General features: G+C 66.2%; 59 protein-coding genes and 1 other RNA gene (1 of these 60 only partly in view). 36 read left to right on the top strand and 24 right to left on the bottom strand.

All coding sequences use genetic code 11. The features are described from left to right. A protein-coding gene (locus DY468_RS08465; RefSeq protein WP_164604209.1) for an SLC13 family permease crosses the window boundary here: on the bottom strand, positions 1–1,133 show its 5' portion. It extends 691 nt beyond the left edge of the window; 1,133 of the gene's 1,824 nt are visible here — the first part of the coding sequence; the start codon lies at positions 1,131–1,133; the stop codon falls past the left edge of the window. Between the two features lie 282 nt (positions 1,134–1,415). Here DY468_RS08465 and DY468_RS08460 point away from each other — a divergent pair, with 282 nt between their 5' ends. Continuing rightward, positions 1,416–2,471, top strand: a complete 1,056-nt coding sequence (locus tag DY468_RS08460) for a YeeE/YedE family protein (RefSeq protein WP_502706216.1) — start codon at positions 1,416–1,418, stop codon at positions 2,469–2,471. Between the two features lie 235 nt (positions 2,472–2,706). Beyond that, positions 2,707–3,159 (top strand): DsrE family protein, encoded by a 453-nt coding sequence (locus DY468_RS08455; protein ID WP_164604207.1) that lies wholly within the window; start codon positions 2,707–2,709, stop codon positions 3,157–3,159. On the opposite strand, the gene DY468_RS08450 is transcribed toward DY468_RS08455, so the two are convergent. The 3 genes from DY468_RS08450 to DY468_RS08440 form a co-directional block, all read right to left on the bottom strand. Beyond that, the gene (locus DY468_RS08450; protein ID WP_164604206.1) at positions 3,074–4,279 is read right to left on the bottom strand and encodes a YeeE/YedE family protein; all 1,206 of its coding nucleotides are present in this window, start codon (positions 4,277–4,279) and stop codon (positions 3,074–3,076) included. The genes DY468_RS08455 and DY468_RS08450 overlap by 86 nt on opposite strands. A 75-nt stretch (positions 4,280–4,354) precedes the next feature. Then, positions 4,355–4,729, bottom strand: coding sequence for an ArsR/SmtB family transcription factor (locus DY468_RS08445; protein WP_164604204.1), 375 nt, complete (start codon positions 4,727–4,729; stop codon positions 4,355–4,357). 60 nt (positions 4,730–4,789) lie between these two features. Continuing rightward, positions 4,790–5,194 carry a thioredoxin family protein gene (locus DY468_RS08440; protein WP_205512132.1) on the bottom strand — a complete coding sequence of 135 codons (405 nt, stop codon included), beginning with the start codon at positions 5,192–5,194 and terminating at the stop codon, positions 4,790–4,792. Positions 5,195–5,234: 40 nt separating this feature from the next. Here DY468_RS08440 and DY468_RS08435 point away from each other — a divergent pair, with 40 nt between their 5' ends. After that, positions 5,235–5,978 carry a cytochrome c biogenesis CcdA family protein gene (locus tag DY468_RS08435; protein WP_164604202.1) on the top strand — a complete coding sequence of 248 codons (744 nt, stop codon included), beginning with the start codon at positions 5,235–5,237 and terminating at the stop codon, positions 5,976–5,978. Positions 5,979–6,006: 28 nt separating this feature from the next. Then, the gene (locus DY468_RS08430) at positions 6,007–6,591 is read left to right on the top strand and encodes a SoxW family protein (RefSeq protein ID WP_164604200.1); all 585 of its coding nucleotides are present in this window, start codon (positions 6,007–6,009) and stop codon (positions 6,589–6,591) included. Between the two features lie 237 nt (positions 6,592–6,828). On the opposite strand, the gene DY468_RS08425 is transcribed toward DY468_RS08430, so the two are convergent. From DY468_RS08425 to soxA, 3 genes are all read right to left on the bottom strand, one after another. After that, a complete protein-coding gene (locus DY468_RS08425) occupies positions 6,829–7,326 on the bottom strand; it encodes a GlcG/HbpS family heme-binding protein (RefSeq protein ID WP_164604198.1) in 498 nt (165 codons plus the stop codon). A gap of 124 nt (positions 7,327–7,450) precedes the next feature. Continuing rightward, positions 7,451–8,176, bottom strand: coding sequence for a sulfur oxidation c-type cytochrome SoxX (gene soxX, locus DY468_RS08420; RefSeq protein WP_164604197.1), 726 nt, complete (start codon positions 8,174–8,176; stop codon positions 7,451–7,453). A 13-nt stretch (positions 8,177–8,189) separates the two neighbouring features. Further along, on the bottom strand, positions 8,190–9,011 hold the full coding sequence (soxA, locus tag DY468_RS08415; RefSeq protein ID WP_164604195.1) for a sulfur oxidation c-type cytochrome SoxA: 822 nt from the start codon (positions 9,009–9,011) through the stop codon (positions 8,190–8,192). 186 nt (positions 9,012–9,197) lie between these two features. On the opposite strand from soxA, the gene soxY reads away from it, so the two are divergent. The 11 genes from soxY (at position 9,198) to DY468_RS08360 (ending at position 19,305) form a co-directional block, all read left to right on the top strand. After that, positions 9,198–9,662 (top strand): thiosulfate oxidation carrier protein SoxY, encoded by a 465-nt coding sequence (soxY, locus tag DY468_RS08410; RefSeq protein ID WP_164604193.1) that lies wholly within the window; start codon positions 9,198–9,200, stop codon positions 9,660–9,662. Between the two features lie 37 nt (positions 9,663–9,699). Further along, positions 9,700–10,029, top strand: a complete 330-nt coding sequence (gene soxZ, locus DY468_RS08405; RefSeq protein WP_164604191.1) for a thiosulfate oxidation carrier complex protein SoxZ — start codon at positions 9,700–9,702, stop codon at positions 10,027–10,029. A gap of 143 nt (positions 10,030–10,172) precedes the next feature. Then, positions 10,173–11,870, top strand: a complete 1,698-nt coding sequence (soxB, locus tag DY468_RS08400; protein WP_164604189.1) for a thiosulfohydrolase SoxB — start codon at positions 10,173–10,175, stop codon at positions 11,868–11,870. Between the two features lie 69 nt (positions 11,871–11,939). After that, positions 11,940–13,235: a sulfite dehydrogenase gene (gene soxC / locus DY468_RS08395; RefSeq protein WP_164604187.1), complete on the top strand. Its 1,296-nt coding sequence runs from the start codon at positions 11,940–11,942 to the stop codon at positions 13,233–13,235. Further along, complete coding sequence (locus DY468_RS08390) at positions 13,219–13,974, top strand: c-type cytochrome (RefSeq protein WP_164604185.1); 756 nt, start codon at positions 13,219–13,221, stop codon at positions 13,972–13,974. Before soxC ends, DY468_RS08390 begins: the two co-directional genes overlap by 17 nt. A 215-nt stretch (positions 13,975–14,189) precedes the next feature. Continuing rightward, positions 14,190–15,302, top strand: coding sequence for a YeeE/YedE family protein (locus tag DY468_RS08385; RefSeq protein ID WP_164604183.1), 1,113 nt, complete (start codon positions 14,190–14,192; stop codon positions 15,300–15,302). A 44-nt stretch (positions 15,303–15,346) separates the two neighbouring features. After that, complete coding sequence (locus tag DY468_RS08380) at positions 15,347–15,766, top strand: c-type cytochrome (RefSeq protein ID WP_164604181.1); 420 nt, start codon at positions 15,347–15,349, stop codon at positions 15,764–15,766. Positions 15,767–15,795: 29 nt separating this feature from the next. After that, positions 15,796–17,061, top strand: a complete 1,266-nt coding sequence (locus DY468_RS08375; protein ID WP_164604179.1) for an NAD(P)/FAD-dependent oxidoreductase — start codon at positions 15,796–15,798, stop codon at positions 17,059–17,061. 61 nt (positions 17,062–17,122) lie between these two features. Next, entirely contained in the window at positions 17,123–18,391 is a 1,269-nt protein-coding gene (locus DY468_RS08370) for an FCSD flavin-binding domain-containing protein (protein ID WP_164604177.1), read from the top strand. 24 nt (positions 18,392–18,415) lie between these two features. Then, positions 18,416–18,892, top strand: a complete 477-nt coding sequence (locus tag DY468_RS08365) for a methyltransferase family protein (RefSeq protein WP_164604175.1) — start codon at positions 18,416–18,418, stop codon at positions 18,890–18,892. Between the two features lie 23 nt (positions 18,893–18,915). Further along, a complete protein-coding gene (locus DY468_RS08360) occupies positions 18,916–19,305 on the top strand; it encodes a rhodanese-like domain-containing protein (protein ID WP_164604173.1) in 390 nt (129 codons plus the stop codon). A gap of 88 nt (positions 19,306–19,393) precedes the next feature. Here the strand turns inward: DY468_RS08360 and DY468_RS24605 are convergent, their stop codons facing one another. Further along, positions 19,394–19,876: a recombinase RecQ gene (locus DY468_RS24605; RefSeq protein ID WP_246700922.1), complete on the bottom strand. Its 483-nt coding sequence runs from the start codon at positions 19,874–19,876 to the stop codon at positions 19,394–19,396. A 174-nt stretch (positions 19,877–20,050) separates the two neighbouring features. Between DY468_RS24605 and DY468_RS08350 the strand changes: the two genes are divergently transcribed. Continuing rightward, positions 20,051–20,224: a cadmium ABC transporter ATPase gene (locus DY468_RS08350; protein WP_164604169.1), complete on the top strand. Its 174-nt coding sequence runs from the start codon at positions 20,051–20,053 to the stop codon at positions 20,222–20,224. A gap of 46 nt (positions 20,225–20,270) precedes the next feature. On the opposite strand, the gene DY468_RS08345 is transcribed toward DY468_RS08350, so the two are convergent. Beyond that, the gene (locus tag DY468_RS08345) at positions 20,271–20,735 is read right to left on the bottom strand and encodes a hypothetical protein (protein ID WP_164604167.1); all 465 of its coding nucleotides are present in this window, start codon (positions 20,733–20,735) and stop codon (positions 20,271–20,273) included. A 163-nt stretch (positions 20,736–20,898) separates the two neighbouring features. Here DY468_RS08345 and ssrS point away from each other — a divergent pair. The 3 genes from ssrS to DY468_RS08330 all read left to right on the top strand — a co-directional run bounded on the left by ssrS (position 20,899) and on the right by DY468_RS08330 (position 22,563). Continuing rightward, positions 20,899–21,059, top strand: a non-coding RNA gene (gene ssrS / locus DY468_RS08340) — 6S RNA. Positions 21,060–21,140: 81 nt separating this feature from the next. After that, a complete protein-coding gene (locus DY468_RS08335; protein ID WP_164604165.1) occupies positions 21,141–21,734 on the top strand; it encodes a 5-formyltetrahydrofolate cyclo-ligase in 594 nt (197 codons plus the stop codon). A 1-nt stretch (position 21,735) separates the two neighbouring features. Next, positions 21,736–22,563 (top strand): TIGR00282 family metallophosphoesterase, encoded by an 828-nt coding sequence (locus DY468_RS08330; protein WP_164604163.1) that lies wholly within the window; start codon positions 21,736–21,738, stop codon positions 22,561–22,563. A gap of 231 nt (positions 22,564–22,794) precedes the next feature. Here DY468_RS08330 and ppk2 read toward each other — a convergent pair whose 3' ends face one another. The 5 genes from ppk2 to DY468_RS08305 form a co-directional block, all read right to left on the bottom strand. Next, positions 22,795–23,688 (bottom strand): polyphosphate kinase 2, encoded by an 894-nt coding sequence (gene ppk2, locus DY468_RS08325; protein ID WP_246700924.1) that lies wholly within the window; start codon positions 23,686–23,688, stop codon positions 22,795–22,797. Between the two features lie 409 nt (positions 23,689–24,097). Then, a complete protein-coding gene (locus DY468_RS08320) occupies positions 24,098–25,558 on the bottom strand; it encodes a pyridoxal phosphate-dependent decarboxylase family protein (RefSeq protein ID WP_164604159.1) in 1,461 nt (486 codons plus the stop codon). Further along, the gene (locus DY468_RS08315; protein ID WP_164604157.1) at positions 25,555–26,790 is read right to left on the bottom strand and encodes an ATP-grasp domain-containing protein; all 1,236 of its coding nucleotides are present in this window, start codon (positions 26,788–26,790) and stop codon (positions 25,555–25,557) included. Before DY468_RS08315 ends, DY468_RS08320 begins: the two co-directional genes overlap by 4 nt. Then, complete coding sequence (locus tag DY468_RS08310) at positions 26,780–28,378, bottom strand: PLP-dependent aminotransferase family protein (RefSeq protein WP_164604155.1); 1,599 nt, start codon at positions 28,376–28,378, stop codon at positions 26,780–26,782. The genes DY468_RS08315 and DY468_RS08310 overlap by 11 nt, the downstream gene beginning before the upstream one ends. Positions 28,379–28,588: 210 nt before the next feature. Beyond that, on the bottom strand, positions 28,589–30,280 hold the full coding sequence (locus DY468_RS08305) for a methyl-accepting chemotaxis protein (protein ID WP_164604153.1): 1,692 nt from the start codon (positions 30,278–30,280) through the stop codon (positions 28,589–28,591). 534 nt (positions 30,281–30,814) lie between these two features. Between DY468_RS08305 and DY468_RS08300 the strand changes: the two genes are divergently transcribed. The 5 genes from DY468_RS08300 to DY468_RS08280 all read left to right on the top strand — a co-directional run bounded on the left by DY468_RS08300 (position 30,815) and on the right by DY468_RS08280 (position 33,042). After that, on the top strand, positions 30,815–31,171 hold the full coding sequence (locus DY468_RS08300; RefSeq protein WP_164604151.1) for a hypothetical protein: 357 nt from the start codon (positions 30,815–30,817) through the stop codon (positions 31,169–31,171). Between the two features lie 4 nt (positions 31,172–31,175). Continuing rightward, positions 31,176–31,802, top strand: a complete 627-nt coding sequence (locus DY468_RS08295) for an RNA polymerase sigma factor (protein WP_349644260.1) — start codon at positions 31,176–31,178, stop codon at positions 31,800–31,802. Beyond that, entirely contained in the window at positions 31,799–32,218 is a 420-nt protein-coding gene (locus DY468_RS08290; protein ID WP_164604149.1) for a hypothetical protein, read from the top strand. Before DY468_RS08295 ends, DY468_RS08290 begins: the two co-directional genes overlap by 4 nt. Further along, positions 32,215–32,658 (top strand): periplasmic heavy metal sensor, encoded by a 444-nt coding sequence (locus DY468_RS08285; RefSeq protein ID WP_164604147.1) that lies wholly within the window; start codon positions 32,215–32,217, stop codon positions 32,656–32,658. The genes DY468_RS08290 and DY468_RS08285 overlap by 4 nt, the downstream gene beginning before the upstream one ends. A gap of 96 nt (positions 32,659–32,754) precedes the next feature. After that, the gene (locus DY468_RS08280; protein WP_246700920.1) at positions 32,755–33,042 is read left to right on the top strand and encodes a cysteine rich repeat-containing protein; all 288 of its coding nucleotides are present in this window, start codon (positions 32,755–32,757) and stop codon (positions 33,040–33,042) included. A gap of 21 nt (positions 33,043–33,063) precedes the next feature. On the opposite strand, the gene DY468_RS08275 is transcribed toward DY468_RS08280, so the two are convergent. Continuing rightward, entirely contained in the window at positions 33,064–33,909 is an 846-nt protein-coding gene (locus DY468_RS08275; RefSeq protein WP_164604241.1) for a DUF1499 domain-containing protein, read from the bottom strand. A 381-nt stretch (positions 33,910–34,290) separates the two neighbouring features. Between DY468_RS08275 and DY468_RS08270 the strand changes: the two genes are divergently transcribed. The 10 genes from DY468_RS08270 (at position 34,291) to DY468_RS08225 (ending at position 42,795) form a co-directional block, all read left to right on the top strand. Further along, positions 34,291–34,851 (top strand): MarR family winged helix-turn-helix transcriptional regulator, encoded by a 561-nt coding sequence (locus DY468_RS08270; protein WP_164604143.1) that lies wholly within the window; start codon positions 34,291–34,293, stop codon positions 34,849–34,851. Positions 34,852–35,045: 194 nt separating this feature from the next. After that, positions 35,046–35,567 (top strand): flavin reductase family protein, encoded by a 522-nt coding sequence (locus DY468_RS08265; RefSeq protein WP_164604141.1) that lies wholly within the window; start codon positions 35,046–35,048, stop codon positions 35,565–35,567. A gap of 35 nt (positions 35,568–35,602) precedes the next feature. Next, positions 35,603–37,075, top strand: coding sequence for a 4-hydroxyphenylacetate 3-hydroxylase family protein (locus DY468_RS08260; RefSeq protein WP_164604139.1), 1,473 nt, complete (start codon positions 35,603–35,605; stop codon positions 37,073–37,075). 13 nt (positions 37,076–37,088) lie between these two features. Then, positions 37,089–37,469 (top strand): cupin domain-containing protein, encoded by a 381-nt coding sequence (locus DY468_RS08255; protein ID WP_164604137.1) that lies wholly within the window; start codon positions 37,089–37,091, stop codon positions 37,467–37,469. Positions 37,470–37,569: 100 nt separating this feature from the next. Further along, on the top strand, positions 37,570–38,442 hold the full coding sequence (locus tag DY468_RS08250) for a branched-chain amino acid ABC transporter permease (protein ID WP_164604135.1): 873 nt from the start codon (positions 37,570–37,572) through the stop codon (positions 38,440–38,442). Continuing rightward, positions 38,442–39,302, top strand: a complete 861-nt coding sequence (locus DY468_RS08245; RefSeq protein ID WP_164604133.1) for a branched-chain amino acid ABC transporter permease — start codon at positions 38,442–38,444, stop codon at positions 39,300–39,302. Before DY468_RS08250 ends, DY468_RS08245 begins: the two co-directional genes overlap by 1 nt. Next, the gene (locus tag DY468_RS08240) at positions 39,299–40,069 is read left to right on the top strand and encodes an ABC transporter ATP-binding protein (protein ID WP_164604131.1); all 771 of its coding nucleotides are present in this window, start codon (positions 39,299–39,301) and stop codon (positions 40,067–40,069) included. The genes DY468_RS08245 and DY468_RS08240 overlap by 4 nt, the downstream gene beginning before the upstream one ends. Further along, on the top strand, positions 40,066–40,827 hold the full coding sequence (locus tag DY468_RS08235) for an ABC transporter ATP-binding protein (protein ID WP_164604129.1): 762 nt from the start codon (positions 40,066–40,068) through the stop codon (positions 40,825–40,827). Before DY468_RS08240 ends, DY468_RS08235 begins: the two co-directional genes overlap by 4 nt. Positions 40,828–40,846: 19 nt before the next feature. After that, positions 40,847–42,022, top strand: a complete 1,176-nt coding sequence (locus DY468_RS08230; RefSeq protein ID WP_164604127.1) for an ABC transporter substrate-binding protein — start codon at positions 40,847–40,849, stop codon at positions 42,020–42,022. An 80-nt stretch (positions 42,023–42,102) separates the two neighbouring features. Then, positions 42,103–42,795: a DUF2848 domain-containing protein gene (locus DY468_RS08225; RefSeq protein WP_164604126.1), complete on the top strand. Its 693-nt coding sequence runs from the start codon at positions 42,103–42,105 to the stop codon at positions 42,793–42,795. Between the two features lie 102 nt (positions 42,796–42,897). On the opposite strand, the gene DY468_RS08220 is transcribed toward DY468_RS08225, so the two are convergent. Beyond that, positions 42,898–44,052, bottom strand: a complete 1,155-nt coding sequence (locus DY468_RS08220; RefSeq protein ID WP_349644259.1) for an acyltransferase family protein — start codon at positions 44,050–44,052, stop codon at positions 42,898–42,900. A gap of 255 nt (positions 44,053–44,307) precedes the next feature. Continuing rightward, entirely contained in the window at positions 44,308–45,936 is a 1,629-nt protein-coding gene (locus DY468_RS08215; protein ID WP_164604121.1) for a fatty-acid--CoA ligase, read from the bottom strand. 120 nt (positions 45,937–46,056) lie between these two features. On the opposite strand from DY468_RS08215, the gene DY468_RS08210 reads away from it, so the two are divergent. Further along, positions 46,057–47,124 (top strand): extensin family protein, encoded by a 1,068-nt coding sequence (locus DY468_RS08210; protein ID WP_164604119.1) that lies wholly within the window; start codon positions 46,057–46,059, stop codon positions 47,122–47,124. 310 nt (positions 47,125–47,434) lie between these two features. Here DY468_RS08210 and DY468_RS08205 read toward each other — a convergent pair whose 3' ends face one another. Then, on the bottom strand, positions 47,435–48,118 hold the full coding sequence (locus DY468_RS08205; protein ID WP_164604117.1) for a L,D-transpeptidase: 684 nt from the start codon (positions 48,116–48,118) through the stop codon (positions 47,435–47,437). A gap of 342 nt (positions 48,119–48,460) precedes the next feature. Here DY468_RS08205 and DY468_RS08200 point away from each other — a divergent pair, with 342 nt between their 5' ends. Next, the gene (locus DY468_RS08200) at positions 48,461–49,441 is read left to right on the top strand and encodes a magnesium transporter CorA family protein (protein WP_164604115.1); all 981 of its coding nucleotides are present in this window, start codon (positions 48,461–48,463) and stop codon (positions 49,439–49,441) included. A gap of 141 nt (positions 49,442–49,582) precedes the next feature. Here DY468_RS08200 and DY468_RS08195 read toward each other — a convergent pair whose 3' ends face one another. The 6 genes from DY468_RS08195 to DY468_RS08165 all read right to left on the bottom strand — a co-directional run bounded on the left by DY468_RS08195 (position 49,583) and on the right by DY468_RS08165 (position 54,616). Beyond that, complete coding sequence (locus DY468_RS08195) at positions 49,583–50,119, bottom strand: REP-associated tyrosine transposase (protein ID WP_164604113.1); 537 nt, start codon at positions 50,117–50,119, stop codon at positions 49,583–49,585. A 193-nt stretch (positions 50,120–50,312) separates the two neighbouring features. Then, positions 50,313–50,495: a hypothetical protein gene (locus DY468_RS08185; protein WP_164604103.1), complete on the bottom strand. Its 183-nt coding sequence runs from the start codon at positions 50,493–50,495 to the stop codon at positions 50,313–50,315. A gap of 387 nt (positions 50,496–50,882) precedes the next feature. Continuing rightward, positions 50,883–51,461, bottom strand: coding sequence for a YdcF family protein (locus tag DY468_RS08180; protein WP_164604111.1), 579 nt, complete (start codon positions 51,459–51,461; stop codon positions 50,883–50,885). Positions 51,462–51,692: 231 nt separating this feature from the next. Then, positions 51,693–52,634, bottom strand: a complete 942-nt coding sequence (locus DY468_RS08175; RefSeq protein ID WP_164604109.1) for a prephenate/arogenate dehydrogenase family protein — start codon at positions 52,632–52,634, stop codon at positions 51,693–51,695. After that, on the bottom strand, positions 52,631–53,728 hold the full coding sequence (gene hisC, locus DY468_RS08170) for a histidinol-phosphate transaminase (RefSeq protein WP_164604107.1): 1,098 nt from the start codon (positions 53,726–53,728) through the stop codon (positions 52,631–52,633). The genes DY468_RS08175 and hisC overlap by 4 nt, the downstream gene beginning before the upstream one ends. Positions 53,729–53,770: 42 nt before the next feature. Beyond that, complete coding sequence (locus tag DY468_RS08165; protein ID WP_164604105.1) at positions 53,771–54,616, bottom strand: chorismate mutase; 846 nt, start codon at positions 54,614–54,616, stop codon at positions 53,771–53,773. Positions 54,617–54,735: the final 119 nt, after the last annotated feature.

The raw sequence follows: 54,735 nt of genomic DNA, 5'->3' as shown, positions 1-54,735 counted from the left end.
CCGGCCTCGATCAGGCGGTCGGCGACCTTCTCCCGCGCCAGCTTGCCGGCGTGGGAAATGCCGAGCAGCGTCAGTCCGAACCGTTTGCGCAGCCGCAGCGACGCGGCGGACTGGCCGACCAGATAGGAATCGGAGCGCACCACCACTTCGACGATGGCCGATCCGCTGCCACGCTCTTTGGTGTCGCCGTCGTCCTTGCCGGCGTCGCTGCGCTTGGGGGCCGCCGCGTCTTGCGCGGCGCCTTCGGCCGACGCAGCTTCCTGCAGATTGGTCGCCTTGATGAAGGCGGCGATAGCGTCGCCCGAGCCTTTCACCACCAACAGGTCGTCCGGCTCGATGGTGTAGAGCCGGGCGCCGCTCCGCCGCAGCGTGCCGTCGCGGATCAGGCCGGTGATCAGCACGTCGGCATTCTCGGCGTCGTCCTCGAACTCGGCGACCAGCTTGCCGACTGCCGGCGACTCCTTGCCGACTTCGAGCTCGGCTTCGAACGAGGATTCCGAGGCGAGTTCGGCGGCGCTGTCGCCGCGGCGCGGCACCAGCCGCCAGCCGATCAGCGCAACGAAGATCACGCCGGCGACCGCCACCGCGACGCCGACCGGCGCGAAGTCGAACATCCGGTACGGTTGGCCGAGCTGCTCGGCGCGGATCGAGGAGGCGATGATGTTCGGCGGCGTGCCGATCAGCGTCGTCATACCGCCGAGGATAGTGGCGAACGACAGCGCCATCAGCGTCATGCCCGGCGGCCGGCCCGCTTTGCGCGCCGCCTGGATGTCCATCGGCATCAACAGCGCCAGCGCCGCGACGTTGTTGATCACCGCCGACAGCGCCGTCGCGATGCCGCCGACCAGCGCGATGTGAATGCCGATCGGTCGCTTGTCGTCGACCGCCCATTGCGCCACCACGCCGAGCACGCCGGAATTTTCGAATGCGCGCGAGGCGATCAGCACCAGCGCGACCACCACCACGGCGGGATTGGAGAAACCGGAGAACGCCGCATCCTGTGGCACCAGCCCGAGTGCGACCGCGATGAACAGTCCGGCCGCGGCCACCAGATCGTAGCGGAACCGGCCCCATACCAGCAGCGCCAGGATGGCGGCGAACAGGGCGAACAGCAGAATCTGGTCGAGCGTCATGGCGCGGATCGCAGTCCCGAAGGGTAAGAGGAAAGGCGGGATGGAACTCGCCGGTGGAACGGAGCGGCGGGCTTCAACGCGCGAGCTGCGGAACCGTGCCCATCGGCCGGGAGAATAATTTCATTCCTCGGATCGCGCCGGAAGGAGAAAACTCTGCTCCATCCCCAGCTGCTGCAACTTCCTGCTTAATTTTCCTCACGTATTTACCGCTTCTGCTGCGATGCGTACATCCAGCCGCGGAACAGGCGCGACCTCATGGCGCGCCGGCTGGAGGATCGGGCGATGCAGATGCCGGAACTGGTGATCATCCTGGGCTTTGCGATCGGCGCTGCGTTCGGCGTCGCCGGCCTGCTCAGCGGCTTCTGCCTGATGAGCGGGCTGCGCGACTACTGGACCAAGGACGACGGCCGCAAGCTTCGCAGCTACGCGGTGGCGCTGGCGGTCGCGATCGCCGGCACCCAGCTGATCGCCGGGCTCGGTTATGTCGACAGCGGCAAGTCGTTGTATCTGCAGCCGTCGTTCTCGGCGCCGCTGATCTTCCTCGGCGGCCTGATGTTCGGCCTCGGCATGGTCCTGGCGAATGGCTGCGCCTCGCGCGCGCTGGTGCTGCTCGGCAAGGGCAATCTACGCTCGCTGCTGGTGGTCGGCATCATCGCGGTGGCGGCGCAGATCACACTGAAGGGGCTGTTCGCGCCGGCGCGGCTCGCCTTCCTGCAGTGGACCCAGGTGTCGCCGCCGCACGTCTCGGTGCCGTCGCTGCTCGGCGCCGCGGGCCTCGGCGAAGCGGTCGCGCAGATCGCCGCGGTGCTGATCGCGGCCGGCGCGCTGCTGGTGTTCGCGTTCTCCGATCGCAGTTTCCGCCGTGCCGGCGGGCAGATCACGGCCGGCGTGGTGATCGGCCTGCTGGTCGTCGCCGGTTGGCTCGCGACCGGTTACTTCGGCGCCGACGACTTCAACCCGATCCCGGCGACCTCGCTGAGCTTCGTCGCGCCGCTCGCCGATACGCTGCAATACGCGATGTTCTCCACCGGCCTGACGCTGAGCTTCGGCGTCGCGCTCGCGGTCGGCGTGTTCGCCGGCAGCGCCACCACCGCGCTGCTCACCGGCCGCTTCGCGCTGGAAGGCTTCACCTCGGCGCCGCACATGCTGCGCTCGACGCTCGGCGCGGCGCTGATGGGCTCGGGCGGCGCGATGGCCTATGGCTGCTCGGTCGGGCAGGGCCTCACCGGCCTGTCGACGCTGGCGCTGCCGTCGTTCATCGCCGTCGCCGGCATCGTCGGCGGCGCCGCGCTCGGCATCCGCCGCTTCGCCCCGGTCGCAGCGCTCGCCGCGCGGTGAGTCCCTCACACCGGAGTCATTCCGGGGCGCGAGCGCAGCTCGCGAACCCGGAATCTCTCTTCGAGCTATCTCGGGATTCCGGGTTCACGCGTTTCACGCGTGCCCCGGAATGACGAACCTGAGATTCCCTTTCGACCTGACGGCAACGTGATCACTTGGTCCCGCTGATCCTTTGATGACAGCGGCTATCCGTGTGGTTAGTTTGCGTGGCGAACTACGTTCGGGGAGGATCACGATGAAGTCGTTGTTCAAGGCCGCCGCTGCGGCGGTGCTGCTCACGGTCGCTGCGGCGCCTGCTTTGGCGGCCGACGCCAAGCCGCACCGGGTCGCCATTCAGGTCGATCAGAACGATCCGGCGGTGATGAACCTTGCGCTCAACAATGCCGCCAACATCATCGACTACTACAAGGCCAAGAACGAGGACGTTCAGGTCGAGGTTGTCACCTTCGGCCCCGGCCTGCACATGCTGCGCACCGATTCATCGCCGGTGAAGGATCGCATCAAGCAGATCAGCGACGCCGCGTTTCCGTCCAGCATCAAATTCGCCGCCTGCGACAACACCAAGAAGGGCATGGAGAAGCACGAAGGCCATGCCGTCAGCCTCATTCCGCAAGCGAGCGAGGTGCCGTCGGGTGCGGTGCGTCTGATCGAACTGCAGGGCGACGGCTGGGCGTATTTGCGGCCGTAGGCCTCGCGGTCTCGCTGCGGCTGCGCAGGAACTCGCGCCAGCCGTCGAACCGGCGGCGGATCAGCTCGCGCGGCGATCCGTCGACCAGCACCGCGATGCCGATCCGCGCGCCCAGCATCATGCCGAGGATCGCGATCGGCCACGACAGCGCCATCACCGAGCCCGCGGTGATGCCCTGGCCGATGGTGCAGCCGCCGGTCAGGATGCCGCCGAATCCCATCAGCGCGGCGCCGGTGACGTGGCGGCGCATCTCGTGATCGTCGTCGAACGCTTCCCAGCGTAGCTCGTCGGCGCGCCACGCCGCCAGAAACGAGCCGAGCACCACGCCGAACACCGTGCCGACGCCGAAATCGGCGAAATTGCCGACGTTGAGCAGCCCCGCATACACCGCTTTGCCGATGGTCGAGACGAAGGTCAGGCTCTGCGGGTGCACCGGGCCGGCGAACGGATCGGCCAGTTTCGTGGTCGCGAGCCAGCCGACCACCGTCAGCACGCCGAGCGCGACTCCGGCCGCGAGCAGGCGCGGCGTCCGCCGCAGCCGCTTGTCGCCGAGCGCAATCAGACACAGCACGCCGCCGCCGAGCGCGGCGATCACCGCGCGCAGGTCCATGCCGGACAGATGCTGGAGCAGCGAAGCGAGATCGGCGTTGAGGCCGTCCGGCATCTTCAGCGCGAACCGCTCCAGCACGGTGATGCGGAAGCCGGACAGCATCCCGCGCAGCGTCGCATAGGCGGCGCCGCCGAGCACCAGGATCACCACGAAGCTGCGCAGATCGCCGGTGCCGAGCCGCACCAGCGAGCCGAACCCGCAGGTGCCGACGAGCGCCATGCCGACGCCGAACAGCACGCTGCCGATCACGATCGAGGCCAGCGGCAGCGCCGGCGCGGTGTAGTTGGATTGGCCGGGGTCGAGCTGGCCGGCGATCACCAGCGCCTGGGTGCCGAGCAGCGCGATGCCGAGCGCCAGGCCGAAGATGCGCAGGCGCCTGGTATCGCCGCCCATCAGCGCGTCTTCGACGGCGCCGAACGAGCACAGCCGCGCCAGCCGCACGAAGAAACCTGCGGTGACGCCGACGCACAGGCCGGCGAGCGCGAGCATCCAGGCGGATGCGTCCTGCATGGGGTTCCCTCGGTTGCGCGCAGGCGTGCGATGCGCCCTTGCGTCGCTTACTGGTCGCGTCGCGCGCGAGCCCGATTACTTCTGGGCGTCTCGCGCGGACGAGCAGAAGATATCATAGATCACCGAGATGACGCGACGAACGTCGTCGTTGGCGAGGCTGTAGTAAATGGTCTTACCGTCCCGCCTGGTGTCGACCATGCCGTCGTAGCGCAGCCGCGCGAGCTGCTGCGACACCGCCGACTGACGCAGCGACAGGATGTTCTCCAGTTCGCTCACCGAGCGCTCGCGTTCGGCGAGCAAGCAGAGAAGCAGCAGCCGGTTCTCGTGCGACACGGCTTTCAGGAAGTTGCTGGCCTTGCGCGCCCGGCGCATCAGCATGTCGAGCTCGGGCGAGTATTCCGCGCCGTCGCGGAGTTCGGTCTCGATATCGGGTTCGAGGATCGAGGTCATGGCGATCAGCTATCGTTTCGGTTGGCGTTGCAAGATGTCGTTCGCAGCATATGCAGCATATCAGGTGTGGCCGCGCTGCGGTGGCGGCGTCACCTTGGCGGCCAGCGCGCCGAGTAGGCCCCAGAATGCGTCGTCGTTGATGTAGCCGGTGATCCGCCCGATCTCGCGGCCCTGGTCCATCACCACGAAGGTCGGCGTGAACCGCACCGGACTTGCAAGGCCGAGGCCCGGGTCCTTGGCGTGGTCGATGTTGATGCGGCGCAGCGGCAGCAGCTTGGCCTCGTCGGTCTTGGGATAGATCGGGCCGACGTCGCGGTCCCAGCGCGCGCACCAGACGCAGCCGTCGCGTTCGAACATCACCAGCTCGGCCGCGTGCGCCGCCGCAGCCGTTAGCTGCGCCGCACACAACATAATCGCGCCGATGAGAGTCGATTTCAGCATCTTCCGGCCCATGATGTGATACATATAGACGAATTCGCATGTATGTTCCAGGGGCGGAAACGCGGTGGTTTCGAATATCTCGCTGGTCGGCGCCTTCGGGGCCGGGGTGCTGTCGTTCCTGTCGCCGTGCGTGCTGCCGCTGGTGCCGCCCTATCTGTGCTTTCTGGCCGGCGTCAGCCTGGACCAGCTGACCCGCGGTGCCGACCAGCCTGCCAAGGCGATCGATTGGCGGGTGGTGGCCTCGTCGGCCGCCTTCGTGCTCGGCTTCTCCACCGTGTTCGTTGCGCTCGGGGCGTCGGCCTCGGCGATCGGCAAGGCGGTGACCGAGCATTTCGACGCCCTCGGCATCGTCGCAGGCGTCATCATCATCGTGCTCGGACTCCATTTCCTCGGCCTATTCCGCATCGGCCTATTGTATCGCGAGGCGCGGTTTCACAACGTCCGCCGCGGCGTCGGTTTTGTCGGCGCCTATGTGGTCGGCCTGGCATTCGCATTCGGCTGGACGCCGTGCGTCGGGCCGGTACTGGCGACGATCCTGCTGGTCGCCGGCGTCGAAGGCTCGGCGGCGCACGGTGCGGTGCTGCTCGGCGCCTATTCGCTGGGGATCGGGCTGCCGTTCCTGCTGGCGTCTTTGTTTTCCGGCGCCTTCATCAGGCTGATGGCGCGGCTGCGGACACAGATGGCGACGGTCGAGAAGGTCATGGGCGGCGCGCTGGTGCTGACCGGCGTATTGTTTCTCACCGGCGCGATGCCGCGGATTTCAGGGTGGCTGCTGCAGACCTTTCCGGCCTTCGGCGAGATCGGCTGACGGCGCCCGGCCACAGGGAGGACTGGTGATGACGAAGGCTTCGTTCTCGCGCCGCGGCGCCATCGCCGCGCTGGGCATCGGCGCGCTGTCGCTGCGCAGCCTGCCGGCTGCTGCTGCGGAGCCGGTGCTCGGCGACGACGGGCTGTATCAGCTCGACTGGTACTTGCAGAGTTTCCTCGATCTGAAGGAAGACCTCGACGGCGCCACCGCGAAAGGCAAGCGCTTCGCGATCCTGTGGGGGCTGAAGGGCTGTCCGTTCTGCCGCAAGCTGCACGAGGTGCACATGCGCGATCCGGCGATCGAGAGCTATATCCGCGACAATTTCGAGATCGTGCACCTCAACCACATCGGTGCCCGCGAGGTCACCGATTTTGGCGGCAGCAAACTGAGCGAAAAGGCGTTCGCACAGGCTTACGGCATCCGCTTCACCCCGTCGCTGCAGTTCTTCCCCGAGAGCGCCGACGGTCTCGCCGGCAAGAAGCCGCAGTATCGCGAAGTCGCCCGCATGCCCGGCCTGCTCGAGCCGCCGGAATTCCTGGCGATGTTCAAATACGTCCGCGAGAAAGGCTATCAGTCGATGCCGTTCACCGACTGGCTGAAGCGGCCGGTGTAGGGAGCACCTTACTATCAACGTCATTCCGGGGCGCGCGTAGCGCGAGCCCGGAATCCATAACCACCACCTGTGAGTATGGATTCCGGGCCTGCGCCGCTGACGCGACGCATCCCGGAATGACGAACGAGAGTTTGTCGGTGAAGGCGGTGCGACGAGTCTGTCCACCGTTATATTGCAGGGCCTCGTCATTCCGGGTTCGCGCTGACGCGCACCCGGAATGACGTTGGGGGAGCAGGATCAGAAGTCCAGTTTGTCCTTGATCGCGTCGATGCCGGCTTTGGCGCAGGCTTCATCGGCGTCGCCGCCGGGGGCGCCGGAGACGCCGATGCCGGCGACAAGCGAGCCGGCGGCCTCGATGATCAGTCCGCCGCCGAGCACGACGACGCCGGGCAGGTTGCGCAGGCCGGACTGCGGCATGCCGGGCTTGGTCATGTCGGCGAGTTCGCCGGTCGCGGTCTTGAACGATACCGCAGTCCACGCCTTCCCGGCCGCGGTGGTCGGCGTGTGCGCGCCGGCGAAGCGGTCGCGCAGCATCACCTGCGGCAGGCCGCTGCGATCGACCACGGCGACCGCGACCTGGAAGCCCTGCTTGCGGCATTCGCCGAGCGCAGCTTTCGCCGCGTCCAGCGCCAGTTCTGGGCTGAGCGACTTGGTGGTCACCAGCGCGTCGTCGGCGCGGGCCGGAGCGGCCAAGACAGCGATGGCGGCCAAGGCAAGACCGATTCGATCAATCATTCAATTGCTCCGCTTCGTAGTTGTCGTCATTGCGAGGAGCGAAGCGACGAAGCAATCCATGGGGCAGTGCACGGAGCTCATGGATTGCTTCGCTTCGCTCGCAATGACGCAGGCTTTGGTGGTGTTATTCCTTGTTCACCGGGGATTCCGGATCGAACAGGAACGCCAACACGTCCTTGATCTGCTGTTCGCTGAGGAAGCCGTTGGTGCCGAACCGCGGCATGTTCGAGCACGGCACCACCGCCTGTGAATTGTAGATCTTGGTGTAGGCCTGCTTGATCTCGGCTTCGGTGTAATTGCGGTCCTTGCCGTAGTGGGTGAGGCTGGGGCCGAGCGTGCCGAACGATACTTCCGACTGCGCCATCTGATGGCAGGCGTAGCAATTGCCGCCGTGCACCGTCTCCGGCTTGTCGGAGAACTGGCCGCCGCGGCCGTTGTTGGCGATCTGGGCGCCGGCCTTCCAGTCGCCGAGCAATTTGCCGTCGGCCGGATAAACCACCTTCTTGATCTCGCGCTGCATGATCGCATCGGCGACGTCGTGCGGCACCTCGTTGCGATATTTGTTGCAGGCCTGCATCGTCTCGTCGGGGACGATCCGCTTCTGCCAGTCTTCCGGCGCCTTGCCGAACGTCGCCTTGATGTAGGCGTCGACGGTTTCGGGCGAGACTTTCGCGCTGGCGGTGCTGGCGGCAGCCGGTTTCGCGGCCTCTGCCGCCTTGTCGGCGGTTTTGCTCATCGTGCCGGCCGACTTCGGCACCGGCTGATCGGCCGCAAGAGTTGCGGTCGGCGCGGTGGCGGAGAGCGCTGCGCCGAGCGCGAGCGCCAGCATCGAGACATGGATCTTCATCATGGCTTCGCCTCCCTCAGCGCTTGATCGACGGCACGGCGAGCTCGCCGCCCGCCGCGATCTTGTTGAGATACAAGGTCAGGGCGGTGATGCCTTCGGAGCCGTATTCCGGCGCCGGCCAGCGCTGCTGGCGATAGCAGTCCCAGATCCGGTGCTGGAAGGTCCGCAGCGCGCTCTGCGACACGCGGTAGGTCGGCCAGCTCGCCATCGTCACTTGCGCGTCCTTGCCGGGGCCGGCGAGGTAGGGCAGCGCCTGCAGACGGATACGCTTGCCTTCGGCGCCGTGGCAGGTCGAACACGAAAAATCCATCACCCCGCCGCGGCGGTGAAACAGCTCCTCGCCGACCGCCGCCATCTCCTGTTCCTTGGGATGGCTGAGCTGCGGCTCGATCTTCATGCCGCTGGACTTGTTGGCGATATACGCGACTAGATCTTCCATGTCCGAGGTCTTACCGGGGCCGGAGAATCGGCGCGCGACGATGTCCTTGGTATCGAGACCCTGGATGTTCTGCATGCACCACAGCAGGCGCTGCTCGAGGTCCATCACCTTGTCGGCGTCCTTGAAGTAGCGCGGCAGTTGGGCGAACGCGCCTTCCAGCTTGCCGGCGCCAAGGCCGAGATCGCAGCTTTCAAGGGAGACGTTCTTGGTGCCCCGCTTCTCCGCCCAGAGCTGCTCGCCGCGATCAACCGCGAGGAAGCCGGGGTTCGACATCGGGTCGGAAATCATCTCGCGATAGCGCTCGATTTCCTTCTCGCTGGCGTCCTGCGCCTGGGCGACGATCGGCATCGTGCAGAACACGATAGCGATCACCGCCGAGATAGCGGCGATGGGTCTCATGGGTCCTCCCTCCTCCGGCGACCGTCTTGTGAGTTGCGGCCGATGACACCTCGGCTTACGGCCTGGCATCTTTACATTCAAGAAAAACAATATAATGATGTTTGCGGATCATGACCGATCGCGCTTGCAATCGTCAAGCGTTAGTATGGCAAGGGATGCGAAAGACTCCCTGAAGGAGGATGCCCAATGGTGTTGATGAAGACCGAAACGAGCCGCCGCGAGGCTCTGGCGCTGGCGGGCATCGCCGGCCTCGTTGCGCTGCTGGCGCCGCGGATGTCCTTCGCCGACGCGGCGATGGTCGATGCCGAGATCAAGAAGCTGTACGGCGACAAGAAGTTCGAGAGCGGCAAGGTCAAGCTCGACGTGCCCGAGATCGCCGAGAACGGCCTGGTGGTGCCGATCACCATTGATGTCGAAAGCCCGATGACCGACGCGGACTACGTCAAGGCGGTGCATGTGTTCGCCGACGGCAACCCGGCGCCGGGCATCGTCAGCTACAAGTTCACCCCGGCCTGCGGCAAGGCGTCGGCCTCGACCCGGATGCGTCTGGCGCAGACCCAGAACATCATCTGCATCGCGGAAATGTCGGACGGCAAGCTGTACTCGACCAAGTCGAGCGTGAAGGTCACCATCGGCGGCTGCGGCGGCTAGTCCGGCAACGGCAACAATTCAAGGCGAGGAAATTTCAATGTCCGTCAAACCGACCCCGCGCGTCCGCGTTCCGACCCAGGCCAAGCCGGGCGAACTGCTCGAAATCAAGACGCTGATCTCCCACGAAATGGAATCCGGTCAGCGCAAGGATGCGTCCGGCAAGATCGTGCCGCGCAAGATCATCAACACCTTCACGGCGCAGTTCAACGGCAAGACCGTGTTCGAGGCCGATTGGAATCCGGCGATCTCCGCCAACCCGTATCAGTCGTTCTTCTACAAGGCTTCGGAGAGCGGCGAGTTCGCCTTCCTGTGGAAGGACGATGACGGCTCGGTCTACGAATCCAAGCACAAGCTGACCGTCGCCTAATCGCGGCGGCCGGACCGACTTCGCAGCAATCGTCGCATCACCGGGAGCCTTTGCGGCTCCCGGACGGCGGACCTGCGACCTGATCGAACGACCGCCGGCGACGGTGGCAGTGCCCAACGCGGCGCGTAGCAAGGGATGAAACGATGATCTCGAGGCGGGAATTCCTGCAGGCGACGGCCGCCGCATCGGCGCTGACGATCGCCGGCGGCCTGGGGCCGATCGGGCAGGTGGCGGCGCAGCAGCGGCTGACGCAGGCCGACATCCTAAAATTCGATCCCCTCGGCACGGTGACGCTGCTGCACATCACCGACACCCACGCCCAGCTCGTGCCGCTGCATTTCCGCGAGCCCTCGGTCAATCTCGGCGTCGGCGAGGTCAAGGGCAAGCCGCCGCATCTCACCGACGCGGAATTCCGCAACTACTTCCACATCGCCACCGGCTCGCCGGATGCGTTCGCGCTGACCGCCGACGACTTCACCGCGCTCGCCCGCAACTACGGCAAGATGGGCGGCTTCGATCGCATCGCCACCCTGGTCAACGCGATCCGCGCCGAGCGCGGCGCCGACAAGGTGTTGCTGCTCGACGGCGGCGATGCGCTGCAGGGCAGCTGGAGCTCGCTGAAGAGCAACGGTCAGGACATGATCGACGCGCTCGCCGGGCTCAAGGTCGACGCCATGACCGGGCATTGGGAGTTCACCTACGGCGCCGACCGCGTCAAGGAAATCGCCGAGAAGGCGCCGTTCGCGTTCCTGGCGCAGAACGTCCGTGATGTCGAATGGCAGGAACCGGTGTTCGAGGCTCGCAAGACGTTCGAACGCGGCGGCGTCAAGATCGCGGTGATCGGCCAGGCGCTGCCGCGCACCGCCGTCGCCAATCCGCGCTGGATGTTCCCGAACTGGGAGTTCGGTATCCGCGAGGAGGACATCCAGAAGCAGGTCGAGGAAGCGCGTGCCGACGGCGCCGCGATCGTGGTGCTGCTGTCGCACAACGGCTTCGACGTCGACCGCAAGCTCGCCGGCCGCGTCAAGGGCATCGACGTCATTCTCACCGGCCACACCCACGACGCCATGCCGGGCGTGATCAAGGTGGGCGACACCGTGCTGGTGGCGTCCGGCTCGCACGGCAAATTTGTGTCGCGGCTCGACATCAAGGTCGACGGCGGCAAGGTCGCCGACATCCGCTTCAAGCTGATGCCGGTGTTTGCGGACGCGATCGCGCCGGACCCCGAGATGGCCAAGCTGGTCGAGAAGCTGCGCGCGCCTTACGCCAAGGATCTCGCCCGCGTCGTCGGCAAGACCGACTCGCTCTTGTATCGCCGCGGCAATTTCAACGGCACCTTCGACGATCTGATCTGCGATGCGATGCTGAAGCAGCGCGACACCGAGATCGCGCTGTCGCCCGGTTTCCGCTGGGGCGGCACGCTGCTGCCGGAAGACGCCATCACCTGGGAGGCGATCACCAACGCCACCGCCATCACCTATCCGAACTGCTACCGCACCGAGATGACCGGCGAGCAGCTCAAGAACGTGCTCGAGGACATCGCCGACAACATCTTCCATCCCGACCCTTACTATCAGGGCGGCGGCGACATGGTGCGTACCGGCGGCATGGGCTACGCGATCGACGTCAGTAAGGAGATCGGCTCGCGCATCTCCGACATGACGCATCTGGCGACCGGCAAGCCGATCGAGGCGTCGAAGAAGTACACGGTGTCCGGCTGGGCCAGCGTCAACCAGGGCACCGAAGGTCCGCCGATCTGGGAGGTGCTGGAGAAGCACGTCGCCGGCGCCGGCCCCGTGAAGATCGAGCCGAACAGCGCGGTGAAGGTCTCCGGTGCGTGACGCGCGCCGGAGTCGCGCATCGGCGCGCCCCACACATTCACGTATCGCAATGAGAAAGAGGCTAGCGGCATGAGTCAGAAGCCCACATCCGACGTCCTCAACCGCCGCCGATTTCTCGGCGCGGCCGGGCTGAGTGCAGCCGGTCTCGCCGGCGGCGGGGCGATGCTGCCGTCGCTCGCGGCCAAGGCCGGCGAGGCGGCCAAGCCCGATCCGGCGATCACCGAGATCCAGGATTGGAATCGCTATCTCGGCGACGGCGTCGACAAGCGGCCCTACGGCATGCCGTCGAAGTTCGAGAAGGACGTGATCCGCCGCGATGTGTCGTGGCTCACCGCGTCGCCGGAATCCTCGGTGAACTTCACGCCGCTGCACGCGCTCGACGGCATCATCACTCCGTCCGGCGTGTGCTTCGAACGCCACCACGGCGGTGTCGCGGAGATCGATCCGGCGATGCACCGGCTGATGATCCACGGCCTGGTCGAGAAGCCCTTGGTGTTCACCATGGACGACATCAAGCGGATGCCGCGGGTCAACAAGATCTACTTCCTGGAATGTGCGGCGAATTCCGGCATGGAGTGGCGCGGCGCGCAGCTCAACGGCTGTCAGTTCACCCACGGCATGATCCACAACGTCATGTACACCGGCGTCACGCTGAAGACGCTGCTGGAGCAGGCCGGCGTGAAGCCGAACGCCAAATGGCTGCTGCTCGAAGGCGCCGACTCTGCCGGGATGGATCGTTCGCTGCCGCTGGAGAAAGCGCTCGACGACGTGATGATCGCCTATGCGATGAACGGCGAAGCGCTGCGCCCGGAGAACGGCTATCCGCTGCGCGCGGTGATCCCCGGCTGGCAAGGCAATCTGTGGGTGAAGTGGCTGCGCCGCATCGAAGTCGGCGACATGCCGTGGCAGACCCGCGAAGAAACGTCGAAGTACACCGATCTGATGCCGGACGGCCGTGCGCGCAAGCACACCTTCGTGATGGACGCCAAGAGCGTGATCACCTCGCCGTCGCCGCAGGCGCCGCTGAAGTTCAAGGGCCGCAACGTGCTCACCGGCATCGCCTGGTCCGGCCGCGGCACGGTCAAGCGCGTCGACGTGTCGATGGACGGCGGTCGCAATTGGTACGAAGCGCGGATCGACGGCCCGGTGCTGAACAAATCGATCGTGCGGTTCTATGTCGATTTCGACTGGAACGGCGAAGAGCTGATGCTGCAATCGCGCGCCATCGACGAGACCGGCTACGTGCAGCCGACCAAGGCCGAGCTGCGCAAGATCCGCGGCGTCAACTCGGTCTACCACAACAACGGCATCCAGACCTGGCTCGTGCATCCCGACGGAGTGACTGAAAATGTCGAAATCGCTTAAGGCTCTCGCCGGGCTCGCTGCCGTCGCGGTGCTGGCGTTGCCGCTGGCGCAGGCGACTGCCGAACACAAGGCGGGTCATAAGGTCGCCAAGGCGAGCGCGAACGCCACCGTCAAGGAACAAGTCGCTGTGCCGGCGTGGCCGCAGGCGCCGGCTCAGCTCGGTCTCGGCCGCGTCGCGCTGCCGGAAGAAATCGCTGCCTGGGACATCGATGTGCGTCCCGACGGGCAGGGGCTGCCGCCCGGCCACGGCACCGCCAAGGAAGGCGATGCGCTGTTCCAGGAAAAATGCTCGACCTGCCACGGCGAGTTCGGTGAAGGTGTCGGCCGCTATCCGGTGTTGTCCGGCGGCCAGGGCACTCTGAAGGCCGACCGGCCCGACAAGACCATCGGTTCGTACTGGCCGGACGCCACCACGGTGTACGACTACGTCCGCCACGCGATGCCGTTCGGCAACGCGCGCTCGCTGAGCAACGACGAGATCTATGCCTTGACGGCGTATCTGCTCAACATGAACGACGTCATCAAGGATCAGGACTTCGAGCTGAACCAGGACAATCTCGCCAAAGTGAAGATGCCCAACGCCGACGGCTTCTACGAAGACGATCGCGAGACGGCCGAGAAGGCGTTCTGGAACAAAAATCCGTGCATGAAGGACTGCAGGCCGGCGCCGAAGGTGACGGGGCGAGCGATCGCGGTGGACGTCACGCCCGACGAAAAGGCCGGTCCGAAGGTGGATTGATTCAACCCTCGGCGCGCGCCGCGGCATTTGAGCGGCGCGCGCCAAGTAATTGCGACAGCGAAGTGATAATTGATTAGTTCGGTTGCGCCAGATCAATGTCGATCGGCGCGTGCGGAGGACAATCTGTCGTTCCGCTGCCGCTCTTGGAAGATCGAAGACGAGCCGACCTGCGCATTGCGGCTCGCAGCGTGCAGCCAAGACGAGGAACGCCTGTTTTGGATCTCGACCTTCTCATCGAGCGTTTCGGCGAAACCACGATGCTGACTGCAGGCGGTCTGCTGGTCGGGCTGGTGTTCGGCGCCGCTGCGGAACGCAGCAAGTTCTGCCTGCGCTCGGCGGTGATCGAATTTTCCGAAAGTTCGTTCGGTCCGAAGCTGGCGGTGTGGCTGCTGACGTTCGCGGCCGCGGTCGCTGCGACGCAGGTCGCGATCACCTCCGGCGTGCTCGACGTCTCCGAAGCGCGGCAGCTCGCCGCCACCGGCAGCCTGTCGGGCGCGATCATCGGCGGATTGATGTTCGGTGCCGGCATGATCCTGTCGCGCGGCTGCGCCAGCCGGCTGCTGGTGCTGTCCGGCACCGGAAATTTGCGCGCGCTGGTCACCGGGCTGATCCTCACCATTGTGGCGCAGGCGTCGCTGCGCGGCGTGCTGTCGCCGGTGCGCGAGTTCTTCACTTCGCTGTGGACGCTGCCGGGCGGGGCGTCGCGCAATCTGCTCAGTGTCGCGCATGCGGGCCCAGTGATCGGCGCCTCGTTCGGCTTCGCGGTGCTGGTGTGGGCGCTGTGGCTCGGCTGGCGCAACCGGATCGGGATCATCACCGGCCTTGCGGCGATCGGCGTCGGTCTCGCGGTCACCGCCGGGTGGCTGGTGACCTACATTCTGGCGCAGCATTCGTTCGAGCCGACCCAGATCAAAAGCGTCAGCTTCACCGGGCCCTCGGCCGATACGCTGATGGGGCTGATCAATTCGCCTTCGGTGCCGCTCGGCTTCGATATCGGGCTGGTGCCGGGCGTGTTCGCCGGCTCGCTGCTGGCGGCGTTGATCGGCCGCGATTGGAAGTTGCAAGGCTTTCACGACGGTCTCAGCATGGGCCGCTACGCGTCGGGGGCGTTCCTGATGGGGTTCGGCGGCATGCTGGCCGGCGGCTGCGCGGTCGGCGCCGGCGTCACCGGCGGCTCGATCTTCGCGGTGACGGCGTGGCTGGCGCTTGCATCGATGTGGCTCGGCGCGCTGGCGACCCATACGCTGCTCGACGCGAAAGCCGACGTGAAAGTGGAAGCGGCGCCGGCGATCGAGCCGGCTCTTTCGGCGAAACAGACCGGCAACTAAGCCGGCACGCCCCATACGACTGTCTGTGTCTCGGGAGGATGACGATGGCCGTGCCCGGCCGATATTTCGACCGTCCGCATTGCGCCCTGCTTTTGGGAGCGCAGATCATCGCCGCATGGCGCCCGGTGCGAACCGCAACGGCGATGCTGCTCGCCTGCGCGCTGGCGGCCCCGGCGTTCGCCGGCGGTGATCGCGAACTCGGCGAGTATCTGTCGAGCGAATGCGTCACCTGCCATCAGATCAGCGGACGGTTCGACGGCATCCCGTCGATCGTCGGCCGCGAAGAGAACGAGCTGGTCGCCGCGCTCACCGAATATCGCGACAAGGTTCGCGACAATCCGGTGATGCGGGCGATCGCCGCCAAGTTCAATGACGAAGAGATCGCCGCGCTCGCGAGCTACTTCGGCAGCATCGAAAAACAACAAATCGAGCGCACTGCAGACCGGAGTGGAGACACCCGGTAATCGATCAGAGCAGAATCGGAGGGGACGATATGACAATCAATCGGCGCCAGTTTTCGGCTGGCTTATTTGTGGCGGCCGGTGCGGTCGCGCTGCCCGGCGTGGTGCGCGCCCAGGCCAAGCCGCGCGTGGTGGTGATCGGCGGCGGCCCGGGCGGGGCCACTGTCGCCAAATACGTCGCGCGGGATTCGCAAGGCGCGGTCGAGGTCACGATGATCGAGCCGCGGGAGACCTTCGTCACCTGCTTCCATTCCAACCTCTATCTCGGCGATATGCGCTCGTTCGACTCGATCAGTCACGGCTACAAACTCGGCGGCTACGGCGTGAAGCATGTTCGCCAGTTCGCTGCGGCGATCAATCGCGACAAGAAGGAGGTCAAGCTCGCCGACGGCTCTGCCGTGCCCTACGACCGGCTGGTGATGGCGCCCGGCATCGACATCAAGTTCGACTCGGTGCCCGGCTATTCGGAAGAAGCCGCCGAGATCATGCCGCACGGCTGGAAGCCCGGCGCTCAGACCAAGCTGGTGAAGCAGCAGCTCGACGCGCTGCAGGACGGCGCGACCATCGTGATGGTGGCACCGCCGAATCCGTATCGCTGCCCGCCCGGCCCCTATGAGCGTGTTTCGGTGATGGCCAAGGTGCTGAAGGCCAAGGGCCACACCAAGTCCAAGATCATCGTGCTCGATCCGAAGGACAAATTCTCCAAGATGGCGCTGTTCCAGGAGGGCTGGCAGAAGCACTATCCCGGTATGGTCGAATGGATGGATCCGACGATGCACGGCGGCATCAAGGGCGTCGATCCCAAGGCGATGACCGTCACCACCGATTTCGAGACCATCAAGGCCGACATGGTCAACGTCATTCCGGCGCAGATGGCGGGCAAGATCGCCCGGGAGGCCGGGCTCGTGAACGAGAGCGGCTATTGCCCGATCGACGCGACCAACATGAAGTCGGCGATCGATCCCAACATCTATGTGCTCGGCGACGCCGCGATCGCCGGCGCGATGCCGAAGTCGGCGTTTTCGGCCAACAGCCAGGCCAAGGTGGTTGCCAATGCGGTGCGCGGCGAACTGACGGGATCGCGCACCTTCCCGGCGCGTTATGCCAACACCTGCTGGTCGGTGCTGGCGCAGGACGATACGGTGAAGGTCGGCGGTCGCTACGAGCCGAAGGACGGCAAGATCGCCGAGATCGAAGGTTTCGTGTCGAAGACCGGAGAGGATTCCGGGCTCCGGCTGCAGACCTCCGAAGAAAACATGGGATGGTATGCCGGCATCACTACCGACATCTTCTCCTGACGTCATTGCGGGCCGGCGCCTCGCGCGCGTCGGCCCGCGCCTGAACCAGCGGAGCGACTGAGTGTCCAAGCCGAATCTGATCAGCCGCCGCGGCGTGATCCGCACCGCCGCGGCGGCGACTGCGCTGTTCGCCTGCCCGGCGATCGCCAAGGCCAAGCCGCGCGTGGTGGTGGTCGGCGGCGGCGCTGGCGGCGCCACGGCGGCGAAATATCTGCGTCACGGCAACGATGCGGTCGAGGTGACGCTGGTCGAGGCCAATCGTCACTACGTCACGCCGTTCACCTCGAACCTGTATCTCGGCGGGCTGAAGCCGTTCGAGAGCCTGACCTTCGGCTATGAGGGTGTCGCCGGCCACGGCGTCGGCTTGGTGTTCGATCAGGTGTCGGCAATCGATCGCGACAAAAGAGAAGTTCGCACCGCCGGCGGCGCGCGGCTCGGCTACGACCGGCTGGTGCTGTCGCCGGGCATCGATTTTCGCTGGGATGCGGTCCCGGGCTATTCCGAAGCGGCCGCCGAGCGGATGCCACACGGCTACCGCGGCGGCGCGCAGTTCGAATTGTTGAAGCGCCAGCTCGATGCGCTCGGCGATGGCGCGCTGATCGTGATCATCGCGCCGCCCAATCCGTATCGCTGCCCGCCCGCGCCCTACGAGCGTGCCTCGATGATGGCTTACGCCCTCAAGAGCCGCGGCGTGAAGAACGCCCGCATCGTGATCCTTGACGCCAAGGATCACTTCGCGATGCAGACGCTGTTCATCGACGGCTGGGAGCGGCACTACCCCGGCATGATCGAGTGGCAGGACCCGACCATCCACGGCGGCATCAAGGCGGTCGATCCCAAGGCGATGACCGTCACCACCGATTTCGAAACCCACAAGGCCGCGATGGTCAACGTCATCCCGCCGCAGATCGCCGGGAGGCTCGCCCGCGACGCCGGGCTCGCCGATGCCAGCGGATTCTGCCCGGTCGATGCCGGCACCATGGCGTCGCTGATCGATCCGTCGATCCATGTGATCGGCGATTCCGCCGGCGGCGAGTTTCCGAAGTCCGGCTTCTCCGCCAACAACGAGGGCAAGATCGCCGCGATGATCATCCGCGCCGATCTGATCGGCGACCGCCGGATGCCGGTTCGCTTCACCAACCATTGCTGGAGCGACATCGCGCCCGACGACGCGATCAAGAACGGCGCGCGCTACGCCCCGCAGGACGGCAAGATCGTGATGTCCGATCCCTATACCTCGCAGCTCGACGAAAGCCCGCAGCTTCGCGCCAAGCAGGCGCGCGAGGCGGCCGGCTGGTATATCGGCATGACGACCGATATATTCGGTTGATCGAATGTCCGACGACGAGTTGCAATGACAAATTCCGAGGGCGCCCGCCCGAACAAATGGCCGTGGCCGCCGATGCTGCTGGCGATCGCGGCACTGGCCGCGATCGGGCTCGGCATCGTGCTGCCGGTGCCGCTGCCCCGCAACGACGCGGTGGTGTGGATCGGCTATCTGGTCGCCGTGTTCGGCTTCGCGCTCGACGGCTGGGCGATCCTGACGATGCGGGCCGCCCGCACCAACATTCTGCCGCACCGCGCCGCCGATCGGCTGGTGACCGGGGGACCGTTCCGATTCAGCCGCAATCCGATCTATCTGGCCAACACGCTGCTGTTGATCGGAATCGGCCTGGCCGCCGGCAACGGCTGGTTCATTCCGCTGGCGTTGCTGACGGCGGTGCTGGTCGACCGGCTGGCGATCCGCAGCGAGGAGCGGCATTTGGCGATTCGTTTCGGCAACGCCTGGATCGACTATGCGGCCGTGACGCCGCGCTGGCTGATCCGCTGAGCCCTTCACCACAGGAGACTGCGATGACAACGTTGAAGCAGATGATGGAAGCCGCCAACGCCGCGGTGCCGCGGGTGAGCGTCGACGACGCGCGCCAGCTGATCGAACAGGGCGCGCTGGTGGTCGACGTCCGCGACGCGCCGGAAGTCGGCAACACCGGCAAGGTCGCCGGCGCCGTCAACATCTCGCGCGGCATGCTGGAATTTCGCGCCGATCCGGATTCGCCGTTCCACGACAAGCACCTCGCCAAGGATCGCCCGGTGATCGTGTACTGCGCCTCCGGCGGCCGCTCGGCGCTGGCCGGCAAGGTGCTGAAGGATCTCGGCTACGAAAAAGTGTTCAACCTCGGCGCGTTCAAGGACTGGGCCGAGGCCGGCGGCGCGGTCGAACAGCCGATCGAACGCGGCATGTAGTATCAGCGGCGGAGCAATCCAGCGCGGTGCGAGACGCTGGATTGCTTCGCTTCGCTCGCAATGACGCTGAGCTGGCTGCGCCCGCCTCTCAGCGTTTTTTCGTTTTTGCCGTCTTCGCGGTCTTGGCCTTTGGTGTCGTCGCCGCGGACTTTGTGGTCTGCGGCTTTGCGGTCTTTTTCGTCGACATCTTTGACTTCGGAGCTTTGGTCTTTGCGGCCTTGGCTTTTGAAGTCTTCGCCTTCGAAGCCTTTGCCTTTGAAGTCTTGGCCTTTGAAGTCGTTGATTTCGAAGTTTTGGCCTTTGAAGCCTTGGCCTTGCTGGCCGACGACTTGGTCGCGGCCTTCTTTGCCCCCGACGCTCCGCCAGCCTTCGCGTCAGCCTTGCGCTTGCTCGGCGCAGGCTTCGCCAGCGGCTTGGTGAAGTCGGCGAGGCCGGCGCGCGCGGCGGCTTTCGTCACCGTGGCCTTGACCGGGCCGGCCACCAGCCGGCGCACCGCCCGCTTGGCTGCGACCTTGGTGATCTCGACCGCGCCGTCGACCATCAGGTCGATCAGGTTGTCGACCAGCGGCATCTGCTTCTTGGCCCGCTTCGGTGCGGCGTTGGTTTTGGTATCAGGCTCTCGCTTGGTCTCGTCGTTCACCGCAATCCTCCTAACTCGACTTGTCGCTGCTATCCGGCAATGATGATTCTGCCCGGAACGATACGGCGTGGCCGACCTTGTCCTGCTCAGCAGAGGGTCCCGCAGATGACGGTTGATAGCCTCACTTGGTTCCAAATCGCCGCGCGCTTGCTGATACTCGTCGTCTTGGTGTTGGTCGTCGCGACGTTTGCCGTGCAAGTGCTGCGCCGGATCGGCGGCCTGTTCGGCCGCCGTCCGCGGATCGTGACCGTGCGACCGCCGCGCCCGCCGCAGCGGTGAGCGGACGAGCTCTCACTCGGTCCGAAACTTCACTCGGTCCGAAACTTCACTTGGTCAGAAACTTCCACGCCACCACGATCGCGCACAGCGCGATGAAGATCAGCCAGGCCGGCAGCGGGCGGCGTGGCCCGCTCGTCGGAGCCGGGCGGGCGCCGCGATCGGCGATCCGGGTCACCTTCGGCTTTTGCGGCTTCTTGAACCGGACCACGTTGTCGACCGCCGCGTCGCCGCGGTCGGCCGGCGGCGGGGTCCGCGGCTCCGGCTCCGGGGCTTCGCCGGTGCCGCCCATGTCGCTGTAGTAGGCCTGATAGGTCTCGCGTACCGCAATCGCCTTGGATTCGATCTCGGTCATGCGGTCGAGCCGTTCGCGATAGCCGTTCAGCACCTTCTGGGCATTTTCCGGCAGGGTATCGAAGCTGCCGAGCTTGGCCATCATCAGCCAGGTCGCGAAATCGGCTTCGGCCCTGGTGCGGGCTCGGCGGGCGATGGTGGTGCTGGACTTCGAGGCCATGGCGATCCGGGTTGAGCGTCCGACAGCAGTCGCCGGATTTGATGGCGATCGTGGGACGGTTCTTGATAGCCGAAACGGTTGTCCACGTCAGGTGGTTCGTCGTTGCGGCGAATTCCGCTGCCACGGGCTGGCGAACCGGCGGTATGATCGCTACATTGGCGAGGCGAAGCTGCGGGATGCGTCAGGAGCCATATATCCCCGGGGCCTTATCGATCCTTTCGGGAACTGTCTCTGGCCGGGTCCGTGGACCCGATCATATGGTGCCCACCTACTTTCGTAGGGAACTCCGGGATCGAGTGCTTCAACGGTCGCCGCGGCCTCGCACTTTCCATTCTGTCCGGCGCGTTGCTGCCTGACGGTCGCCCGAGCTTCATGCGCCGGCCCCGGCCGCCTATAACCCGCCCGATGTCCGAGCTGTCCGAAACCTTGAGCGAGACCAAGACCGCGCTGCGCGCGGCTGCTTTGGCGCGCCGCTCGAGCGTGAGCGAGGACGATCGTCGCGCCGCCGCAGCGGCGGTCGCTGCGCGCGGGCTGCCGGTGCCGCTGCCGGAGGGCGCGGTGGTCGCCGGCTATGCGCCGATTCGCGGCGAGCTCGATCCGTTTCCGATGATGCAGGCGCTCGCCGCCCGCGGGGCGCGGCTGGCGCTGCCGGTGGTGACGGGGCGGGGCACGCCCTTGCTGTTCCGCGCCTGGCGCGACAGCGACCCGCTGCCCCGGAGCGCGCTCGGCATTCGCGAGCCGTCGCCGGATGCGGCGGAGGTGACGCCCGACATCGTGCTGGTGCCGCTCGCCGCATTCGATGGCAACGGTCATCGCATCGGCTACGGCGCCGGGCACTACGACTGCACGTTGGAAGACTTGCGCGCGCGCGGTCCGGTGGTGGCGATCGGCTTGGCGTTTGCGATGCAGCAAATCCCCGCCGTGCCGGCCGACGCCCACGACGTGGTGCTGGATTATGTGCTAACGGAGCAGGGCCTGCTCACTTTCCGGAGTCGATAGTTTGCGCATTCTGTTCATCGGCGACGTGGTCGGAAAATCCGGCCGCACCGCAATCGCCGAGCATCTGCCGGGTCTGATCCGCGACTGGCAGCTCGATTGCACCATCGTCAATGGCGAGAATGCCGCCGGCGGTTTCGGTATCACCGAGGCGATCTACAACGATTTCATCGACGCCGGCGCCGATGCGGTGACGCTCGGCAACCACGCCTGGAATCAGAAGGAGGCGCTGGTGTTCATCGAGCGCGCGCCGCGCCTGGTTCGCCCGATCAACTTTCCGCGCCACACGCCGGGCCGCGGCGCCGCGCTGATCGAGACCCGCAAGGGCGCGCGCGTGCTCGTGATCAATGCGATGGGCCGGGTGTTCATGGAGCCGTTGAACGATCCGTTCGCGGCGATCGGGCGCGAGCTCGAAGCCTGTCCGCTGCGCGACGCCGCCGATGCCATCGTGCTCGATTTCCATGGCGAGGCGTCGAGCGAGAAGCAGGGCATGGGCCATTTTTGCGACGGCCGCGTCAGCCTCGTGGTCGGCACCCATACGCACGTCCCGACCGCAGATCATCAGATCCTGCCGAACGGCACCGGCTACATGACCGACGCCGGCATGACCGGTGACTATGATTCGGTGATCGGCATGCACAAGGACGAGCCGGTGCATCGCTTCCTCACCGGCATCCCGCAAGGCCGGTTCGAACCGGCCAACGGCGACGCCACCCTCAGCGGGGTCGCGGTGGAAACCGACGATTCGACCGGCCTCGCGGTGAAGATCGCCCCGGTCCGCGTCGGCGGCAGGCTGGAGCCCGCCAAGCCGGCATTCTGGACGGCGAACTAACAACCTCTCGTCCGTCATTCCGGGGCGCTCACGCAAGTGAGCGAACCCGGAATCTCTACTGTCTCTCCCTCGTCATTCCGGACTTGCGCGCGCTGCGCGCAAGTCCGGAATCCATACGCCCTGGACTCTCGGCAGAACACTGCGCATCTCGCGCTGCGTCTCACCGCCAGCGCGGTGATTATGGATTCCGGGCTCGCCGCTGCGCGGCGCCCCGGAATGACGACAGAAGGCTCAATACCTTTCCGGCACGTACATCTCCGCCGGAATTGGCGTGCGGTGATAGTCGGGGTGGTGGATCCGCGGCGGCAGCACCACCGGGCTGTAGGGCACTTCCTCGTAGGGAATTTGATCGAGCAGGTGCGCGATGCAGTTGAGCCGCGCCTTCTTCTTGTCGACGGCCTGGACGACGTGCCACGGCGCTTCGGCGATGCTGGTGCGCTCCAGCATCTCTTCCTTGGCCTTGGTGTAGTGCTCCCAGCGCGCCCGCGACTGCACGTCCATCGGGCTCAGCTTCCACTGCTTGAGGGGATCGTTGATGCGCATCATGAAGCGCAGCTGCTGCTCGTCGTCCGTGATCGAGAACCAGTATTTGATCAGCACGATGCCGGAACGCACCAGCATCCGCTCGAACTCCGGCACCGAACGAAAGAACTCTTCGACCTCGGCCTCGGTGCAAAATCCCATCACCCGTTCGACGCCGGCGCGGTTGTACCAGCTCCGGTCGAACAGCACGATTTCGCCCGCGGCCGGCAGATGCGACACGTAGCGCTGGAAGTACCATTGGCTGCGCTCGCGCACGCTCGGCGCCGGCAGCGCCGCGACCCGGCAGATCCGCGGATTGAGCCGCTGGGTGATGCGCTTGATGACGCCGCCCTTGCCGGCGGAGTCGCGGCCCTCGAAGATCACCACCACCTTGAGGCCCTGATGCTGCACCCAGCTTTGCAGCTTGACCAGCTCGCCTTGCAGGCGGAACAGTTCCTTGAAGTACAGGCGGCGATCCAGCGTCTCGGCCGGCGAGTGGCCGGCAAATTCGTTGGTCATCGCATCGATGCGATCGTCGTCGATTTCGAGTTCGAGCTCTTCGTCGAAGCCGTCGAGCATCTCGGCCTCGATCCGCTGCCGCATCGATAGCTGCTGGGCCAATTCGGCGGACGTCTCGGCCGGCTTCGCGGCTTTCTTGACGGTCTTTTTGACTGATTTCTTGACTAATTTCTTGGGAGACGTCTTGGCAGTCTTCGGCGCAGGCTTGCGGGGCATCTGGTTCTCCGGACAGGGTGCGCCGGAAAATGCCGCTGCGTGTTTGTCACGCGTATGACGGTGACCAAGGTGCGATGATTTGGCACGTGTGCGTGTCACCGCGCTTACCGCGAATCGCAGCGCGCTCCCTCTCCCGCTTGCGGGAGAGGGCTGGGGTGAGGGCGACCCAGGTAGTGAGGCTGCGATTCGCGGAGAGGAGGGGCCTCACCCGCCGCGCTTCGCGCGTCGACCTCTCCCACACGCGGGAGAGGTTGCGCCGTGCGCGCGGCGAGGGTGATCAGCCTACCCGCTCCGCTCCGAATTGCAGCACCGCATCGACCATCCTGTCGACATCCGCAAACGTCGTGCGGTGGTTGACGATCGCGGCGCGGATCGCCAAGGCGCCGTCGATCGTGGTCGAGGATGGCGCGGCGATGCCGGACTCGTGCAAATCCGCGACGATTTCGGCATTGAGCGCGTCCATCACGTCCGGCGCGGCGCGATAGCGGAAGCAGACGATGTTCAGCGTCACCGGCGCCCGCATCTCCAGCTCCGGCTCGCGCTGCACGCGGGCTTCCAGATAGCGCGCAATCTTGCAGGTCTGGGCGATCATCGCGCCCATCCGGTCGGCGCCGAAAGTCTTCAGCGTGAACCAGGTCTTCAGCGCGCGAAAACCGCGCGACAGGTCGGGGCCGTAGTCGCACGGCCAGGGCGAGCCGCCGGCGAGGCCGCGAGTCTCGCGGCGCAAGTAAGCGGCCGGCGCCGCGAACGTGTCGCGGTGCTGCTCGCCGTCGCGGACGATCAGGAAGCCGGCGTCGTAATTGACCTGGCCCCATTTGTGGAAGTCGAGCGCGATCGAATCCGCCTCCGACAGTCCCTTCAGCTTCGGCGCAATGTCGTCGGACAGCATGCCTAGGGAGCCGTAGGCACCGTCGACGTGAAACCACAGCCCTTCGTCGCGGCACAGCGCGGCAAGCGCCGATAGATCGTCGATCGCGCCGACATCGACGGTGCCGGCCGAGCCGGTCACCAGGAACGGCCGACAGCCGGCGGCGCGGTCCTCCGCGATCCGCCGTTTCAGCGCGGCGAGATCGATGCGGTGGTCCTTTCCGAACGGAATCCGCCGCAGCGCGCCGCGGCCGAGTCCGGCCAAATCGGCGGCCTGCACCACGCAGCCGTGCACCGCTGCGGACGCGTAAGCCGTGAGTCGTTCGCCCTGCAGGCCGCCTTCGCGCACTTGCGGACCGACCGTGGCGGTGCGCGCCACCAGCAGCGCCATGAAATTGGCCATCGACGAACCGGTGACGAACACGCCGCTGGCGGTTTGCGGAAAGCCGAACAATTCGCGCAGCCAGCGTGCGATCTGGCGCTCGACCTCGATGCCGATGTGATCGCGGCCGCCGCAATTGGCGTTGAGGCCGGCCGCCAGCATTTCGGCCAGCATGCCGACCGCGGTGCCGCCGCCGTGCACCCAGCCCATGAAACCGGGATGGACGTTGCCGGTGGCGTAGGGCGCGATCTCCTCGGTGAAGCGGCGATAGACCTCCGGCAGCGGCGTGCCGCCGCGCGGCAGCGGCTCGGCGAAGCCGGCGCGGACCTTCGGCGGGATCGGCTGCCACACCGGCCGGTCGCGCACCCCGGCAATGTAGTCGAGCATGTCGTCGAGCATGCGATGCGCATCAGCGCGCAGCGCGTCCCAATTGTCAGGATCAAGGCTCGTTGCGCCGGCATTCGCGCCGGCGCGGATTGCGTCGCTCACGCCACGCTCGTCAGACGGGATTCGACCCGGCGCTCCAGCATCGACGCGAAGGCGTCGAAGATCTTGTGCATCTGCGGCGGCTTGTAGGGATAGAGCTCCGGGCTGTCCATGTCGTGCACCACCGAAGTGTTGTCGATCTCGAACACCAGGAGGTCGCCGCTCGGCATCTGGGCGCAGTCGATGGTGAAGTAATCGAGTCCGATCCGCTCGATCATGCCTTCGAGCGCGGTCTTGTGGCGCAGCGCGAAGCCGAAATCGAAGGTGTGGAAGAACGCCGCTTCCTCCAGCCGCTTGACCTCGTCCTCGGCCATGCCGGCGTTGAGGTACCAGATGTCCCAGCGGTCGGCGATCGCCATGTGGCAGGCATAGGGCTTGCCGTCGACCACGACCACGCGATACTTGCGGAACTGGCCGTCCTCGCTGGCGTAGTCGACGTAGCGGGCGATGAAGTAATCGCTCTCCTGGCGGTCGCGCAGATAATCGAGCAGCGCGACGCTGTCGGCGATCCGGGCGAGGCCGAAGCCGGCGTGCGAGCCGCGCGGTCGCACGATGATCGGGAAGTCGAGGCCGCCGGCGACCTCGGGCAGCGCCGCCGAGCCGTTGGCGGCGGCCATCAGCGCGTCGCGCCCGACCGGTACCGTGGCGGGAATCGCCAGCCCCTCGACATCGCCGATCAGCCGATACAGCTTGTCGCGGTCGAGATGCCGGATCAGATGCGGCGGGTTGAGCAGCGGCGCCGGCCAGTCGGCCGCGCGCGCCTCGATCGCAGCCAGCGCCGCGCGACATTCGTCGGAGTCGGAGGCGATCACGATCGCAACGTCGTGCTCCGGCAGCGGATCGGGCAGCGGGATGCCGTCGAGCACGTACAGCGTCAGCAGCTCAATTCCGGAGTCCTGCAGCAGGAATTCGATCGGGGTGTTGCCGCCCATGTCGATATCGGCGGCGAGCGCCAGCACGCGCAGGCGCGGATGGTCGCTGGCGCAAGGCGAACGGAACAGTTGCTGTTGCTTCAGCGTCTCGGTCTGCACCGACAGGCCGGCCTGCTTGTGGCCGAACAACTGCGTGATCAGCGCGAGGTCGAGCTGCTCCCCGGCGGTCGCGGTGCGGGTGTCGACCTTGGTCATCAGCGCCTGCCACAGCGGGTACAGGTTCTCGCCGTCGAAAGCGCGCTTGGTCAGGCGGGCGAAGCCGATCCGCTCGGCGGCGACCGGCTGGGAGGTCTTAGTGGACATGGCGCTCCTTGGCGGCATTGTTGTCGGGGAACAGGGAGGGCTGCCGCAGCAGCGTTTCGAGCGTGGTCAGCGCGCTGGCCGCATCGGTGAGAATGCGGTCCGGCACGGCAGGATCTGCATACGAGTCGACGACATGGCCGGCGCTGATACACAGCCTCAGCGCAGCCTCCTTGTCGTCGCCGCGTCCGCCCCAGCCGACCGGCTGGCCGAGCAGGCAGGCGGCGTGGCCCGCGGTGCCGTGTGCGAGTGCGTGGTGCAGGGCACGGCACTCGGCCAGCGACAGCGTGCTGCCGCCGCGGTGAAGCGTGAAGGCGAAGATCGTCGGCAACGCGAACTCGTCGGCGTTGGCGGCGCGCGACTGTGGCGGCAACAGCCGCGCCGACGGCGAGGCCGAGATCAGCCCGGCCAAGCCGTCGCCGAGCTTGCGGATGATATCGCGGCGGAACGGAACGGGCACGGCCGCATAGGCGCGGATCTCTTCGAGCGCGGCCTCCCAGCGCAGCCACTCGCCAAAATTCGGCTGAGCCGGGAATTGCGCGCGCAACGCTTGCCAGCGCAGCGGCCAGTCACTGCGGCCGAGATAGGCGGCCAGACCCGGCGCCAGTCGCGGCAGTGCGCCGATCGGGCCGACGAGTTGCGGCGGGACCAGCACGGCGCCGCTGAAGGCGGGGCCGCCGAAGAACTTCGAGCCGGTCAGCAGCACCATGAAGCCGCGGTCGAGATAGCTGGCGAGCCGCTGGCTGCCGAGCCGTGCCTGGCAGGCATCGATCACGATCTGCACCCGTCCCGGCCAGCGTGCGGCGATCTCGTCGAGGCAGCGGTCGCCGGGCGCCGCGTAGCCCAGCTTGGAGCAGTCCATCGCTTCCAGCATCACCCGGGCGCCCTGCGCGACCGCTGATTCGACCATTTCGAGGGTTTCGGCGTCGACCGACGAGGGCGAGCACAAGCGGCCGCCGGCATCGCGCAGACGCAGCTTGACGCTGTGCACCGGGCCGAGCCCGTTAATCGGTGCGCCGCGCGTGGCGGCGACGCCGCAGGCGCTGCGCGCGGCGAAATGCTGGCCGTGCGCGGTGAAGGCTGTGCCGGTGCCGGTCTGATCCGCGCCCGCCACGACCGTGACGAGATGGTCGCCGAGCAGCGCACGGGTCAGCCCCAGCGCGACCAGTTGGGCGTCGGTGCCCGACGATGTGAACACGATCTCGGCGCCGGGCTGCGGCACGCCGAGCAGCGCCTTGAGTTCGTCGCGCATCGCCTCGATCCGGGCGTCGAAGCACTCGACCAGCCCGTGCAGCATGGCCGACGACATCAGCGCATCGCGTGCGCGTTTGACCGCCTCGTAGCCGCGCGGCGAAATTGTGCTGGCGGTACAGGAGGCGAAGCTGGGAATTTCGGGGGCGGGACTGGGGCTGCAGCCATAGGCGTTGCAGCCGGTTGCGGGGTCGATGTCGATTCGGGTGTCGCCGCCGCAGGTCAGCAGCAGGTCGGGCGGAGCGAACAATTCACGCAGCGGCGATTGCGGCTTGTCGGCTGCGGCGCCAAGCGGCCGGCGCTCGGCCGCCTGGCGGATGAGACTTCCGGGATGGGCCATCGCTCGTTCACCTCGCCCGGTGCTGAACCGCCGCGCCGAGAGGGCGCAGCGGTGGAACCTGTTCCGAGCTGTAAACCGGCTTGGTTAACGTCCGCTTTACCAAAACCTCGTGCGGTTACGGAGTGCGGCGCACGATTCCTGCTGTCGCGCTCGCTCAGCAAAAAGGCCGGCGCCTCGCGGGCGCCGGCCTCAGCGAGGAAGGTCGGTGGGTTACGCTGCGCGCACGGACTCCAGGAAGTTCGACACTTCCGTCTTGAGCCGGGCGGAGTCGCCGGACAGCGATTTTGCCGCCGCCAGCACCTGGGCGGAAGCCGCGCCGGTCTCGGTGGCACCGCGCTGCACGTCGGAAATGTTGGCCGATACCTGCTGGGTGCCGAGCGAAGCCTGCTGGACGTTGCGCGAAATCTCCTGCGTCGCCGCGCCTTGTTCTTCCACCGCGGCGGCGATGGTCGACGAGATCTCCGACATCTGGCCGATGGTCTGGCCGATCTCCTTGATGGCCGCCACCGACTGGTCGGTCGCCGCCTGGATGCCGTTGATCTGCTGGGTGATCTCGCCGGTGGCCTTGGCGGTCTGTTCGGCGAGCTGCTTCACCTCGGCGGCCACCACGGCGAAGCCGCGGCCGGCTTCGCCGGCGCGTGCCGCCTCGATGGTGGCGTTGAGCGCCAGCAGGTTGGTCTGGCCGGCGATGTTGCTGATCAGTTCGACCACGTCGCCGATCCGCGCCGCCGCCTTGGCGAGTTCTTCGACCCGGCCGTTGGTCTGCCGCGCCTGATCCACCGCCTCGTGGGCGATCCGGGCGGATTCCTGCACCTGGCGGCTGATCTCGTTGACCGACGAGCTCATCTCCTCGGTGGCCGAGGCCACCGACTGGACGTTGGTGGAGGCCTCCTCGGAGGCGGCGGCGACGGCGGTTGCCAGATCCTGCGACTGGTCGGCGGTGCGGGTCAGGGTGGTGGCCGAGGCTTCGAGTTCGTTGGAAGCCGCCGAGACGGTTTCGACGATCTCGCCGATCGCGCGCTCGAACGCATCGGCGAGGCGGGCGGCATGAGCCTTGCGCTCGGCGGCAGTTCGCGCCTCCATCTCCTTCTGCTCGGCTTCGAGCCGCTGGCGTTCGAGGGCGTGAACCTTGAACACTTCGACCGCACTCGCCATCTCGCCGATCTCGTCACGGCGGCCGATGCCGGGCACCTCGACCTCGAGCCGGCCGCCGGCGAGGCTTTTCATCGCTGCGGTCATGGCGTGGATCGGCTTGGTGATACGCCGCGCGATCACCACCGACGCCAGGATCGTCAGCAGCAACACCAGTGCGGCAGCGATCAGCGAGCGCTGCATCGCGCCCCAGGTCTGGGCTTCGAGGTCGTCGATATAGACGCCGGTGCCGATGATCCAGCCCCACGGCTCGAATCCGGCCACATAGGTCAGCTTCGGCTGCGGCTCATTGGTGCCCGGTTTCGGCCAGACGTAGTCGACGAAGCCGCTGCCATTGCGGCGCACGGTGTCGACCATCGCCACGAACAGCAGTTTGCCGTTCGGGTCCTTGGCGCCCGACTGATCCTGTCCGATCAATTGCTTGGCGATCGGGTGCATCAGCATCCGGCTGTTCATGTCGGTGATGAAGAAGTATTCGCTGCCGCCGTAACGCAGCCTGGAGATCCGCACCTGGGCGCGCTTCTGCGCCTCGTCGGTGCTGATCTCGCCGCGCTGAGCGGCGTCGTACTCGTCCTTGACGAAGCTGATTGCCAGTTCGGCGAGGTGTTTGAGCTCAATCTGTTTCTGCTGCTGCAGGCCGGTCGCCAACTCGCGGGAGTCGAGGAGGGTGATGCCGAGAAGGCCGAGGAAGCCGAGTCCTATGAGGAGATAGATCCGGCGTCCGATGGTCATACGCAGTCGCGACAGCATCAATTGTACTCCAAAAAATCGACCAAGCGGCCTGACAGCCGGTCGGTGCGCAGCATTACTTTCGATGGATGTTCACTGGCCGCATCGCGCCCCCCGTGTCTTGCTTTGCGTATCGCTCGGGATCGCATCGACTCGACGATGCTGACCGCTCCAGGTTCGTGGAGCGCGAACGCGCAACGCCCGACGGAAGGCGGATGAGGAGCCCCTCGTGTCACCCGAGGGTATCAGCGGATCCGGCAGTCACGATGATGAGGTAGCAATGCCGGAAATTCCCAAAACCATGCGATCCAAACACTATCATTTTAGTAAACAGCAGCGGTCGTGCCTCGAAACGCTACGCGGCTTGCGATTGATAATTGTTCAGAATCCAACACAGGGGTACCGATTTGAGTGTCCCGTACCTCGGTGTTCTACGAAGTGATACGATTGGTCGCACAACCGGTATCCGGCCGCGAAGGAAAATCCCATTGGCACCGTATTCCCGACATCGGTCCGCTGCGGTGGGCTTGGCTTCGAGCAGGAAAGGATGTCGTGATGCGCAAATGGATGATGACGGCGTCGTTCGCCGCCTCGGCACTGGCCGCTTCGGTTGGTTCTGCCGCCGTGGCGGCGCCGCTGGCGCCTGCCGCGCGGCCCATGGCGGTTGCGGCCGATGCGGCGCTGCCGATCGAGACCGTGGCCTGCGTCCGCGGCGGCTGGCGCGGCGTCGGGGTATATCCCGGTTGCGGCTACTATCGCCGGCCCTACTACTATCGGCCGTACCCGTATTACGTCGCGCGTCCGTATCCGGTCGCCCCCGTCTATGTCGCTCCGCCGGTGATCGTCGCTGGGCCGGCGGTGGTGCCGGCGCCGCGGCGGTGCTGGATCGCCGGCGCTTGGCGGCCGTGTTGATCGCGTGCCGGCGGTCGTCGCCAGGCAAACGGCTGGCGTCCCGGTCGAAGCCGGCTGCTTGCGCCCGGTGAGCCTGGAGGACGATAGCGACGAGGCGCTGATGCTGGACGTTGTGGCGCGCCGGCAGCAGGCGTTCCGCGTGCTGATGGCGCGCCACATGCCGCGCGCCATCAGGATCGCCCAGCGCATCGTCCGCGATGCGGCCGAGGCCGACGACATCGGCCAGGAGGCGTTTCTGCGGGTGTGGAACAAAGCGTCGTCGTTCGATCCGAGCATCGCGCGATTCTCGACCTGGCTGTACCGGATCGTGCTGAACCTCAGCTTCGACCGTACCCGCAAGCCGCGGCACGCGCCGATCGAGGACGCCGCCGAGGTGGCGGCAGGCGATCCGGCACCGGTCGAGACCCTGATCGCCGCGCAGCAGCAGCGCCTCTTGGAGGCGGCGCTGGCCGAACTGCCGGAGCGGCAGCGCGGTGCGATCGCGCTGTTTCATATGGAAGGGCTGTCCGGCGAGGAGGCCGCGCGTGCGATGAATCTCAGCCCCAAGGCGTTCGAGTCGCTGCTTGGCCGGGCGCGGCTGGCGCTCAAAAAAGAAGTCGAAAGACGGCAAGACGACAGGAGGCGAGCATGACGCTCGATCAGTTCAGGGATTTGGCCGAGATCTGGGGCGGCGACATCGCGCGCTGGCCGGCGGAGACGCGCGGCGCGGCGCGGGTGATCGCCGCCGGCGAACCGGGCGCGGCGGTGCTGCGCGAAGCGGCCGCGTTCGACGCGCTGCTCGCGGCGCCGCCCGAGGTGACTTCGGCGCGGGCGGGGCGCGTATCGCTCGCGGTGCTACAGCGGATCGGCTCAGGTCAGATGCGGGAGCCGTGGTATCGCCGGCTGTTGCAGCCGGCCTCGCTGCTGCCGGCCGGCACTCTCGCCTGTTCGGCGCTGGTCGGCCTGTGGCTCGCCGGAACGCTACCTTATCAGCATTCGCATGAGGCGCTCGCCGCGATCGACGCGGTGTTCGATTCCTCCGTCGTGACATTGTGGAGCCCGCAATGAAGATGTCGTTTGGTCGCTTCACCGCCGGGCGCTGGCTGCTGCTGGGATCGCTTTGCCTCAACGTCGCGCTCGGGGCGTATGTGGGCGCGCAGTGGCTGCGGCCGCCGTGGGCGCCGCTGCATGCCGGGGTTCCTATGCGGCTGATCGAACGCGTGGCCTCGCGGTTGCCGCCGGCCGACGCCGAGGTTCTTTGGCGCAACTTCCACGCCAAGGAAGCCACGCTGAAGCCGCTGCAGCGCGACTACGTGGCGGCGCTGCGGGCCACCCTGAACATCGCGGCGCAGCCGGAGCCCGACAAGGCGGCGCTGCGCGCCGCCGTCGAGGCCACCCGCGACAAGCGCAGCAAGGTCGGCGACGCGATGATCGACACCTTCGTCGAGACGCTGGAGCAGATCTCTCCGGAAGGACGCCGCCGCCTTGCCGACGGGCTGTTTCGCTGACGCGCGGCGCGAAGGATCGGACTGGCTCGAGGGTATCAACTACGTCCGTCTCGACGACGTTCACTTCGAACCCAAGGATTCGTCATGGTGCAACGAATGAAGACTTCGCCCCGTTCCGGTCGCCCCGCCCCGCTGTTTCGCGCGCCCGACGTTCTGGTGCGGGCGACGCTCGCCGCCGCCTGCGTGGTCGCCGGCCTGTTACTGACGCTGCAGATCGCCAGCGCACAGGACAAAGGCGCGGCGCGCGAGGCCTGCAAGGGCGACTATCAGAAATTCTGCAGCGGCGTGGCGCCGGGCGGCGGCCGCATCAAGAAATGCCTGAACGACAATTTTGGCGCGCTGTCGGATCCGTGCAAGCAGGTGATTGGCGGCGCCGGCAAGTGACCGGCGCCGCGCTGCGGCCGATTACTTCTTGGCCTTGGTCTTGGCCGGCTGCTTGGCGGCCGGCTCGGCCTTCGGGGTCGGCGCGTTCTCGACCGCGGTGTTGATGTCCTCGGTCAGCTTGGCGATGCGCGCCGCGTTGCTGCCGAGGTCGCTTTCGAAGTAGCGCGACGACGAGCGGATATCGATCCTGGTCTCCTCGCCGTCCGGCCGCAGCCGGATCACCACGTCCTCGGGCAGGCTGAGGATGGTGGTGCGCGAAACCGCCTCGATGTGCCCTTCGCGCTTCGGCGGCTGCGGCGCCCGCTCGTCGACCACCCGCCATTTCCGCCGGTTCACCAGTTGCAGGACGATGTCGTAGGCGCGCTGCACCGGCATCTCGACCTGCAGCGTCTCGATGTTCGGATAGGCGGCCCGCTGGCGTTCGGCCGAGTACAGGCCGGCATAAACCGCGGTGTTGACGTCGTCGCCGACCCGCAGCCGCGCCAGGGTGTCGAACTTCGGCGGATCGATCGAGTCGGTGGTGACGTCGTGGATCGCCGGCAGGGTGCGGTACTGCCAGCCGAGATAGGCCGGGTAGGCGAGGATCAGTGCATCCAGCAGCAGCGCCAGCAGGATGCGCGGAATGCCGCGCGAGCCGTTCTGCCAGATCGCCGCGAAGCCGGCGAGCGCCAGCAGGATCGAGACCCCGGCCAGCGCCAGCGCGCCGAACAAGGTCGCCATCGCGGGGCGCATTTCCAGAAAGCCGAACCGCACCACCGCGATCGACACCAGCGTCGCCACCGCTGAGAACACCGCGAGATTGCGTGCCCAGGTGGCGAGTCCGGAGACGGGCTCCTTCAGATACGGAGCGGAGAATCTGCGCGCCATCGAGTCACGACTGCCGGGTTCGAACGCGGCAGCCTTTGCGCCGCAGGAGCCTTCGTTGAGACCACGGCCGGCAGCCGAATTCAAGGCCAGAGAGCGCACCGGCCGGCTCGAGCTGCTGATTCTCGGGTCCGGCGGCGTGTCGCTGCCGGTCGCTGTGATCACCGCGCTGGTCGTGTGGCGAACCGCTGGTGCGGACCGGCTCTGCATCGCGGGCTCGATGGCCATGCCGACTACGCGGCGCAGGCACTCTATCTCGCAGCTTCCGCTCCGCGCTCAGCGCAGACAGTGGCCGCGCGACGTGAACCTGTACAAGCGGCGTCTTCTGTATGAAGAGTACCATCCGTCCGGCCGTCTGCGCCGCGAGCCCAGGGGAGGCAGAGTTTGCGCCGCGCAACCGTATCGAAGTCGGAACTGATGGCCGGCGGTGACGACGAGGTTTTCCGCACCTTCATTCACGACTTCCTCGCGTTCAGCGCGCGGGTCGATCAATGCCGGGCCGGCTTCGGCGATCGTCTCGGGATTTCGGGCATCGCCTATACGACGCTGATCTCCGTGGCGCATCTGCAGGGCGAGGAGGGCGTCGGCGTCAGCCGTGTCGCCGAACATCTGCATCTGTCGGGCGCCTTCGTCACCATCGAAGTGTCGAAGCTGGTGAAGGCCGGACTGATCCACAAGCGCGCCAATCAGGAAGACCGCCGGCGCGTGCTGCTCACCGTGACGCCGAAAGCGCGCAAATTGCTCGAGCAGCTCGTCGAAATCCAGGCGCCCGTCAACGACGCGCTGTTCGATTGCCTCAGCGCGTCGGAGTTTCGCCTGCTCGCATCGATGATGGCGCGGCTGGTCGCGTGCGGCGACAAGGCGGTCGCGCTGATGAATTTCCTCACCGCGCCGTCGGCGCCGGCAACATCCGAAACCGCGCGCAAAACCTCGCGTCGACGCTGACCTCGGATCGTCTTTCGTCACATCGCTGAGCCGAGTTGCGGCGGCCTGTCGGGGCCGCCGGCTGCGAGATTGTGCCCAAATTCATGCCGCGTTGCCGCATCATTTGTCAGCAACTGCATCGCATTCGCGCTTGACTAGCTTTTTGGAATAGCTTTGTATCAAAGCTACTTGAGGCGAGAACGAGTTGGCGTTTGATGGTTCAGGACGTGCGGCAGTTTCGATCGGCATTGTCGCAATTCGCGACCGGCGTCGCCGTGATCACGGCGCGCGGCGAAGCGAACGCTCCGATCGGAATGACGATGAGTTCGTTCAACTCGGTCTCGCTCGATCCGCCTTTGGTGCTGTTCAGCGTCGATCGCCGTGCACTCAGTCTGCCGGCGATGCAGGCCGCCGAAGGCTACGCCGTCAATATTCTGAGCCGCGGCCAGGAGGCGCTGTCTAACCAGTTCGCCAAGGCGTCGACGGACAAATGGAGCAACGTCGCGCATTCGGTCGGCCACGCCGAGGCGCCGCTGCTGGCGGGCGCGATCGCGCATTTCGAGTGCGCGCCTTACGCCCAGTACGACGGTGGTGACCATGTCATCTTCGTCGGCCGGGTGGTGCGTTTCAGTGCGCGCGACGACGAGGAGCCGTTGGTGTTCTTCCGCGGCAAGTATCAGAGCCTGAGCCGGCAGGAGGGCAGCGAGCCGATGTGGCCGCTGCCGATCCACTACTGACCGGCGCGGGCGTCAGCATAGGGAAGCGAGTGACGATGAAGACAGGACAACAACATATCGCCGGCCTCCGCGACGGGCGCGCCGTTTTCATCGACGGTCGCCGGGTCGACGACACCACCCGGCACCCGGCGTTTCGCCGTGCCATCCATTCGGTCGGCAAGCTGTTCGATTTCGCCGCCGATGAGGCCAATCGCGAGCTGATGACCTTCGCGACGCCGAGCGGCGCTCGTGCCAACCGGATCTGGCAGCTTCCCGAGAGCTTCGACGAGCTGCGCCAGCGCCGCACCGCGCTGGAAGCGTGGGGCGGGCTGCATGCCGGCTTCCTCGGCCGCGCGCCCGATCACGTCGCCTCCTGCATCGCCGGCATGTATATGGGGCTCGATCAGTTCGAGGCCTACGACAAGGATCGCGCCAAGGCGCTGTCCGACTACTACGCCTATGCGCGCGACAACGATCTGTATCTGACCTACGTCATCATCAATCCGCAGGCCGACCGCTCCAAGAGCGCCGCCCAGCAGAAGGATGCGTTCCTCACCACCGGCGTGGTCGATCAGGACGCCGAAGGCATCACCGTGCGCGGCGCCAAGATGCTGGCGACCGGCGGCATCATGGCGGACGAAGTGTTCGTCACCTGCATCCAGCCGCTGCAGCCGGGCGATGAGATTTACGCGCTGTCGTTCGCGATCCCGATGAACAGCAAGGGCCTGCAGATCCTGTCGCGCAAGTCCTACGAAGAGTCCTCGCAATCGGTGTTCGACAATCCGCTGTCGAGCCGGTTCGACGAGAACGACGCGGTGCTGTACTTCGACGACGTCAAGGTGCCGTGGGACCGGATCTTCGTCTACAAGAACCTGGAGATGTGCCAGAAGCAGTTCCATGCGACGCCGGCGCACGTCTATCAGAACTATCAGGCGATGGTTCGCCTCTCGGTGAAGCTGCGCTTCCTGATCGGCATGGCGCGGCGGATCGCCGAAACCAATGGCGTACTCGGCTTCCCGCAGGTTCGCGAAACTCTCGGCCAGCTCGCCGCCGAAGGCGGCATGGTCGACGCCTTCGTGGCCGCCATGGAAATCAAGGGCACCAAATACGGGCGCTACTACGTGCCGGACCGCCACACGCTGTACGCGGCGCAGACGCTCACCCAGCAGCTCTACGCCAAGGTCCTCAATACGCTGCGCGAACTCGCCGGCGGCGGCATGATCATGTTGCCGTCCTCGGTGCAGGATCTCGCCAATCCGGAGATTGCGGCACTGGTCGAGAAGACCCAGCAGTCGCCGGCGGCAGGCGCGCTCGACAAGGTCAAGTTCTACAAGCTGGCCTGGGACGCGGTCGGTTCGGAATTCGCCTCGCGGCATCAGCAATACGAGATGTTCTACGCCGGTGCGACCTTCGTCACCAAGAACCACTCGTTCCGCACCTACGACTGGGACAGCGCCGGCGACCTCGTCAGCCAGATGCTGTCCAGCTACGAGCTCGCCGACGAGCTGAAGACCTCGCAAGCCGCCTGATCAGGAGCGCATGATGGCTGTCAACAAAATCCACGACGAATTCCGTGCCGTCGATATGAGCACGGGCTGGGAAGTGCCGGCCGGCTATCCCAAGGGCATCCAGCAGAAGATCCTGTCCGGCGGACTCGATGAGGAGAACCGCCGCGGCTCGCGCAGCCGCCTGCTGCGGTTCGAGCCGGGCGAATTCACCACCAAGCCGTTCGTGCACGAATACTGGGAGGAAGTGTTCCTGGTCTCCGGCGATCTGACCGTCGGCAACGACGAGAACGGCAATGGCGGCGAGAGCTTCAAGCCGTTCACCTATGCGTGCCGTCCGCCGGGCGCGTTCCACGGTCCGTTCAAGTCCGAGACCGGCTGCGTGCTGTTCGAACTGCACTACTTCGACCCGGTGTAAGGCATAAGATGACGGACCTCTCCCCCAGCACCTTCTCCGGCTCCTGCCGCGACGTTCGGGCCGATGCTGCCCGGGACGCCGCGGAGTGCGGAGGTCGGGCATGATCGCGCAGCAGCTGATCAATGGCGTGATGCTCGGCTCGATCTACGTGCTGGTGGGGGTGTCCTTCACGCTCGCGATCGGCATCCTCAACTTCCTCAACTTCTCCATCCCCGGCCTGTTCATGATCGGCGGCATGGTGAGCTGGGTGTTGCTGACCCAAGGCTGGCATTGGGCGGCCGCGATCGGCGCCGCGCTCGCCGCTGCGGCTCTGGTGTCGCTCGCGGTCGAGCAATTGTCCTATCGGCGCACCCGCGGCGCCGATCCGGAAGTGCCGCTGGTGTCGTCGCTGGGATTTCTGGTGCTGCTGGAGAATCTTGTGCTGGTCGGCGTCGGCTCCGATCAGCAGACGTTTCCGTCGCTGCTTGGCGATTTCAATTTCCGCATCGGCGGCTTGGTGATCGGTGCCGCGCAGGCGATCAGCCTGGTGCTGACCTTCGCGCTGGTGGTCGGGCTGTCGTTCGTGCTCGGCCGCACCAATCTCGGCCGCCAGATCCGGGCGATCGCCGAGAGCCGCTCGACCGCGGTGCTGCTCGGGGTCGATGTCGGCCGCCTGGTGCCGAAGATCTTCGTGCTGACCGCGCTGTTCACCGCACTCGGCGGCGTGATGTTCGCGCTCAGCTATCTGCAGGTGTCGCCGTTCATGGGCGAGGGCGTCGGCTTCAAGGGCGTCGCCGCGATGATCATCGGCGGCATGGGCAGCGTCTGGGGCGCGGTGATCGGAGGACTGATCATCGGCCTGATCGAGGTTGGTTCGATCTGGGCGTTCGGTGCCGACACCGTCAACATCGCGGTCTATGGCTCGCTGCTGCTGCTCTTGATCCTGCGGCCGCACGGACTGTTCGGCAAGCCGGCGATCCGGGAGAAGCTGTGATGAGCGGCTATCAGACCGGCGTCCTGATCATCCTGTGCTTCAACATCATGGCGGCCTATGCGGTGTATCTGCCGCTGGTCGCCGGTCAGCTCAATCTCGGCATCGCCGGCTTCATGGCGATCGGTGCCTACACGGCGGCCTATCTCACCAACGAGATGGGCTGGTCGCTGGTCTCGGCGATTCCCGCCGGCGGCCTCGCCGCGGGCGGGCTGGCGCTGCTGGTCGCGGTGCCGATCCTGCGCACCCACGGCATTTATCTGGCGCTCGCGACCTTCGCGCTCGGCCAAGTGATCTCGGCGGTGTTCCTCAATCTCGAAGTGGTCGGCGCGGCCGCCGGCTATCCGGTCTCGACCTATGCGTCGCCGCTCGCGGTGTTCTCGGTGACGGCTGCGATCGTGCTGTTCGTGGTCGGGCTGTCGCAGACCCGGTTCACGCTGTATCTCACCGCGATCAAGAACGACCGGCTGGTCGCCGACCTGCTCGGTCTCAAAGTGTGGGGGCTGCAGGTCGCGGCGTTCACGCTCGGCGCGGCGATCGCCGGCATCGGCGGCGGGCTGTACGCGCATCATTTCAGCTTCATCGAGGCGCAGCACTTCAGCGTCCAGCTCAGCATCTACACGGTGCTGTACGTGCTGCTCGGCGGCACCCAGACGGTGTGGGGCCCGCTGGTCGGCGCGCTGTTCTTCAGTCTGGTGCCGGAGCTGCTGCGGGCCGGCGAGGCCTGGCGCTATGTGATTTTCGCCGCGCTGATCGTCGCCTTCATGGCGGTGCGGCCGCAGGGGCTGGTGACGTCGACGGCGCTGCGCGGCATCGGCCGTCTGTTCGGGCGCAAGCCTGCCGCACCGGGGGCTCAGCCATGAGTGCCAAGGCTCCTCTGCTCGCGCTCGACAATGTCTCGAAATCGTTCGGTGGCCTGCGCGTCATCCGCGAGCTCAGCTTCTCGGTGGCGCGCGGCCAGACCGTCGGTCTGATCGGCCCGAACGGCGCCGGCAAGACCACCGCGTTCAACATGGTCAGCGGCGTGTTCCGCCCCGACGACGGCACTGTGTCGTTCGACGGGCGCGACATCACCAACATGGCGTCGCGCCGACGGATCGGGCTCGGCATCGCCCGCAGCTTCCAGAACGTGCGGCTGATGCAGCATCTCACCGTGTGGGAGAACCTGCTGGTCGGCCAGCATGTCCGCGCTTCGGGCCTTCTCAACCTGCTGACGCCGTTCCGGCTGATCCCGAACCACCGCTGGCGGCGCGAAGTGGTCGCCGCGCTCGACGAGATGGGGCTCGGTGGTTACGCCGACGCAACGGTGAGCGAGCTGCCTTACGGCATCCGCAAGCGGATCGATCTCGTCCGTGCCACGCTCGCGGGCGCTTCGCTGCTGATGCTCGACGAGCCGGCGGCGGGCCTCAACCCGGTCGAAACCCAGGCGCTCACCGCGCATCTCGAAGCGCTGAAGGCGCGCGGCATCACGCTGTTGATCGTCGAGCACGACATGCACTTCGTCGACAAGATCTGCGACCACGTCGTGGTGCTCAATTTCGGCAGCAAGATCGCCGAGGGGCCGCTGTCGGTGGTGCAGCACGACGCGGTGGTGCGCACCGCCTATCTCGGCGCGGAGCAGGCCGCATGAGCGCGATCCTGTCCGTCTCCGATCTCACCGTCGCCTATGGCGGCGTCACCGCACTCGATGGCGTCTCGCTCAGCGTCGAGGAAGGCGAGATCGTCACCGTGCTGGGCGCCAACGGCGCCGGCAAGACGACGCTGCTGCTCGGCATCATGGGCGCGGTGCCTGCTATGCGGGGCCGCATCCAGTTTCGCGACGCCGACCTGTCGCGCGCCCGGCCGCATACGAGATTGGCCAAGGGGCTGGTGCTCGTCCCCGAAGGCCGGCAGGTGCTGGTGTCGCTGACGGTCGAAGAGAATCTGTTGCTCGGCGCGCATCTGCGCCGCGACCGCCAGGCGGTGCGCAGCGAGATCGCCGCGATCTACGAGCGCTTCCCCAATCTCGGCCAGCGCCGCCACACCGCGGCGGCGACGCTGTCCGGCGGCGAGCAGCAGATGGTGGCGATCGGCCGCGCGATGGTGGCGCGGCCGCAGGTGCTGATGCTGGACGAACCGTCGCTCGGTCTGTCGCCGCTGTTCGTCTCCAAGGTGTTCGATCTGATCCAGGAAATGAACCGCAGCGGGCTGACGATCGTGCTGGTCGAGCAGAACACCGGCAAGGCGCTGTCGGTCGCGCACAGCGCCACCGTGCTCGAGCTCGGCAAGGTCGCGGTAGCCGGTCCCTGTGACGCGCTGCGCAACGATCATCGGCTGCTCGAAGCCTATCTCGGCGGCAGCGCCGAGTCGTCCGGCGACCCGCAGCCGATGCGGGTGGGGTCTCAATGAAGAGAAGAGGAACAGGCTGATGAAGGCGAATATGGTGGCGGCGGGTGTCGCACTCGGACTGATCGGCGGGTTCGCGGGAGGCGCGCAGGCGGCCGACCTCGTGCTCGGATTCTCGATGGCCAAGACCGGCCCCTATGTCAGCCTCGCCAACACCAACGAGGTCGCGGTCGACATGGCGGTCGACGAGATCAACGCCAAGGGCGGCATCGGCGGCAACAAGATCAAGCTGGTGAAGTTCGACACCGGCGGCGATCCCAAGCAGGCCGCGCTCGCGGTGCGGCAGTTCGCCGAGGACAACAAGGCGCTCGCGGTGATCGGCCCGTTCTCCTCGGGCGAAGTGCGGGTGGCGTTTCCCGCCGGCGAGCGTCTCGGCATCGTGCAGATGTCGATGTCGTCGTCTGCGCCCGGCCTGACCAAGGGCTTCACCTACGGCTTCCGCAACACCCGCGACGAAGGCACCGTGATCTCCGAAGTGCTGGCGACGCTGCGCGACAAGAAGCTGCCGATGGCGACCGGCGCCACCGCATTCGCGACCGACGACACCGTGTCCAAGGCGGTCGGCACCAAGGTGCTGCCGGCGCTGTTCAAGAAGTTCGACATCGCCGACAAGGGCGCGGTCGACTTCCAGTACAACGCCTTCGATCTGTCGCCGCAGGTCTCGCAGCTCGCCCAGATGAAGCCGGATCTGATCGGCCTCGGCGCGCCGCCGGAAGCCGCCATCAACCTCGCCAAGGAACTGAAGCGCCAGGGCGTCAGCGCGCGGCTGGTCGGCGGCACCACGGTGGCCGATCCCGATCTGCCGCGCCGGATGGCGGGCGCCGGCAATTCGATGACGATCGGCACCACGTTCTTCGCCGAGCTCAACGATCGCACCAAGGCGTTCGCCAAGGAATTCGCGACCCGGGCCAAGGAAGCCGGCATGACCCGGCTGGAGCCGAACCAGCAGGATGCGTCGGCCTACGATATCGTCTATCTGCTGGCCGAAGCGATGAAGACCGCCAAGACCACCGGCGATGCCGGCAAGGTCGCGGCCGAGCGCACCGCGATCCGGGACGATCTGGCCAAGTTGAAGGGCTTCGCCGCGCTTGAAGGTGAAATCTCGTTCGCGGAAGATCGCGACGCCATCAAGCCGATCTACGTCATCGAAGCAGGTAACCAGAGCTGGCATCTGCTCGACACCCGCAAGGGCCAGTAGTTCACTCATCCGCATCGTGCGGGGAGGCGACGCCGTCCCCGCACGATGCTCGTTCAGCCGTCCATCTCGCGAGACCAGTCATGTATGCCGCCCCCATCGAATTCCTCGTCCACGAACAGGGCCGCAAGGTCCCGCGATCGGTGCAGATCGGCGATCTGATCATCGCCGGCTGGACCGGCCGCGATCCGGTGGCGCGCGACAAGCACATCAAGGAACTCGAGGAGCTGGGCATTGCGCCTCCGGCCTCGACGCCGATCTACTACCGCGTCGCCGCCAGCCGGCTGACGACGCGCACCGCGATCGAAGTCTCGGACGAGAATTCCAGCGGCGAAGTCGAATTCGTGCTGATCAAGTCCGGCGGCAGGCTGTATGTCGGCGTCGGCTCGGACCATACCGACCGCAAGGTCGAGACCTACAACATCACCGTGTCCAAGCAGATGTGCGACAAGCCGGTCGCGCCCGAGCTGTGGGCCGTGGACGATGTCGCGGCGCATTGGGACCAGCTCGTGCTGCGTTCATGGGCGACGATCGGCGGCGAACGCGTGCTGTATCAGGAAGGCACGCTGTCCGGCATGCTGCCGCCGGCCGAGCTGATCGAACGCGAATTCGGCGCTGCCGGCCTGCCCGAGGGCGCCGCGATGTTCGGCGGCACCTTCGCCGCCAAAGGCGGCATCCGCCCGGCGACGCGGTTCGACTACGAACTCATCGACCCGGTGTTGAATCGTAGCATCAGCAGCGGCTACGACGTGCGAACGTTGACGGTGCTGGGCTGAACCAGCACCCGATCGGTCAGGGCGATACATCTCCCCGACCGCAGCGCGCTCCCTCTCCCGCTTGCGGGAGAGGGCTGGGGTGAGGGCGCCCCGGGCACTGAGTCAGACAACCCTACGTGCACCCGGAATTCGAAGCAGCAGCCCGGCGAGTGCGTAGCACAGCATGCAAGTGATCGTGCCGGCGATCAGGAATTTGAGCAAAGCCGGTAATGCGAGTGGTCGGCCGACGAGTGCGACGCCGACCAGCACCGGCGGGTGGATGATGTAGATCGCATAGGCTCGGTCGGCCAGCTTGCGCCAGGTTGGGCTCAGCGTGGTGAAGCGGTGTTGAAAAGTCGGCAGCAGCCACAAAATGAGTCCCCAGGCAACGACCGGCTCCCACATCGCGTAAATGACGGCCGGCAACGTCCAGCCGCCGTTCGAGGACCGGTGCAGCGCCGGGACCACAGCCCCCGACAGCGACGCGATCGGCAGCACAGGCAAGCAGATCAGCGCCAGCATCAGCCATCGCCGCGTGGTTGCGGGCGGCACGCGCTCCAGCCATCGCGGAGCGGCCGCCGCATAGCCGGCCGCGAACAGCACCGTGTAGCTTGCGAAGTAACCGAGCTGCAGCCCGTGCCATTCCGACCCCACCGGCCACCACAGCCGCAGCCCGAACGCCGCGACGCCGGTGAGCAGTGCAGCGAGCAGCAGCATGAGATTGGACGGGAAGGGGATGGTGGCGGCGTCAGCGGCTGGCGACCGACGCTGCGTCAGTTCAAACCACAGCACCGCACCCGCCCCGAAAATCAGCAGCGCCTCGGCGAACCACAGGGGGCCTTCGATAAAGCGCCCGCTGCTCATCGTCGCAGCCAGCGTCGAGAAAAACGGCTGGCCGTGGGCGGTCTGTCCCAGGGCCTCGCTGACCGGCCCGAGCATCCAGCCGAACGCCAGCAGCGGCAGGCCGAGCCGGATCAGCCGATCGCGCGCAAAACGCATCGACCCTTTGCTGTGCAACGCGGCCGGTGTGAAATAGCCGGCCAGCAGAAAGAACAGGCCCATGAAATAGGCTTGGTTGATCGCCACGAACAGCGTCAGCAATTGCGATGCGCGCGAGCCGTCGGCCGGAAGTTCGTGATAGAACCAGCCGCCGCTGGCGCCGTAGGTGATCGCCGCATGATGAAACAGCACCAGCAAGGTCATCGTCGCGCGTAGCGCGTCGAGCCCACCATTGCGTGCAGGTCGCTCTTCGGTTGCGGCGCCGGGACCCACGTCCACAGCTTGCCCCCTCGCACCGGTCCGCATCTTGGCGCTCCCGCCATCACCGCATCATTCGCGCGAGCCGGTCATACCGGAAGTAAGCGGCCTTGGGGTCCGAAATGTCGAGCCGCAGATACCTCTTCAAGCAAATGTGCGGATGCCGGAGGTGGAAGGCGGCGCCTACCCCGCGCCGCAGCGCGCTCCCTCTCCCGCTTGCGGGAGAGGGCTGGGGTGAGGGCGCCACAGGCAGTGAGCCTGCACCCTGACGATAGCTTACGCCGCCGCGCCCGGCAGTGTGTAGGTCTTGAACTGATCGCGCAGCGCGGTTTTCAGGATCTTGCCGGTTGCCGTGTGCGGGATGGCGTCGACGAACACGATGTCGTCGGGCATCCACCATTTGGCGATCTTGCCGTCCATGTATTCCAGGATCTCTTCCCGGGTGCAGGTGACGTCCGGTTTGAGCTGGCAGATCAAGAGTGGGCGTTCGTCCCATTTCGGGTGATACACGCCGATCACCGCGGCTTCCGCCACCTTGGGATGGCCGACTGCCAGATTCTCGAGGTCGATCGAGGAGATCCACTCGCCGCCGGACTTGATCACGTCCTTGGAGCGGTCGGTGATCCGCATGTAGCCGTCCTGGTCGATGGTGGCGACGTCGCCGGTGTCGAAGAAGCCGGCATCGTCGAGGATCTCGGTGTCGACCCGATAGTACTTCTTGGCGATCGCCGGGCCCGACACTTTCAGCCGGCCGAAGGTCTTGCCGTCCCAATCGACGTCCTTGCCGGCATCGTCGGTGATCTTCATCTGCACGCCGAACGGCGGATAGCCCTGGGTCGCCAGCACGTCGAGCCGGGCGTCGCCGGTGGTCTGGTCGAACGGCGGCTTCAGCGTGGCGAGTGTGCCGAGCGGGCTCATCTCGGTCATGCCCCAGGCGTGGCGAGCCTCGGCGCCCATATCGACGAACGCCTTGATCATCGAGCGCGGCATCGCCGAGCCGCCGCACACCACCATCTTCAGATGCGGCAGCGTCAGCTTCTCCTTCTGCATGTATTGCAGCAGCATCAGCCACACCGTCGGCACGCCCGCGGTGTGCGTCACCTTCTCGGTCGACAGCAGCTCATAGACGGACGCGCCGTCGAGCTTGGCGCCGGGCATCACCAGCTTGGTGCCCATCGACGGCGCCGAGAACGCGATGCCCCAGCTGTTGGCGTGGAACAGCGGAACCACCGGCAGCATGGTGTCGGCGGCGCGGGTGCCGAGCGCGTCCGGGTTGTTGGCCATCAGCGCGTGCAGCACGTTGGAGCGGTGCGAATACAGCACGCCCTTCGGATCGCCGGTGGTGCCCGAGGTGTAGCACATTGCCGCCGCGGTGTTCTCGTCGAAGGTTCCCCACGCGAAATCGCCGTCGGCTTCGTTCAGCCACTCCTCATAGGCGACCGCGTTCTTCAGCGTGGTCTGCGGCATGTGCTCCTTGTCGGTGAGCACCACGAACCGTTCCACGCTCGGGATCTGGTCGGCGATCTTCTCCAGGATCGGCACGAAGGTCAGATCGGTGATCATCACCCGGTCCTGGGCGTGATTGACGATCCAGGCGATCTGGTCCGGAAAAAGCCGCGGATTGACCGTATGGCAAATCGCGCCGATTCCCATAATGCCGTACCAGCACTCGAGGTGCCGGGCGGTGTTCCAGGCGATCGTCGCGACGCGGTCGCCGAGCTTGATGCCGGAGCGGTCCAGCATCTGGCTGACTTTCAGCGCCCGTTGATGGATCTGCGCATAGGTGGTGCGGACGATCGGACCCTCGACCGACCGGGTGACCACCTCCTGGTTGCCGTGGATCCGAGCCGCGTGCTCGATGATCCGATGACACAGCAAAGGCCAGTCTTGCATCAGTCCAAGCATTCGAGATTTCCTCCTGATCGTTATCCCCTTGGGATTGGTTCCGACCTTAGCGCCTACCCGCTTGACGGAAAACGGTCTTGTCTTGAGCCGCTCCGCGGCAAAGCGCCTTTCTGGGGAGTGATGATCGCGCTGGTTGTGGGCGGTGTGTCGGCCGCGCGCGCAAGCGAGCATGTTCCGTTGCCGAAGCCGCGCCCAGCCGCGGCGCCGCAGGCGAGCGTGGCCGGTGCCGAGCCCGCCGAGACCGAGCCTGCCCCGGCGGAACCGGCAGAGCCGGGCACAGCGCCCGGCGCCACGGCCCCGGCCGCCAAGCCGCCGTCGGCGTGCCGGCTGGCGCTGACCGAGCAGATCGCGATCGCGCCGAGCATTCCGGATATCACCGGGCCGGGCGGCTGCGGCGGCACCGATCTGGTGCGGCTCGAAGCCGTGGTCCTGCCGGACGGCGGGCGCGTCGCGGTGTCGCCGGCCGCGACGGTGCGCTGCGGTATGGCGCGGGCGCTGGCCGATTGGGTGCGGGCCGATATCGCGCCGCTCGCAACCTCGCTCGGCAGCCGGGCCGCCGCCCTCGACAATTTCGATGCGTATGAATGTCGTGGCCGCAACCGGGTGCGCGGCGCCAAGCTGTCCGAGCACGGCCGTGCCAACGCGCTCGATGTGCGCGGCATCAAGCTGGCGGACGGCCGGATGATCTCGCTGACCGACCGCGAAGCGCCGCGGCAGGCGCGCGAGGCCGTGATGCAGTCGGTGTGCGCGCGCTTCACCACCGTGCTCGGCCCGGGCTCGGACGGTTACCACGAGGACCACATTCACCTCGATCTCGCCGAGCGGCGCGGCGGTTACCGGATGTGCCAATGGGCGCTGTACGAGGGGCTGCCGGAAATCGCCCCGGCGATGCCGTTGCCTCGTCCGGCCGAGGCGCCGCCGCGCGAAGTTGCCGCTGACGACGAGCGTGGCCCGCAGCAGGCGACGCCGCCCCAGCCGGAAGCCGCCGAGCCGGTGCCGGCCGAGACGGCCGAACGCGAACAGGCGGAGCCCGCGCCGCCTCCGCCGCCGAAACCGGCCAAGCGCGCCAAGGCCAAGGCCGCATCCAAGCCGGCCGCCACCAAACCGATCGATCTCACACCGCGAACCGCGCCGGCGGCAAAGCCCTCGGTCCGCGGCAAGCCAGCGCCGGCACGGCCGCCCGCTTAACCTCTCCCCGCGGTGATGCTGACCTCTCCTCGCGCGCGGGGAGAGGTCGACCGGGGGAGCGAAGTGAAGCCGGTCGGGTGAGGGGCGCTTCCGCAACGCCGAGACTCAAGTGCTTGCGTCCGCCTCTCACCCCAGCCCTCTCCCCGCGAAGAGCGGGGCGAGGGAGCGCTCTGTGCCGGGTGCGATGCCGAGCTCGGTAGCGGGCAATGTGGAGCACGGCCCAAGCGCCACCACCAACTTAGCGCGCAATAAAAAAGCGCCGGCGAACCGGCGCTTTTGCAAGCTCTATCGGTGATGCGCGCGGAGCGCTTTACTGCATCGCGGTTCCGCTGCCGCCCTGGAGCGCCATCCGCGAATTGACCGGGGAGTCGCCCTGCTTGCGGTCGAGCACCACCACGATCGTGCCCATCTTGACCTTGCTGTACAGGTCGATGACGTCCTCGTTGGTCATGCGGATGCAGCCCGAGGAGATCGAGGCGCCGATATATTCCGGCTGGTTGGTGCCGTGGATCCGGAACAGGGTGTCGCGATTGCCCTGGTAGAGATACAGTGCGCGGGCGCCGAGCGGGTTGTCGATGCCGCCGGGCACCGAGGACGGCAGGCCTTCGATCCGCTTGTGAATGTCGGCGGTTGGGGTCCATTTCGGCCATTCGGCCATGTTGCCGACGCGCGCGATGCCGGAGAACGCCAGCGCTTCTTCGCCCACGGTCACGCCGTAGCGGATCGCCTTGCCGTTATCGAGCACGTAGTACAGAAAGTGGTTGTCCGAATCGACCACGATGGTGCCGGGAGCTTCCTTGCGATGATAATCCACGATCGCGCGGCGGAACGGCTCCGGCACCGACACCTTGGCATAGCGCGCCTTGGCGAGTTGGGCCTTGTCGTTGGGTTTGAGGTTGGCTTCCGGGGCGGCCTGGTAGGTGGTCTGCATGCAACCCGACAGCAGCAGACCGGCAAGGGCCAGCAATCCCAGCTTGGTTCGGTTCAAGGCCATTCTGAATTCCAATCACGATCGGGCGCGCAACCGCGCGCCGGGAGGCATCGCAAAACTCCACGATTCTGCCTGTTAGTATCTCGCAAATGGCCTGGTTTGCCAGCATTACGGCGAGTGGTTCGTAACGAGATGCCGGTGTTGTTGCATTTCTGCCGCATCACATCTGACCCCCGACTAATTTTCGGGCAACAGTTGTGGCGCCTTGGTGCAGATTGTCATGGCGCTGCCACGCCCTGGCCACAAAATACGTAAGTACCCTCGCCGCATCGAGCCGATGCCGGCGCTGCCAGACCGGCGCCGCTCGCCCTTCCGCCTCGAACATGTTCCCAGCCTGGAGTTGCCATGCTTGCTTTCTTCGCCCCCGCCGAAGCCATCCTGAAGCGCGCCACCGCGGAGGATCTGGACGCGCTGCCTGAGGACACGGTGTGGGTCGATCTCGATCGCCCGACTCCGGACGAGGACAAGGCGGTGGAGCGGCTGGCGCGGATCGAAGTTCCGACCCGGGAAGACATGCAGGAGATCGAGATCTCCAGTCGTCTCTATATCGAGAACGGCGCCCGCTACATGACCGCCAGCTTGATGTGCGGCGCCGACACCACCTCGCCGCGGCTGTCGCCGGTCACCTTCATTCTGGCCGGCCGGCGGCTGGTGACGGTGCGCTACGACGAGCCGCGGCCGTTCGCAGTGGTCGAGAGCCGGCTGGCGCGGGCACCGGGCTCGGGCAGCAGCGGCGAGTTCGTGCTGTTCGAACTGCTCGACGCGGTGATCGACCGCTGCGCCGACATCCTGGAGCGCGCCGGCGCCGACGTCGACGACGTCAGCCGGCAGATCTTCGAGCCGGAGGGGGCGGCCCGCACCGGCCACCCCAAGCGCTATTCCGACATCCTGATCGCGATCGGCCGCAAGGGCGACCTGGTCTCCAAGGTGCGCGAGAGCCTGGTGTCGATCGGCCGGGTGGTGGCGTTCCTGTCGGTGGAAGGCGAGGGCATCAAGCGGCCGAAGGATCTGCGCGCCCAGCTCAAGACCATGCAGCGCGACGTGCTGTCGCTGACCGACCACGCCAGCTACCTGTCGAACAAGATCACCTTCACGCTCGATGCGATGCTCGGCGTCGTCAATCTCGAGCAGAACAACATCATCAAGCTGTTCTCGGTGATGGCCGTCGTCCTGATGCCGCCGACCCTGATCGCCTCGATCTACGGCATGAACTTCAAGATCATGCCCGAACTCGAATGGCAGCACGGCTACACCATGGCTCTCGGCATGATGCTGCTGGCCGCGGTGCTGCCGTACATGTTCTTCAAGTGGAAGAAGTGGTTGTGATGGGCTGAGGTCGGTAGCCCGGATGAAGCGAAGCGCAATCCGGGATCGCGAGCTAAACGATGGTTCTGGTCCCTGATCGACCAGGATTACGCTTCGCTCCATCCAGGCTACGAAGGTCGATGACTCGATTTGGGACTGCAATCACTCACGCGGCTCACCAAAACCAATGCAGTTATGACCTCCATCGCCACCCCAGTCCGTCGGCAAGATGCCCTCGCGGATGTAACGGTGTATCGAAGAGTATGGCCACGCCCTGGGTGCGGAGACGAGCCCGTGTTTGACGGGATTGAAGTGGATGTAATTGGCGCAGCGCTCGAAATCTGCGTCGTCCCGGACAGTGTGCTCCCAATAACGGCTCTGCCAGATCCGATAGCCGCCACGCCGGTTAGGACGAAGCGTTGGTATTGCAGCAGCAACCGAACGCGAGAATGCAGCCTTGATGGCTTTCCAGCGTCCGGGAAAATCAGCATCTGCTTCGGGTAATGTCATGATGACGTGGAGATGGTCCGGGAGAACGACCATCGCATCCACTCGAAACGGCTTGTCGAGGCGGGCTTTTTGGAAGGCGCTACGCAGTCCTGCAATGTGGTCGATGAGCAACGTGCTGCGGCGGTCTGCCAATGCGACCGTGAAGAAGAAAGTGCCGCCCGGGATAAGGTTGCGTCGATACTGCACCATGGTAGCAGTCCGTCCCGGATTTCGCTGCGCTCCATCCGGGCTACAGCGCTGTTTCTACGCCCACCTCAGAGCCAGGGGCTACGCGCACAACTACGTCTTGGTCGCCTGTGCCCGCAAGCTCCTCATCTACGCCAACACCGTCGTCCAGCGCGGCTCCCCATGGGTGGAAAAACCGATCGCGCCTTAATGGTTGCTACGGCTTGTTGTCGTCCGCCTTCTGTCGCCCGCGACTGATCAGCTTCCCGCCGTGATAGAGGTCGGCACGCGCGAACCATTCGTCGGTGAGTTCAGGGATTTCCTCGTACTCTTCCGGCGTGATGACGTGGGCGTCGACTTTCTTCAAGTCGCTGCCCAAAGCGCGCATTTTCGCAGGCATTGGTTTTCCTCATGTGCGAACGGAACGGGGTATCTTGGCACCCTCGGCGTCATGTGCGGGCTTGACCCGCGCATCCACTTCAAATCGACCTCAATCGGCAATTCAATCGTCCCCATCGTCCAAGCGATGGGTCGAACGGGTCAAGCCCGGTGACGACGGTATGGAGTATACACGACCTCACTGCCGTCATTCCGGAAGCCGAGCGTAGCGAGGCTGTCCGGAATCCATATCCCCGGGACTCGGGGTGGCGTACGGCGTGGCCGCGCTGTGCGAGCCGTGCGCACGGTGGTTATGGATTCCGGGCTCGCGCTTCGCGCGCCCCGGAACGACGGCGGAGAGAGTGTGCCATCGGGCCGTCGCAGCACACGTCATGCTGGCGCGCTACGTTCATGGCCAGTCGGCGATGAAGCCGCGGGCTTTGTACGGCTCGATCTTGTGCCATTCGCCGAGGACGCGCGCGCAAAGCTCCGGATCGGTATGCCAGAGCTCGTCGGGCGTGGCGTAGTGATTCACGGTCACGAGCATCTTTGTCGGCGCGGGCCAGTGGCGGTGCAGCGTCATCGGGTAGCGCCGCGCGGTCCAGAGATTGCCGAGGCAGATCACCGAGCGGACGTTGTCCAATCCGACATGGCGGGCGATCAGCGGCAGCGAGAAGATCACGTTCTCGCCGGTGTTGGTGGCGCGATGCTCTTCCAGGATGACGTCGGCCGGAACGCCGCGCGCGACGATGCCGCCCTTGATGATGTCGCATTCCGTCCGGTCCGCGCCGGGCGTCATCCCGCCGCTGACGATCAGCCGGCGGCAATAACCGTCGCGCCACAGCCGATAGGCGGCATCGATGCGTTCGCTCACGCCGTCGCGGGTGCCGAACACGAAGAGCAGATCGGCGGGCACGAGTGGCGTCGTCAGCAGATGCTCGGCATTGATCCGGGCGATCAGTTCGGGAGCCGGTCGTCCGGCGATCATGGCAACAGGTCCGCCGCTTAAGAGATGCGGCAGAGTGCATCATGCCGGGGCGGGCATGTTCAAGCGGCGCGGCCTGTGCGGCCGATCACAATCTGTTCCCGATTGTGAAGACAGTGTCCAACGCGCCGCACCCCAACCCGCACGCCGTCATGCTCAGGCGCTTGGGCTTGTGGACGGCGCTGCATGCCGCGGCGCGTCCCGGGCACGGCGCCGAATGCAAGCGCGCCGCGGCTACTCCGCCGCCTTGCCGAGTTGCTTGTGCCGCCGCCCGAAGTCCGGGGCGGCTTCGTCCTGACCGATCTGGACGATGCCGCGGCGGATGGCGCGGGTGCGGGTGAAGTGATCGAACAGCGCGTCGCCGTCGCCGCGACGGATGGCGCGGGTCAGCTTCGACAGATCTTCCTGGAATTCGCCGAGCATCTCCAGCACCGCGTCCTTGTTGGTCAGGAACACGTCGCGCCACATCGTCGGGTCGGACGCGGCGATGCGGGTGAAATCGCGAAAACCGCCGGCCGAGAACTTCAGCACTTCCGACTGCGTCACGCCTTCGAGTTCTTCGGCGGTCGACACGATCGTATAGGCGATCAGATGCGGCAGATGGCTGGTCACCGCGAGCACCAGATCGTGGTGCTCGGGCGTCATGATCTCGACATTGGCGCCGAGCGCGCGCCAGAACGCGGCGAGCTTTTCGGTCGCCTCGGCGTTGGTGCCTTCGGGCGGGGTCAGAATGCACCAGCGATTGATGAACAGCTCGGCGAAGCCGGAGTCAGGACCCGAATTCTCGGTGCCGGCGACCGGATGCGCCGGCACGAAGTGAACGTCCTCCGGCAGGAACGGCGCCATCGCCTTGACGACCGCGGCCTTGACCGAGCCGACGTCGGAGACGATCGCGCCATGCTTGAGATGCGGCGCGATCTCCTTGGCGACATCGCCGCAGGCGCCGACCGGGATGCAGAGGATAATGAGATCGGCACCGTCGGCGGCTTCGGCGTTGCTCTCGACCACGTGGTCGACGATGCCGAGTTCGCGCACCCGCGCCCGGGTCGATTCCGAACGCGCGGTGGTCACGATCTCGCCGGCGAGGCCTAGCGACTTCGCTCCACGCGCGATTGATCCACCAATCAGGCCGAAGCCGATTAGCGCGACTTTGCGAAACATCGGCGCAGAGTTCATGGCTGGCCCATGAACTCGCGCAAGTTATCGAGCGCCAGCGCGTTGGCTTCGTCGGTGCCGATGGTCATGCGCAGCGCATGCGGCAGGCCGTAATTGTTGAGTGCGCGCAGCACCAGGCCACGTTTGGTCAGGAACGCGTCGGCGTCCGCCGCGGTCTTGCCCTTGGTGGTCGGGAAGTGGATCAGCACGAAGTTGCACACGCTCGGCGTCACGGTCAGCCCGAGCCTGGTCAGCTCTTCGGCGAGCTGGTTGCGCCATTTGTCGGTGTGGGCGCGCGAGCGCTCGACATGGCCGGTGTCCTGGATCGCCGCCACCGCAGCGAGCTGCGCCGGCACCGAGACGTTGAACGGCCCGCGGATGCGGTTGACCGCATCGACGATATTGGCCGGGCCGAACATCCAGCCGATCCGCAGCGCGGCAAGGCCATGCACCTTGGAGAAGGTGTGGGTCAGCACGGTGTTCTCGGTGGTCGACACCAGCTCGATACCGAGCTCGTAGTCGTTCTTCATCACGTAGTCGGCATAGGCGGCGTCGAGCACCAGCACGACATGGCTGGGCAGGCCAGCGCGCAACCGCTTCACCTCGTCGAACGGGATGTAGGTGCCGGTCGGATTGTTCGGGTTGGCGAGCCACACCAGCTTGGTGTTCGGCGTCACCGCCGCCAGCATGGCGTCGACGTCGGTGGTCAGGTTCTTCTCGGGCGCCACCACGTTCTTGGCGCCGTTCGCCAGCGTGGCGATCGGGTACACCAGGAAGCCGTGCTGGCTCGAGATCGCCTCGTCGCCCGGCGCCAGATAAGTGTGCGCCAGCAGGTTGAGGATCTCGTCCGAGCCGGCGCCGCAGATGATGCGGTCGGGATCGAGGCCGTAGGCCTTGCCGATCGCCTCGCGCAGGATCCGCGAGGTGCCTTCCGGATAGTCCTCGAGATGATCCGCCGCGCTCTTATAGGCCGCGATCGCGTGCGGCGACGGGCCGAACGGGGTCTCGTTGGCCGAGAGCTTGAACACCTTGCGGCCGGGTTCGGCCACCGGGCTTTTGCCAGGGGTGTAGGGCGCAATATCGAGGATGCCGGGATTCGGCACGGGACGTGACATCGTCAACTCCGGAAAAAAAGTCGGGCGGCTGAGGTCCGGTAATTACGCGGACTTGCCGCTCGGGGGCACCGTATAGCGCCTTGCGTGGCTGCCGACGAGGGCCGACGAACGGAGGGAGGCCCCCGCTGCGATCAGGGCAGCCTTGATCTGATCGAGGCCGCTGGGCGCTGGAATCGACACCAGCAGGGCGGCGCCGTCAAAAGCGGTATCCGGCACCGCCACGACGTCGGCCAGCGGCGACAGCGCCCGGGCGGTGTCGGCGTTCCAGCCCGAGACCCGGATGCTCCAGGTCTCGACCTCGGTGACCATGGCGCTGTCGGCGACCCGGGACACCACGAAGACCGGCAGCGCGGCCGGGTGGTCGGCGCGCTCGATGAACGGCAGCCGGGCGATGATCTTCGGCGCGCCATCGGCTTCCAGCGCCAGCCACCAAGGATTGTTGCCCGAGGTCGCCGACACCAGCGCCAGATCGCCCTTGGATTTCGCCACGGCTTCGACCGCCGCGGAGGCGGAGAAATGCGCGACGTAAGGCACGGTGAAGCCGAAATGGAAGCGGGCGGAATCCCGCATCGCCGACTCGCCGAGCGACTGGTCGGCGTGCACGGAGAATGGCGCCTGCACATAGGTAAAAGTGGCGATGATGACCCGCCAAATGCTCTCGACGGTGTCGAGCGGCAGGATGCCGTGGTGGCGCTGCACCAGCCGCCGCATCATGTCGGCCTCGCGGGCCGGGCGGAACGCCGAGCCGACCTCCTGGGTCTGCTTCACCGCGATCAGCCGGTCGATGATGTCGCCGCGCTGCATCAACAGCCGGTGCACCTGCTCGTCGATGCTGTCGATCTCCTGGCGCAGGTCGGCGAGCGACGGCGGCGAGGGCGGCTTGGTCATTGCTTTAGAACCTTCAGGCGAGACGCGATGCGACCTTCTGCTTAGGAAACCAGACGATTGAACGCAAAGGAATTTACCCTCGGCACAGGGGCTACCCCGAGGTTGACCCTCCCCTGGAG

It is taken from the genome of Rhodopseudomonas sp. BR0M22, from assembly GCF_010907035.1.
Lineage (GTDB): Bacteria > Pseudomonadota > Alphaproteobacteria > Rhizobiales > Xanthobacteraceae > Rhodopseudomonas.
The sequence above is the reverse complement of the archived record's forward strand: the minus strand, read 5'-3'. Positions and strand labels throughout refer to the sequence as shown.

What these genes read in the sequence shown, in the direction of transcription:
- DY468_RS08265 (WP_164604141.1), top strand. Translation starts at nt 35,046, where the DNA reads ATGGTTCAGGACGTGCGGCAGTTTCGATCGGCATTGTCGCAATTCGCG.
- DY468_RS08440 (WP_205512132.1), bottom strand. Translation starts at nt 5,194, where the DNA reads ATGTATCACATCATGGGCCGGAAGATGCTGAAATCGACTCTCATCGGC.
- DY468_RS08280 (WP_246700920.1), top strand. Translation starts at nt 32,755, where the DNA reads ATGAAGACTTCGCCCCGTTCCGGTCGCCCCGCCCCGCTGTTTCGCGCG.
- soxZ (WP_164604191.1), top strand. Translation starts at nt 9,700, where the DNA reads ATGTCCGTCAAACCGACCCCGCGCGTCCGCGTTCCGACCCAGGCCAAG.
- DY468_RS08210 (WP_164604119.1), top strand. Translation starts at nt 46,057, where the DNA reads ATGATCGCGCTGGTTGTGGGCGGTGTGTCGGCCGCGCGCGCAAGCGAG.
- DY468_RS08430 (WP_164604200.1), top strand. Translation starts at nt 6,007, where the DNA reads ATGACGAAGGCTTCGTTCTCGCGCCGCGGCGCCATCGCCGCGCTGGGC.
- DY468_RS08255 (WP_164604137.1), top strand. Translation starts at nt 37,089, where the DNA reads ATGGCTGTCAACAAAATCCACGACGAATTCCGTGCCGTCGATATGAGC.
- DY468_RS08450 (WP_164604206.1), bottom strand. Translation starts at nt 4,279, where the DNA reads ATGCAGGACGCATCCGCCTGGATGCTCGCGCTCGCCGGCCTGTGCGTC.
- DY468_RS08455 (WP_164604207.1), top strand. Translation starts at nt 2,707, where the DNA reads ATGAAGTCGTTGTTCAAGGCCGCCGCTGCGGCGGTGCTGCTCACGGTC.
- DY468_RS08230 (WP_164604127.1), top strand. Translation starts at nt 40,847, where the DNA reads ATGAAGGCGAATATGGTGGCGGCGGGTGTCGCACTCGGACTGATCGGC.
- DY468_RS08215 (WP_164604121.1), bottom strand. Translation starts at nt 45,936, where the DNA reads ATGCTTGGACTGATGCAAGACTGGCCTTTGCTGTGTCATCGGATCATC.
- DY468_RS24605 (WP_246700922.1), bottom strand. Translation starts at nt 19,876, where the DNA reads ATGCCGCTGGTCGACAACCTGATCGACCTGATGGTCGACGGCGCGGTC.
- DY468_RS08445 (WP_164604204.1), bottom strand. Translation starts at nt 4,729, where the DNA reads ATGACCTCGATCCTCGAACCCGATATCGAGACCGAACTCCGCGACGGC.
- soxX (WP_164604197.1), bottom strand. Translation starts at nt 8,176, where the DNA reads ATGATGAAGATCCATGTCTCGATGCTGGCGCTCGCGCTCGGCGCAGCG.
- DY468_RS08425 (WP_164604198.1), bottom strand. Translation starts at nt 7,326, where the DNA reads ATGATTGATCGAATCGGTCTTGCCTTGGCCGCCATCGCTGTCTTGGCC.
- DY468_RS08185 (WP_164604103.1), bottom strand. Translation starts at nt 50,495, where the DNA reads ATGCCTGCGAAAATGCGCGCTTTGGGCAGCGACTTGAAGAAAGTCGAC.
- DY468_RS08290 (WP_164604149.1), top strand. Translation starts at nt 31,799, where the DNA reads ATGACGCTCGATCAGTTCAGGGATTTGGCCGAGATCTGGGGCGGCGAC.
- DY468_RS08375 (WP_164604179.1), top strand. Translation starts at nt 15,796, where the DNA reads ATGACAATCAATCGGCGCCAGTTTTCGGCTGGCTTATTTGTGGCGGCC.
- DY468_RS08310 (WP_164604155.1), bottom strand. Translation starts at nt 28,378, where the DNA reads ATGGCCCATCCCGGAAGTCTCATCCGCCAGGCGGCCGAGCGCCGGCCG.
- soxY (WP_164604193.1), top strand. Translation starts at nt 9,198, where the DNA reads ATGGTGTTGATGAAGACCGAAACGAGCCGCCGCGAGGCTCTGGCGCTG.
- DY468_RS08305 (WP_164604153.1), bottom strand. Translation starts at nt 30,280, where the DNA reads ATGCTGTCGCGACTGCGTATGACCATCGGACGCCGGATCTATCTCCTC.
- DY468_RS08245 (WP_164604133.1), top strand. Translation starts at nt 38,442, where the DNA reads ATGAGCGGCTATCAGACCGGCGTCCTGATCATCCTGTGCTTCAACATC.
- DY468_RS08300 (WP_164604151.1), top strand. Translation starts at nt 30,815, where the DNA reads ATGCGCAAATGGATGATGACGGCGTCGTTCGCCGCCTCGGCACTGGCC.
- DY468_RS08195 (WP_164604113.1), bottom strand. Translation starts at nt 50,119, where the DNA reads ATGGTGCAGTATCGACGCAACCTTATCCCGGGCGGCACTTTCTTCTTC.
- soxB (WP_164604189.1), top strand. Translation starts at nt 10,173, where the DNA reads ATGATCTCGAGGCGGGAATTCCTGCAGGCGACGGCCGCCGCATCGGCG.
- DY468_RS08180 (WP_164604111.1), bottom strand. Translation starts at nt 51,461, where the DNA reads ATGATCGCCGGACGACCGGCTCCCGAACTGATCGCCCGGATCAATGCC.
- DY468_RS08165 (WP_164604105.1), bottom strand. Translation starts at nt 54,616, where the DNA reads ATGACCAAGCCGCCCTCGCCGCCGTCGCTCGCCGACCTGCGCCAGGAG.
- soxA (WP_164604195.1), bottom strand. Translation starts at nt 9,011, where the DNA reads ATGAGACCCATCGCCGCTATCTCGGCGGTGATCGCTATCGTGTTCTGC.
- DY468_RS08350 (WP_164604169.1), top strand. Translation starts at nt 20,051, where the DNA reads ATGACGGTTGATAGCCTCACTTGGTTCCAAATCGCCGCGCGCTTGCTG.
- DY468_RS08175 (WP_164604109.1), bottom strand. Translation starts at nt 52,634, where the DNA reads ATGAACTCTGCGCCGATGTTTCGCAAAGTCGCGCTAATCGGCTTCGGC.
- ppk2 (WP_246700924.1), bottom strand. Translation starts at nt 23,688, where the DNA reads ATGCGGCAGCGGATCGAGGCCGAGATGCTCGACGGCTTCGACGAAGAG.
- DY468_RS08285 (WP_164604147.1), top strand. Translation starts at nt 32,215, where the DNA reads ATGAAGATGTCGTTTGGTCGCTTCACCGCCGGGCGCTGGCTGCTGCTG.
- hisC (WP_164604107.1), bottom strand. Translation starts at nt 53,728, where the DNA reads ATGTCACGTCCCGTGCCGAATCCCGGCATCCTCGATATTGCGCCCTAC.
- DY468_RS08275 (WP_164604241.1), bottom strand. Translation starts at nt 33,909, where the DNA reads ATGGCGCGCAGATTCTCCGCTCCGTATCTGAAGGAGCCCGTCTCCGGA.
- DY468_RS08460 (WP_502706216.1), top strand. Translation starts at nt 1,416, where the DNA reads ATGCAGATGCCGGAACTGGTGATCATCCTGGGCTTTGCGATCGGCGCT.
- DY468_RS08365 (WP_164604175.1), top strand. Translation starts at nt 18,416, where the DNA reads ATGACAAATTCCGAGGGCGCCCGCCCGAACAAATGGCCGTGGCCGCCG.
- DY468_RS08360 (WP_164604173.1), top strand. Translation starts at nt 18,916, where the DNA reads ATGACAACGTTGAAGCAGATGATGGAAGCCGCCAACGCCGCGGTGCCG.
- DY468_RS08345 (WP_164604167.1), bottom strand. Translation starts at nt 20,735, where the DNA reads ATGGCCTCGAAGTCCAGCACCACCATCGCCCGCCGAGCCCGCACCAGG.
- soxC (WP_164604187.1), top strand. Translation starts at nt 11,940, where the DNA reads ATGAGTCAGAAGCCCACATCCGACGTCCTCAACCGCCGCCGATTTCTC.
- DY468_RS08240 (WP_164604131.1), top strand. Translation starts at nt 39,299, where the DNA reads ATGAGTGCCAAGGCTCCTCTGCTCGCGCTCGACAATGTCTCGAAATCG.
- DY468_RS08260 (WP_164604139.1), top strand. Translation starts at nt 35,603, where the DNA reads ATGAAGACAGGACAACAACATATCGCCGGCCTCCGCGACGGGCGCGCC.
- DY468_RS08205 (WP_164604117.1), bottom strand. Translation starts at nt 48,118, where the DNA reads ATGGCCTTGAACCGAACCAAGCTGGGATTGCTGGCCCTTGCCGGTCTG.
- DY468_RS08200 (WP_164604115.1), top strand. Translation starts at nt 48,461, where the DNA reads ATGCTTGCTTTCTTCGCCCCCGCCGAAGCCATCCTGAAGCGCGCCACC.
- DY468_RS08225 (WP_164604126.1), top strand. Translation starts at nt 42,103, where the DNA reads ATGTATGCCGCCCCCATCGAATTCCTCGTCCACGAACAGGGCCGCAAG.
- DY468_RS08235 (WP_164604129.1), top strand. Translation starts at nt 40,066, where the DNA reads ATGAGCGCGATCCTGTCCGTCTCCGATCTCACCGTCGCCTATGGCGGC.
- DY468_RS08250 (WP_164604135.1), top strand. Translation starts at nt 37,570, where the DNA reads ATGATCGCGCAGCAGCTGATCAATGGCGTGATGCTCGGCTCGATCTAC.
- DY468_RS08380 (WP_164604181.1), top strand. Translation starts at nt 15,347, where the DNA reads ATGGCCGTGCCCGGCCGATATTTCGACCGTCCGCATTGCGCCCTGCTT.
- DY468_RS08390 (WP_164604185.1), top strand. Translation starts at nt 13,219, where the DNA reads ATGTCGAAATCGCTTAAGGCTCTCGCCGGGCTCGCTGCCGTCGCGGTG.
- DY468_RS08335 (WP_164604165.1), top strand. Translation starts at nt 21,141, where the DNA reads ATGTCCGAGCTGTCCGAAACCTTGAGCGAGACCAAGACCGCGCTGCGC.
- DY468_RS08315 (WP_164604157.1), bottom strand. Translation starts at nt 26,790, where the DNA reads ATGTCCACTAAGACCTCCCAGCCGGTCGCCGCCGAGCGGATCGGCTTC.